This is a genomic window from Aquidulcibacter paucihalophilus (assembly GCF_002105465.1).
GTDB lineage: Bacteria > Pseudomonadota > Alphaproteobacteria > Caulobacterales > Aquidulcibacteraceae > Aquidulcibacter > Aquidulcibacter paucihalophilus.
Map to the genome: position 1 here is coordinate 56,334 of NZ_NCSQ01000072.1, position 56,652 is coordinate 112,985.

Annotated in this window: 55 protein-coding genes and 1 tRNA gene (1 of these 56 cut by a window edge); 25 read left to right on the forward strand and 31 right to left on the reverse strand. The window is 56.4% G+C overall.

Translation table 11 applies throughout. The features are described from left to right. A protein-coding gene (gene cobS, locus B7364_RS06350; RefSeq protein ID WP_157893539.1) for an adenosylcobinamide-GDP ribazoletransferase crosses the window boundary here: on the forward strand, positions 1 to 746 show its 3' portion. The gene continues 43 nt to the left of window position 1, outside the view; 746 of the gene's 789 nt are visible here — the last part of the coding sequence; its start codon lies off the left edge, out of view; its stop codon occupies positions 744 to 746. A 1-nt stretch (position 747) separates the two neighbouring features. Continuing rightward, positions 748 to 939 carry a DUF1289 domain-containing protein gene (locus B7364_RS06355; protein WP_332835076.1) on the forward strand — a complete coding sequence of 64 codons (192 nt, stop codon included), beginning with the start codon at positions 748 to 750 and terminating at the stop codon, positions 937 to 939. A 41-nt stretch (positions 940 to 980) separates the two neighbouring features. On the opposite strand, the gene argS is transcribed toward B7364_RS06355, so the two are convergent. Together argS and B7364_RS06365 are read right to left on the reverse strand one after the other, a co-directional pair. Next, positions 981 to 2,765, reverse strand: coding sequence for an arginine--tRNA ligase (argS, locus tag B7364_RS06360; protein ID WP_085339107.1), 1,785 nt, complete (start codon positions 2,763 to 2,765; stop codon positions 981 to 983). A gap of 11 nt (positions 2,766 to 2,776) precedes the next feature. Then, complete coding sequence (locus B7364_RS06365) at positions 2,777 to 3,523, reverse strand: hypothetical protein (RefSeq protein WP_157893540.1); 747 nt, start codon at positions 3,521 to 3,523, stop codon at positions 2,777 to 2,779. A 130-nt stretch (positions 3,524 to 3,653) separates the two neighbouring features. Between B7364_RS06365 and ispH the strand changes: the two genes are divergently transcribed. Beyond that, positions 3,654 to 4,622: a 4-hydroxy-3-methylbut-2-enyl diphosphate reductase gene (gene ispH / locus B7364_RS06370; RefSeq protein ID WP_085339208.1), complete on the forward strand. Its 969-nt coding sequence runs from the start codon at positions 3,654 to 3,656 to the stop codon at positions 4,620 to 4,622. A gap of 79 nt (positions 4,623 to 4,701) precedes the next feature. After that, a tRNA-Arg gene (locus B7364_RS06375) sits at positions 4,702 to 4,778 on the forward strand. A gap of 34 nt (positions 4,779 to 4,812) precedes the next feature. On the opposite strand, the gene B7364_RS06380 is transcribed toward B7364_RS06375, so the two are convergent. Further along, on the reverse strand, positions 4,813 to 5,505 hold the full coding sequence (locus B7364_RS06380) for an RES family NAD+ phosphorylase (protein ID WP_085339111.1): 693 nt from the start codon (positions 5,503 to 5,505) through the stop codon (positions 4,813 to 4,815). Next, the gene (locus B7364_RS06385; protein WP_085339113.1) at positions 5,502 to 5,891 is read right to left on the reverse strand and encodes an MbcA/ParS/Xre antitoxin family protein; all 390 of its coding nucleotides are present in this window, start codon (positions 5,889 to 5,891) and stop codon (positions 5,502 to 5,504) included. The genes B7364_RS06380 and B7364_RS06385 overlap by 4 nt, the downstream gene beginning before the upstream one ends. 93 nt (positions 5,892 to 5,984) lie before the next feature. On the opposite strand from B7364_RS06385, the gene B7364_RS06390 reads away from it, so the two are divergent. Next, positions 5,985 to 6,365, forward strand: a complete 381-nt coding sequence (locus tag B7364_RS06390) for an iron chaperone (RefSeq protein ID WP_085339115.1) — start codon at positions 5,985 to 5,987, stop codon at positions 6,363 to 6,365. A gap of 55 nt (positions 6,366 to 6,420) precedes the next feature. On the opposite strand, the gene B7364_RS06395 is transcribed toward B7364_RS06390, so the two are convergent. Both B7364_RS06395 and B7364_RS06400 read right to left on the reverse strand, forming a co-directional pair. After that, positions 6,421 to 6,720 (reverse strand): PRC-barrel domain-containing protein, encoded by a 300-nt coding sequence (locus B7364_RS06395; RefSeq protein WP_085339117.1) that lies wholly within the window; start codon positions 6,718 to 6,720, stop codon positions 6,421 to 6,423. Between the two features lie 127 nt (positions 6,721 to 6,847). After that, positions 6,848 to 7,243 carry a hypothetical protein gene (locus tag B7364_RS06400; RefSeq protein ID WP_085339118.1) on the reverse strand — a complete coding sequence of 132 codons (396 nt, stop codon included), beginning with the start codon at positions 7,241 to 7,243 and terminating at the stop codon, positions 6,848 to 6,850. Between the two features lie 196 nt (positions 7,244 to 7,439). Here B7364_RS06400 and B7364_RS06405 point away from each other — a divergent pair, with 196 nt between their 5' ends. Then, positions 7,440 to 7,880 carry a hypothetical protein gene (locus tag B7364_RS06405; RefSeq protein WP_085339120.1) on the forward strand — a complete coding sequence of 147 codons (441 nt, stop codon included), beginning with the start codon at positions 7,440 to 7,442 and terminating at the stop codon, positions 7,878 to 7,880. Here the strand turns inward: B7364_RS06405 and B7364_RS06410 are convergent. Then, positions 7,870 to 8,751 (reverse strand): alpha/beta hydrolase family protein, encoded by an 882-nt coding sequence (locus B7364_RS06410; RefSeq protein WP_157893541.1) that lies wholly within the window; start codon positions 8,749 to 8,751, stop codon positions 7,870 to 7,872. The two genes, B7364_RS06405 and B7364_RS06410, sit on opposite strands and share 11 nt — an antisense overlap. A gap of 301 nt (positions 8,752 to 9,052) precedes the next feature. Here B7364_RS06410 and B7364_RS06415 point away from each other — a divergent pair, with 301 nt between their 5' ends. Both B7364_RS06415 and B7364_RS06420 read left to right on the forward strand, forming a co-directional pair. Beyond that, on the forward strand, positions 9,053 to 9,874 hold the full coding sequence (locus B7364_RS06415; RefSeq protein ID WP_157893542.1) for a DUF3313 family protein: 822 nt from the start codon (positions 9,053 to 9,055) through the stop codon (positions 9,872 to 9,874). Between the two features lie 122 nt (positions 9,875 to 9,996). Then, positions 9,997 to 11,787, forward strand: a complete 1,791-nt coding sequence (locus B7364_RS06420) for an ATP-binding protein (protein WP_085339126.1) — start codon at positions 9,997 to 9,999, stop codon at positions 11,785 to 11,787. A gap of 7 nt (positions 11,788 to 11,794) precedes the next feature. Here B7364_RS06420 and B7364_RS06425 read toward each other — a convergent pair whose 3' ends face one another. After that, positions 11,795 to 14,215, reverse strand: a complete 2,421-nt coding sequence (locus B7364_RS06425) for an amylo-alpha-1,6-glucosidase (RefSeq protein WP_085339128.1) — start codon at positions 14,213 to 14,215, stop codon at positions 11,795 to 11,797. Positions 14,216 to 14,395: 180 nt separating this feature from the next. Between B7364_RS06425 and carB the strand changes: the two genes are divergently transcribed. Together carB and greA are read left to right on the forward strand one after the other, a co-directional pair. After that, positions 14,396 to 17,608 carry a carbamoyl-phosphate synthase large subunit gene (gene carB, locus B7364_RS06430; protein ID WP_085339129.1) on the forward strand — a complete coding sequence of 1,071 codons (3,213 nt, stop codon included), beginning with the start codon at positions 14,396 to 14,398 and terminating at the stop codon, positions 17,606 to 17,608. 53 nt (positions 17,609 to 17,661) lie between these two features. After that, positions 17,662 to 18,135, forward strand: a complete 474-nt coding sequence (greA, locus tag B7364_RS06435; RefSeq protein WP_085339131.1) for a transcription elongation factor GreA — start codon at positions 17,662 to 17,664, stop codon at positions 18,133 to 18,135. A gap of 63 nt (positions 18,136 to 18,198) precedes the next feature. Here the strand turns inward: greA and B7364_RS06440 are convergent, their stop codons facing one another. The 4 genes from B7364_RS06440 to B7364_RS06455 form a co-directional block, all read right to left on the reverse strand. Beyond that, complete coding sequence (locus B7364_RS06440; RefSeq protein WP_085339133.1) at positions 18,199 to 18,840, reverse strand: 3-oxoacid CoA-transferase subunit B; 642 nt, start codon at positions 18,838 to 18,840, stop codon at positions 18,199 to 18,201. Continuing rightward, positions 18,840 to 19,445, reverse strand: a complete 606-nt coding sequence (locus tag B7364_RS06445; RefSeq protein WP_157893543.1) for a hypothetical protein — start codon at positions 19,443 to 19,445, stop codon at positions 18,840 to 18,842. The genes B7364_RS06440 and B7364_RS06445 overlap by 1 nt, the downstream gene beginning before the upstream one ends. 74 nt (positions 19,446 to 19,519) lie before the next feature. Then, on the reverse strand, positions 19,520 to 20,224 hold the full coding sequence (locus tag B7364_RS06450) for a CoA transferase subunit A (protein ID WP_106407575.1): 705 nt from the start codon (positions 20,222 to 20,224) through the stop codon (positions 19,520 to 19,522). Between the two features lie 120 nt (positions 20,225 to 20,344). Further along, a complete protein-coding gene (locus B7364_RS06455; protein ID WP_085339136.1) occupies positions 20,345 to 21,031 on the reverse strand; it encodes a class I SAM-dependent methyltransferase in 687 nt (228 codons plus the stop codon). Between the two features lie 318 nt (positions 21,032 to 21,349). Here B7364_RS06455 and B7364_RS06460 point away from each other — a divergent pair, with 318 nt between their 5' ends. After that, positions 21,350 to 22,426 carry a glycoside hydrolase family 5 protein gene (locus B7364_RS06460; protein ID WP_085339138.1) on the forward strand — a complete coding sequence of 359 codons (1,077 nt, stop codon included), beginning with the start codon at positions 21,350 to 21,352 and terminating at the stop codon, positions 22,424 to 22,426. Then, entirely contained in the window at positions 22,423 to 23,580 is a 1,158-nt protein-coding gene (locus tag B7364_RS06465; RefSeq protein WP_085339140.1) for an acyltransferase family protein, read from the forward strand. The genes B7364_RS06460 and B7364_RS06465 overlap by 4 nt, the downstream gene beginning before the upstream one ends. Positions 23,581 to 23,602: 22 nt before the next feature. Here the strand turns inward: B7364_RS06465 and B7364_RS06470 are convergent, their stop codons facing one another. After that, positions 23,603 to 24,499 carry a hypothetical protein gene (locus tag B7364_RS06470; protein ID WP_157893544.1) on the reverse strand — a complete coding sequence of 299 codons (897 nt, stop codon included), beginning with the start codon at positions 24,497 to 24,499 and terminating at the stop codon, positions 23,603 to 23,605. A 281-nt stretch (positions 24,500 to 24,780) separates the two neighbouring features. Then, positions 24,781 to 26,334, reverse strand: coding sequence for an acetyl-CoA acetyltransferase (locus tag B7364_RS06475; RefSeq protein ID WP_232780828.1), 1,554 nt, complete (start codon positions 26,332 to 26,334; stop codon positions 24,781 to 24,783). Positions 26,335 to 26,589: 255 nt separating this feature from the next. Here B7364_RS06475 and B7364_RS06480 point away from each other — a divergent pair, with 255 nt between their 5' ends. The 3 genes from B7364_RS06480 to B7364_RS06490 all read left to right on the forward strand — a co-directional run bounded on the left by B7364_RS06480 (position 26,590) and on the right by B7364_RS06490 (position 29,255). Then, positions 26,590 to 26,928, forward strand: a complete 339-nt coding sequence (locus B7364_RS06480) for a P-II family nitrogen regulator (protein ID WP_085339145.1) — start codon at positions 26,590 to 26,592, stop codon at positions 26,926 to 26,928. A gap of 65 nt (positions 26,929 to 26,993) precedes the next feature. Further along, positions 26,994 to 28,403, forward strand: a complete 1,410-nt coding sequence (glnA, locus tag B7364_RS06485; RefSeq protein WP_085339147.1) for a type I glutamate--ammonia ligase — start codon at positions 26,994 to 26,996, stop codon at positions 28,401 to 28,403. Between the two features lie 273 nt (positions 28,404 to 28,676). Beyond that, positions 28,677 to 29,255 carry a transglycosylase SLT domain-containing protein gene (locus tag B7364_RS06490; RefSeq protein WP_085339148.1) on the forward strand — a complete coding sequence of 193 codons (579 nt, stop codon included), beginning with the start codon at positions 28,677 to 28,679 and terminating at the stop codon, positions 29,253 to 29,255. Between the two features lie 13 nt (positions 29,256 to 29,268). Here the strand turns inward: B7364_RS06490 and B7364_RS06495 are convergent, their stop codons facing one another. Together B7364_RS06495 and B7364_RS06500 are read right to left on the reverse strand one after the other, a co-directional pair. Continuing rightward, the gene (locus B7364_RS06495) at positions 29,269 to 30,417 is read right to left on the reverse strand and encodes an L-dopachrome tautomerase-related protein (protein ID WP_085339150.1); all 1,149 of its coding nucleotides are present in this window, start codon (positions 30,415 to 30,417) and stop codon (positions 29,269 to 29,271) included. A gap of 37 nt (positions 30,418 to 30,454) precedes the next feature. Beyond that, on the reverse strand, positions 30,455 to 31,489 hold the full coding sequence (locus tag B7364_RS06500; protein WP_085339152.1) for an SDR family oxidoreductase: 1,035 nt from the start codon (positions 31,487 to 31,489) through the stop codon (positions 30,455 to 30,457). A gap of 46 nt (positions 31,490 to 31,535) precedes the next feature. On the opposite strand from B7364_RS06500, the gene B7364_RS06505 reads away from it, so the two are divergent. The 3 genes from B7364_RS06505 (at position 31,536) to B7364_RS06515 (ending at position 34,038) form a co-directional block, all read left to right on the forward strand. After that, complete coding sequence (locus tag B7364_RS06505) at positions 31,536 to 32,150, forward strand: TetR/AcrR family transcriptional regulator (RefSeq protein ID WP_157893545.1); 615 nt, start codon at positions 31,536 to 31,538, stop codon at positions 32,148 to 32,150. Between the two features lie 120 nt (positions 32,151 to 32,270). Then, positions 32,271 to 33,071, forward strand: coding sequence for an enoyl-CoA hydratase/isomerase (locus B7364_RS06510; RefSeq protein WP_085339211.1), 801 nt, complete (start codon positions 32,271 to 32,273; stop codon positions 33,069 to 33,071). A gap of 40 nt (positions 33,072 to 33,111) precedes the next feature. Beyond that, a complete protein-coding gene (locus tag B7364_RS06515; RefSeq protein ID WP_085339155.1) occupies positions 33,112 to 34,038 on the forward strand; it encodes an AEC family transporter in 927 nt (308 codons plus the stop codon). Here B7364_RS06515 and ygfZ read toward each other — a convergent pair. From ygfZ to B7364_RS06540, 5 genes are all read right to left on the reverse strand, one after another. Next, positions 34,035 to 34,874, reverse strand: a complete 840-nt coding sequence (gene ygfZ, locus B7364_RS06520) for a CAF17-like 4Fe-4S cluster assembly/insertion protein YgfZ (RefSeq protein ID WP_085339157.1) — start codon at positions 34,872 to 34,874, stop codon at positions 34,035 to 34,037. The genes B7364_RS06515 and ygfZ overlap by 4 nt on opposite strands. A 9-nt stretch (positions 34,875 to 34,883) precedes the next feature. Then, on the reverse strand, positions 34,884 to 35,876 hold the full coding sequence (gene pip / locus B7364_RS06525; RefSeq protein ID WP_085339159.1) for a prolyl aminopeptidase: 993 nt from the start codon (positions 35,874 to 35,876) through the stop codon (positions 34,884 to 34,886). A gap of 72 nt (positions 35,877 to 35,948) precedes the next feature. Beyond that, positions 35,949 to 36,953 (reverse strand): alpha/beta fold hydrolase, encoded by a 1,005-nt coding sequence (locus tag B7364_RS06530; RefSeq protein WP_085339161.1) that lies wholly within the window; start codon positions 36,951 to 36,953, stop codon positions 35,949 to 35,951. Beyond that, positions 36,940 to 37,323: a DUF423 domain-containing protein gene (locus B7364_RS06535; protein ID WP_085339163.1), complete on the reverse strand. Its 384-nt coding sequence runs from the start codon at positions 37,321 to 37,323 to the stop codon at positions 36,940 to 36,942. Before B7364_RS06535 ends, B7364_RS06530 begins: the two co-directional genes overlap by 14 nt. Continuing rightward, complete coding sequence (locus tag B7364_RS06540) at positions 37,320 to 37,733, reverse strand: PaaI family thioesterase (protein WP_085339165.1); 414 nt, start codon at positions 37,731 to 37,733, stop codon at positions 37,320 to 37,322. Before B7364_RS06540 ends, B7364_RS06535 begins: the two co-directional genes overlap by 4 nt. A 585-nt stretch (positions 37,734 to 38,318) precedes the next feature. Between B7364_RS06540 and B7364_RS06550 the strand changes: the two genes are divergently transcribed. Both B7364_RS06550 and mprF read left to right on the forward strand, forming a co-directional pair. After that, entirely contained in the window at positions 38,319 to 38,798 is a 480-nt protein-coding gene (locus B7364_RS06550; RefSeq protein WP_085339169.1) for a hypothetical protein, read from the forward strand. Between the two features lie 75 nt (positions 38,799 to 38,873). After that, positions 38,874 to 41,594, forward strand: coding sequence for a bifunctional lysylphosphatidylglycerol flippase/synthetase MprF (gene mprF / locus B7364_RS06555; RefSeq protein ID WP_085339171.1), 2,721 nt, complete (start codon positions 38,874 to 38,876; stop codon positions 41,592 to 41,594). Here the strand turns inward: mprF and B7364_RS06560 are convergent. Further along, positions 41,591 to 42,778: a BaiN/RdsA family NAD(P)/FAD-dependent oxidoreductase gene (locus tag B7364_RS06560; RefSeq protein ID WP_085339173.1), complete on the reverse strand. Its 1,188-nt coding sequence runs from the start codon at positions 42,776 to 42,778 to the stop codon at positions 41,591 to 41,593. The genes mprF and B7364_RS06560 overlap by 4 nt on opposite strands. 100 nt (positions 42,779 to 42,878) lie before the next feature. Here B7364_RS06560 and B7364_RS06565 point away from each other — a divergent pair, with 100 nt between their 5' ends. Next, positions 42,879 to 43,967, forward strand: coding sequence for an aldo/keto reductase (locus B7364_RS06565; protein WP_085339175.1), 1,089 nt, complete (start codon positions 42,879 to 42,881; stop codon positions 43,965 to 43,967). A gap of 2 nt (positions 43,968 to 43,969) precedes the next feature. Here B7364_RS06565 and B7364_RS06570 read toward each other — a convergent pair whose 3' ends face one another. Beyond that, a complete protein-coding gene (locus tag B7364_RS06570) occupies positions 43,970 to 45,205 on the reverse strand; it encodes an Lcl C-terminal domain-containing protein (protein WP_085339177.1) in 1,236 nt (411 codons plus the stop codon). Further along, entirely contained in the window at positions 45,193 to 45,645 is a 453-nt protein-coding gene (locus B7364_RS06575; RefSeq protein WP_085339179.1) for a MarR family winged helix-turn-helix transcriptional regulator, read from the reverse strand. The genes B7364_RS06570 and B7364_RS06575 overlap by 13 nt, the downstream gene beginning before the upstream one ends. A 146-nt stretch (positions 45,646 to 45,791) precedes the next feature. On the opposite strand from B7364_RS06575, the gene B7364_RS06580 reads away from it, so the two are divergent. Beyond that, complete coding sequence (locus tag B7364_RS06580; RefSeq protein ID WP_085339180.1) at positions 45,792 to 47,081, forward strand: Hsp70 family protein; 1,290 nt, start codon at positions 45,792 to 45,794, stop codon at positions 47,079 to 47,081. A gap of 11 nt (positions 47,082 to 47,092) precedes the next feature. On the opposite strand, the gene B7364_RS06585 is transcribed toward B7364_RS06580, so the two are convergent. Continuing rightward, positions 47,093 to 49,111 carry an acetyl-CoA carboxylase biotin carboxylase subunit gene (locus tag B7364_RS06585; protein ID WP_198534068.1) on the reverse strand — a complete coding sequence of 673 codons (2,019 nt, stop codon included), beginning with the start codon at positions 49,109 to 49,111 and terminating at the stop codon, positions 47,093 to 47,095. A 186-nt stretch (positions 49,112 to 49,297) separates the two neighbouring features. On the opposite strand from B7364_RS06585, the gene B7364_RS06590 reads away from it, so the two are divergent. Both B7364_RS06590 and B7364_RS06595 read left to right on the forward strand, forming a co-directional pair. Continuing rightward, the gene (locus B7364_RS06590) at positions 49,298 to 49,687 is read left to right on the forward strand and encodes a hypothetical protein (protein WP_085339213.1); all 390 of its coding nucleotides are present in this window, start codon (positions 49,298 to 49,300) and stop codon (positions 49,685 to 49,687) included. Then, positions 49,684 to 49,887: a helix-turn-helix transcriptional regulator gene (locus B7364_RS06595; protein WP_085339184.1), complete on the forward strand. Its 204-nt coding sequence runs from the start codon at positions 49,684 to 49,686 to the stop codon at positions 49,885 to 49,887. The genes B7364_RS06590 and B7364_RS06595 overlap by 4 nt, the downstream gene beginning before the upstream one ends. On the opposite strand, the gene B7364_RS06600 is transcribed toward B7364_RS06595, so the two are convergent. From B7364_RS06600 to B7364_RS06625, 6 genes are all read right to left on the reverse strand, one after another. Continuing rightward, complete coding sequence (locus tag B7364_RS06600) at positions 49,884 to 50,369, reverse strand: ion channel (RefSeq protein WP_232780831.1); 486 nt, start codon at positions 50,367 to 50,369, stop codon at positions 49,884 to 49,886. The two genes, B7364_RS06595 and B7364_RS06600, sit on opposite strands and share 4 nt — an antisense overlap. Before the next feature lie 197 nt (positions 50,370 to 50,566). Further along, on the reverse strand, positions 50,567 to 51,610 hold the full coding sequence (locus tag B7364_RS06605) for a class I SAM-dependent methyltransferase (protein ID WP_085339188.1): 1,044 nt from the start codon (positions 51,608 to 51,610) through the stop codon (positions 50,567 to 50,569). Between the two features lie 46 nt (positions 51,611 to 51,656). Next, positions 51,657 to 52,577, reverse strand: a complete 921-nt coding sequence (locus B7364_RS06610; protein WP_085339190.1) for a lysophospholipid acyltransferase family protein — start codon at positions 52,575 to 52,577, stop codon at positions 51,657 to 51,659. 9 nt (positions 52,578 to 52,586) lie between these two features. Then, entirely contained in the window at positions 52,587 to 53,588 is a 1,002-nt protein-coding gene (gene lpxK, locus B7364_RS06615; protein WP_085339193.1) for a tetraacyldisaccharide 4'-kinase, read from the reverse strand. Continuing rightward, positions 53,585 to 54,883, reverse strand: a complete 1,299-nt coding sequence (locus tag B7364_RS06620; protein ID WP_085339195.1) for a 3-deoxy-D-manno-octulosonic acid transferase — start codon at positions 54,881 to 54,883, stop codon at positions 53,585 to 53,587. The genes lpxK and B7364_RS06620 overlap by 4 nt, the downstream gene beginning before the upstream one ends. Then, positions 54,880 to 55,644 carry a lysophospholipid acyltransferase family protein gene (locus B7364_RS06625; protein ID WP_085339197.1) on the reverse strand — a complete coding sequence of 255 codons (765 nt, stop codon included), beginning with the start codon at positions 55,642 to 55,644 and terminating at the stop codon, positions 54,880 to 54,882. The genes B7364_RS06620 and B7364_RS06625 overlap by 4 nt, the downstream gene beginning before the upstream one ends. Positions 55,645 to 55,762: 118 nt before the next feature. Here B7364_RS06625 and B7364_RS06630 point away from each other — a divergent pair, with 118 nt between their 5' ends. Then, positions 55,763 to 56,425, forward strand: coding sequence for a fused DSP-PTPase phosphatase/NAD kinase-like protein (locus B7364_RS06630; protein WP_085339199.1), 663 nt, complete (start codon positions 55,763 to 55,765; stop codon positions 56,423 to 56,425). Positions 56,426 to 56,652: the final 227 nt, after the last annotated feature.

Here is a 56,652-nt window from a genome sequence, read left to right on the forward strand (position 1 = left end):
CACGTTTGCCCGTAACTTGGCCGGAGGATCTGCCGAGAGAGCGCATCACGCGCGCGTTCCAAGCAGCCCCCGTCGCTGGCCTCGTAACCGGGATCATCGGGGCATTGACCTATGGCCTGGCGATGTGGCTGTTCAACGGCAGTGTGCATATTGCAGCAACTTTGGCCGTTGCGTCGCAAGTCCTCACCACAGGTGCCTTTCATGAAGATGGCTTTGCCGATTTCTTTGATGGTGTTGGCGGTGGCAAGACGGTCAGCGAGCGGCTCGCCATTATGCGCGACTCGCGGATTGGCACGTTTGGCGGGGTGGCGCTTTTACTTGCCATTATTCTGAAAATCTTTTTGGTGGCTGAGATTGCCCAAGCGTGGCAGGCAGGCCTGTGCCTGATCATCAGTGGCGCATTAGCGCGCACGGCTTTGGTGCATGTCATGACCCTGTTGAAGCCTGCAACCGATGACGGCATTTCTGCCTCCGCTGGCCAGCCCACCGCGACCGAGGCAACCACAGCCACCGTGATTGGGGCGGTGATCGCGGGGGTTAGCGTCATCCTCGCCTTTCAATTGAGCTTTATTGGCCCTGCCATTGGCGCTGTGATCGGCACGATCTTGGGCGCGGGTGCCATTGCCATGACCGCCCGCAAGCATTTGGGCGGGCAAACGGGGGATGCTTTGGGAGCGACCGCGATTGCAGCCGAATTGGGTGCCTTGGCCGGGATTGTTGCCTTAATCCCTGCATTTGGCATGTAACGTGGCCGAACCCATCGCCACGCCCTGTATCAAGGTCTGCTGTGTAGAGCCCCAGTCCGGCCTATGCTTGGGCTGTTACCGCACCCTGCCGGAGATCGCGCAATGGATGCGCTTTTCGCCTGACCAGCGCGCTAGCATTACAGCTGACCTGCCTAGCCGTCGTGACAGGCTAGACCCTATGTATCGGACTTAACGCACGCCAAAGATGCGAGGCGCTTGTTTCGGTGCGCTCGGTTACATGCGTTCTGGGGCTTCGATCCCAAGCAAATCTAAGGCAATCAGCAATTGCGTCAGGGTTGCTTTGGCCAAGGTCAGCCGAGACGCCCGCACATCGGTTTCAGCCGCTGTCATGATGGGACAGGCCGCATAAAAGGCCGAGAATGCCCCGGCTAAGCTATAGGCATGGTCGGCCAGAATATGCGGGGCGCGCTTGTCATAGGCCCCACGAAGCGCATGCTCAAACCCATCCAATACCAAGATCAAATCGCGTTCTGCGCCCTCAAGCTTGACGACGGGGCCCGCCGCAAAGCCTGCTTCATCGGCTTTGCGCAGGATGGATTTAATCCGCACGGCGGCATAAAGAAGGTAAGGCCCTGTCTTGCCCTCAAAGCTTAAAAACCGATCCAAGTCAAAGATATAGGACGTACCGCGGAAATTCTGCAGATCGGCAAACTTCAAGGCTGCAATGCCCACCTTATGGGCAATATCGGCGCGCTCTTCATCTGGCCAGTCGGTGCCGACGCCAGCCTCATCAATCTTGGCTTGGGCTTTTTCCTGCACTTGGGTGATGAGGTCATGCAGCTTTAGAACGCCACCTTCGCGGGTCTTAAAGGGTTTGCCATCTTGGCCATTCATGGTGCCAAAGCCGATATGGTCCAGACCTTCACGTGGCATATAACCAGCCTTGTCTGCCGCACGAAACACGGTTTCGAAATGATCAGCCTGACGTTGGTCGACGCAATAGATAATCAAATCGGTCTGAAAGCGCTTGACCCGATCCACAATGGTCGCAAGGTCGGTCGTGCCATACATGGCAGAGCCCTCAGACGAGACAACCAGCAACGGCGCAACATTGGGGCCTTCGCCACCATCCTTCTTAGGCACCAGTTTGTCATGCACAAACACAACCCGCGCGCCCTGATCATCCTGCAACAACCCCTTGGCTTCGAGGTCCTTGATCATGTCCGGGATTAAGGGATCTGCATCGCTTTCGCCCAGCCACAAATCAAAGGTGACACCAAGGGCGGCAAACTCACGCTCGAGTGCGCCACGCGACACCGCCACAAAATGCTGCCACAGCGCCCGATAGCCGGGCCGGCCGGCCTGCAGCTCTGCCGTCGCTTTACGGGCACGGTCGCGCGCTTCCACATCCGTTTTCGCCAGCGCCGCAGCCGCGGGATAAATCCGCTCTAAATCAGCCAATTGAACGGGGCTCACGTCTGGATAAGGCCCGGCAAAATCGGCGTCAAAATAAGGCAGGTCGGGCATTTCTTGCGCTAAAGTCGCAATCAACAGGCCCATTTGAAAGCCCCAGTCGCCAAAATGCGCATCGCCCCAAACCTGATCGCCGCGGAAGCGATAGAGACGCTTAATGCTGTCGCCAATAATGGTCGCACGCAAATGGCCGACATGCATGGATTTAGCGACGTTTGGCCCGGCATAATCGACGATGACGCGGCGCGGCACTTCAACGACGCCTGCGCCAGCGCGTGGGTCTTGCGCGATCGCTGCTGCCTGGCTGACCAGAGCGGCATCCGACAGGGTGATGTTCAAAAAGCCAGGGCCTGCGACTTCTACCCGCGCAATATCGCGATCATGCGCCAGTCTTGCCGCAACGGACATGGCAACCTCACGCGGGTTCTTGCCGGCCTGTTTAGCCCCGGCCATCGCGCCATTACACTGAAAATCACCGAATTCAGCCTTTTGAGCCCGAACAACCGCGCCCAAATCCGGGCTTAAGCCCAGATCAGCAAAGGCATTACCCAGCTTAAGGGCTAAATGATACGCAAAATGGGTCATGCATCAGGCCTTTAGCGCGGAACGCCAGCATCCACGCGGAAGCGCTTACCATTGCGGTTGAACTCCAATTGCTCGGGCGTCAATTCAAAGCCTACCAGCACTTCAAAATTGGCCCCGGCAATATCCTTATTGGCACGGGGGATTTCGATGGTGATGGGCAAAGACTTCAAGGCAACCCGGTCAGAGCCTGCCGGAATCACAACGCGCTGGGTATAGACTTGACGGCTGATGACGGCGATGTCCTTGCGCGTCACGGTGACCCAATAATTGGCGTCCTTAAAAGCCCCTTTGGCCTTGGGGCCTTTGCCAAAGGCCATATCTAATTGCAGATTGATGGTGATGGGATCTGCGCCAACATAGCGGCAATCGGAATTCACATTCAAAATCTCGCCCGTATAGCCGACATTCTCAAACCGCTCTGCCCCGTCAAGTTCGACAAAGCGTTGGGCGTCATACAAGACACGCACCGCTGGGCAGGGTCCGACATTGGCCACGCCGGAATCACTGCCGAGGGCCTTGGCCACGCCAGAGAAGAAACCGCGCTTGCGGGGTGGCCCGACGGGGGCCTCCAAGGTTTCTGCATCCCCTGCTTTCGCTTCAACCGTAGGCTTAGGCGCGTCTGCAGCAGGCGCGTCGGCTTCGGTCATGGGCGGGGGAGCCTTATTACGGCCGTCGCGATTGCCCATGAAAGGCAAGGACGAACAAGCGGCAAAAAGGATGGACGAAGTGATCACAAAGGCAATAGCTTGGGGGCGCATGTTGCATTCCACAGAAGAAGCGAAGCAGACCATCTTGGCACTGCCGCAATTATAGACCATGTCTTTAGAGGTCAGTCTTGTTTCAAGCAACGCAATGCGGCGCCAACAAGGCAATGCCACCGGAGAAATCATGTCGGAAGTTACAGCCCTTGCCCGTCCATTGACGATTTTGCTTGCAGCCCCGCGCGGCTTTTGCGCTGGTGTGGACCGTGCCATTCAGATTGTTGAGCGCGCGATTGAGAAATGGGGCGCGCCGGTCTATGTCCGCCACGAGATCGTCCATAATGTGCATGTGGTGGAACGATTAAAGCGACTAGGTGCTGTTTTTGTTGAAGAATTGGCCGAATGCCCCACCGATCGCCCGGTCGTCTTCTCTGCCCATGGCGTGCCCAAATCGGTGCCGGAAGAGGCCTCGCGCCGCAACATGATTTATGTCGATGCGACCTGCCCCTTGGTATCCAAAGTCCATGTGGAGGCCCAACGGCATTTTGATGCAGAGCGTGAAATTGTTCTCATCGGCCATGCAGGTCACCCAGAAGTTATCGGCACGATGGGCCAATTGCCGCAAGGCGCGGTCACCTTGATTCAAGATGTGGCCGAAGTGGCAGATTTTCAGCCAAAAGACGCTAGAAAGCTCGCTTTTGTGACCCAAACGACGCTGTCGGTCGATGATACAGCCGAGATTGTCGGCGCATTACAGGCCAAATTTCCCGAAATCTCGCCGCCGCATAAGGAAGACATTTGCTACGCGACGACGAATCGCCAAGAGGCGGTCAAAGCGCTAGGGGCCAAAGCTGACCTCCTCTTGGTCATTGGCTCAAAAACTTCGTCCAACTCTATTCGGCTGGTGGAAGTGGGCCTTCGCGCCGGGGCGAAAGCCGCCCATTTGATCGATGATGCCCATGGCATCGACTGGTCATGGTTTGACGGAATCTCCACCCTGGGCCTCACCGCCGGGGCCAGTGCGCCAGAAGATTTGGTCGAAGCGGTGATTGCGGCCTGTCAGGCACGCTTTGGCGTGACGCTGCAAGATGTGGAAGTCACGCGCGAAGACGTCATCTTCAAACTACCGCGCGTGGTCGCGACGGCGCAGGACTAAACGCCGACTAATTCTCGGGCCAAATTCTGTAACACCCCCCTCCCCAAACCGCCGCGCGCCCGCTAAGCATAGGCCGTGCGGTCCCGTAGCTCAGCAGGATAGAGCAATCGTTTCCTAAACGATGGGTCGGGGGTTCAAGTCCCTTCGGGACCGCCATTTTTTGTGCAACCCCTTTTTGAGTGGCGCGCCTTCAGAGACCGATCAAGCTGAACTCTGGGCTACCGTTCCAAGCGAGCATCCAGGATGCGCCTGGTCTCACATTCTGCACGGCACCCGGATCAAAGGCGACGAAGCATTGCCCATTCTTACGCCGGACAGATGGATAAATAAGGCCACGATGGCCAGCGCGCCTAAGATCGGCTGCCAAAGCTTGGCCCGCTGGATAGCCCCGGTCTGGATCGGCATCCAGCGCAGGGTTGGTCGGATCGGCGCAAAGATCGGGGAAGTCGCCGATGAAGTCCGCCAGCAATTCGATATATTGCACCTTAAGCTCGAACCGGTTGATATAGCCAAGCTCGCGCGTGCGATGAAATCCGACTTCCGCGACCGAGGTCAGGGCATCCCAAGCGCAATACCAAGCGCCGCGCTCGCCGCCGTTAAATCGATTGCCGCCTGCACGCGTATAGGTGAAAGCCGCGTTCACATGGCTTTGACCATAGAGCTTCAAATCCTGCGAGCGCCGCTCAAAAGCCAATTCGCGGCGATCTAGCGCTGGACTACCCTCCCGCTCTGCAATCAATCTTGCGTTCGTCTCTCCCTCAAGTTCGGCGAGAATTGCAGCCTCGTCATCCGTGTCGACCAAGCCTCGCAGGATCGGCGGCTTGTGATGCGCCGCAGGAATGAGACGGACGAGAGCCCGATCCTTGACAGAAGTTATCTTCAAAGGCCGCCCCTCAGGGCGTCAACATAGGCACGGACCCGAAGTATCTTTGGCAGTCCACCGCTAATCATGGAATCCATTGGACGGACACCGTCAAATTCTGGCCCTCGATTGGGGAGTTTCACCCACTCGCGTGAGAGCGCTTCGTCGAAGTAAATTTCAAGGGACTTATAAAGTCCGACAATGGCGCTGAGCCTTAGCATCTGATCGCGTGACAATTCACCAGCATAGGTGGGAGATTTGGCACGCTTCCACGTCGACTCTGACATGTCCGCCAACGCGGCCGCCTCGCTCTGCGTAAGAGACCAAGCTTGCGCTATGCGTGCATAAGCCTTCAACGCGACTGCTTGAACATCAACCGATTGCCGTGTTTTAACCAGAGTGGACATCTTAAGGGCTCCAAAGCAACTTCAGGATAAGGCCATATGACCTAAAATGCAAGTTCAAAAGAACCAAACCATGAGTGCTGTGGTCTTGTTATCATGAAGGACCAAAACCAAATGCCCAGCAGCTTTGCCCCCAAGGATCACGAAAGCTTCTTCCAAGCCGCTTCGCCGGAAGTGAGACTTCGATTGGAAGCCATTCAGGCCTTGGTCGAGCGCAAGGTGCACGGTGCAGAGCGCTGCGTGAGCTATGGCATGCCAGCATTTCGGTTGGGCAAGGTTTTCTTCTATTTTGCCGCCTTCAAGAAACACATCGGCATCTATCCGCCCCTCAGGGAGCCTGACGCTTTGGTCGACGAACTTGCCGCATTTCGAGGACCCAAGGGCAATTTGAGTTTTCCCTATGGCGAGCCCCTACCTTTAGAGCTTATTGGCCGGGTCGCAGAAGCGCTCGCAAACCAATATGGTCGGACGGTCTGAGAGATCTTACGCTGCGCCGTTTGTTTGTTACGGCGCAGCGCTTTAGTTGGTTAGCTTAGCTGTGCATGTGCTGAGGCAGCGCCTCAACTTGCGCCTTGGTCCATGTGGTCGTGGCGTGGACATGGCCATGCTCGTCACGCATGAAGTCCAATTGATTGATCTTCAAGGAAACAGGCTTTGTGCCCAGCCCCAAGAAGCCGCCGACATCGACGATGACGTCACCAGACATGCCCATGCCGTGCACATGTGAGACTTTGCCGATCTTGGCGTCGTCCGCCCCATAAACGGTCGCATCATCAAGTGTTGCGGCGTTGAGTTCGGATTCGGTGAGGCGGATGTGCTTGCTGTGGTCCATAGGTGAGTATCCTTGCATTGATTGAGGAGCAGCTTTGCTCACGTGCACAACGCTTGGATAGGTTGGCTGTTCCGCAAGGGATTGAGTTGGGCACATGCCCGGCGAGCAGGAGCCCAATCTCTGGCATTTACTCTACTTGGGGCTCTTCCTTTGGAAAGATTGACGCCTTCAAATAGATCCATGGCTGGAACAATACCTCGGTATAAGGCATGTTCACGGTGTTGAGCGGCTCTAGGTCACCCCAGCGCGATAGGCCATGGGCGCAACCAACCCACATAATTGTCCAATATAGCCAATATACCGTCAAACCCTTCGCCAAATCACGCGCCAGCTCGCGCTGGACAGCAACTAGGACCAGAATAACGATCGGCAAAAAGTTGGCTGCAACTGCAATCCACATATAGAAGAATAAGGGAATTACGGCTGCCGCACCAAAGAAACTCACAATATTAATTGAGAGAAGACCTGCTACGAAAATTGCACCAATTAAATTCATGGGAGTCAATTCAACAGACTTAAACATTGCAATCCCCAGTAATCATATATGAATACAATACCGAAATTACATTAAAGATTGGTATTTGCCATTATTCGCCCTTGGTTCCGCGTCCGGCTTTTAAACCAAAGAAAAAGTTCCCCAAGTCCTCGATGTCCGACGAAAACCCGCGTTGACACCTTGAGAGCGTTCACTAAGCTGTGATGGCTCAAGGAGGCCAAAAATGGCACTATTTCCACCCAGTACGAACGACGATTATCGCGGCGCGAAGATCTCTGCTTGGTTTTTAATGTTCGTGGCGGTGACGGAATTTATTCCGGGCCTCATCCATTATTTCCTGCCCGATGGCGGGGCTGGGGTTATTGCCGGCATGGACCTTTCGGTTCGAGGAGCCACGATCATCGCGGTTTTTGCTTGGTTTGGGGCGATCCAAATCCCTTTTGCGCTGTTGTTGTTCGTCATTGGGCTGCGCTACCGAACCTTGGTCCCGTTGGCGCTGATGGCCGTGATCCTTGCACGGGCTTTGGCGGCGATTGATGGCTGGTTCCTCAAAGGTGCTGTCACAGGTCATCACCCACCAGAGCATTACGCCAGCCCCCTGACGGTGGTGCTGGGCCTGATCTTCTTGTTTCTGGCGCTGCGAGAGCGGCCAACTAATCTTTGACTAAAGTCAAAGTCTCGAGCCAGTTTATAACATAGGCTTGCAACAAAATGCGCCGATCGGACCATGCATGGTCTGTCTGTGCATGATGTCTCTCAACCTGCGCACCAGCCGCCGTCGCTCCAGTCGATAGCGCATCAGAATAGTGGCCAAAGCCGTCGTCAGAGCTAAGCACAAGCAGCCTCTGGCCCTTCAACCCCGGCAACATCTTCTCGTAAGTCCATTCGGGGCCGCGTGCGATAAGTTCGTCTGTCGCGCGATCCGGCGTGCTGCCCGCTAAGGCGCGGGTGTTTGCAATTGCGATGGGCATCGCGGCATTGCGATCTTTGGCCGCAGCAATACCTTGGCCGCCCATGTCGGGAGCAGATATGGCCGCAGCCCCGAGTAATCCGCCATCAACGGCTGCGAGCCGGATACTGAGCCATCCACCGAGGCTATGCCCCACGACGGCAATCTTCTTTGGGTCGATCCCAAAGCGTTCAGTAACCTCTTTTCGGCGGATATAAGCGAGCGCCGCCTCTGTATCTTCTGTCGTGTGCGCGAACGTCCAATTTCCCGGACTGCCCCAAGACCCCCGATAATTGAATGTAATGGCATTCCAGCCTGCCCGCTGGGCAGATCGGGCAATATCGAAATTCTTTTCATTGCCCGGCCAGCCATGCAGGACGAACACGGTAGGATGAGGCCCGGCACCTGCCGCGCGGTAGAGCAAGGCATTCACTTCAACCCCGCCGGTCGGGATACTAAAGGCAATCGTCGCTGCTGGATTCGCCTTGTCCGGCTCAGGATCGCTGTTGACAGCGGTCGGAATTTGGACCTGTGCCGTGGCCGGAAAACCAGTCAACACAATCAACATGATAATCCAGAGCTTCATTTCGGCATCCCCCCAAAATTGGATCATTCTTTTCGTGCAGAGGCAGCACAGTCACCCGCTAGGATGGCGCAGTCTCCGCTCAAAACTAAGCAGCGGCTCTGCTAAAATCTTAGCCTCCAAGAGCTTACCACTGGTAAAATTTGACGTCAATGCAGATGATCCAAGCAATTGAGGGGTGATTCAATACCAGCCAAAGGTCCCCTTTTAGCCGCTCCATCAACAAGGCGTGAGACCGCAAAAAACAAGCGGTGATCGAGAGGCCAAGCGAACCAATCGTGCTATGTCCCCGTGACGGGCATCTTTGCTTGCCCTTCCTCCGACCGATATGGCTTTTGATATGATCTCCGCCCCGCGCATTGGCGCAGTAAGCACCGTCTTCCTTACCCTCCTCGCCCTGCCCGCTTGCGCGACGAAACCGCCGACACAAACGGGCTTTCTGACCAATCAGGCCGGCATGGAGAAGGTGTCTGGCACCGTGCGGGCGCAGATTGAGCGCCAGCGCGACCTTAGCGCTTTGCGGGCCGTCCAGAAACTGACGCTCCTACCCGCAAAACTTCAGGAGGGTGGTGACATTCCAGATACAATCACGCCCGAGTCGCGCCTTTTGGTGTTGGGCGAACTGGATCGTCAGCTTTGCTTTCAATTGTCACGGCGTTTCGAACTTGTCGGCCCAGAAGATCCATCCGCTGCGCGGGTCCAAGCCGTTATCACGCGCTTACAAGAGACCAGCGCGACCGCATCGGCTGCTTCAGCGGCGGTCAGTTGGTTCCTGCCGGGCGGTTCTGTTCGCTTGCCTGTCGGCCGGGGCGGCCTCAGTATTGAAGCGCGCTTAGACCTTGCCGATGGGCAACAAGCGGCGGCTATGGCTTGGTCGCGCGGCGCAGGCGTGGTGATGGATGAAGGCTCGCTGTCAGAAGTGGGCGATGCCCACCGCTTCACCGCCAACTTTGCTGATGATTTTGCAGACTTTCTGGTTGAACCGGGAAAGCCAAAACGCGCCCTCACCGCGCAAGACCCCTGCCAGAAGCATGGCGCGCGGCTAGACCTCGGCCGACTGGCTGCAGGCCAAGTCATTGGCCTGCATGTACCGAGGCCAAATAGTCCAACACCCCAAAACAACTAAAGGCTAAGAAAACGTCGAATTTTCTGGGGTTTTTCTTCAAAACTAGTGCAAATGCAGCGTCCAAGCTAACCGAAAATAAAGCTCCAACCTTTAAGCTTTCTCCAGACGGGGAGAGTAACGGCGTGCACCAGTCCTATTTAGAGCTAATCAAGCGGCTGCGCGACGACCTCCCAAGCCGCACCTTGGCGGCCATCGGGTTCACGGGTCTGTTGCTGTGGGGCATTGATGGCTTGGCCGCCATTCTCTGGTTTGCAGCCTTTGCCCTCAATGAAGGGCTTGAGCTTCTCATTGGCCTGAAATCGAACAAGGACCCTGTAAAGGGCGCGCTTAACCGCAGGCTCTTTTGCGCCAATATGGTATTTGGCTCCAGCGTTTGGGTCGCAGGCGCGCTTGCCCTCGTCAAGACGGGCGAGATTGGCCCCCTGATCATTGCTCTGGCAATTCTGGTCGGGGCTTTGACCCATGTCATTTCCACCAGCCTGACCTATGTCAGCGCCTTTTTGGCCGCAGCCCTTCCCCTCGTGATGGGGATTATCGCTGTGCCGGCCGTGATGATTGTCAGCCACGCCTATCCCGACGCTGCGGTATTCCAAGCCAGCATCGCGATGGTGTTCCTGCTGACCTATAATCTGAGTGCGGCGCTTCAAAGTTGGCAGCGCGAAACCAAGCTTGCCAAGACACTGGCACAAGTAAGCCTCGCCAGTGACGCGAAGTCGCAATTCTTGGCGACCATGAGCCACGAAATCCGCACGCCGTTGAATGGCATCGTCGGACTGGCAGAGGTCCTGAACAATACGAAGTTGACCGCTTCCCAACATGAGATGGTCAATCTGGTCCGCACGTCTGGGGAAACCTTAGAGCGCCTAGTGTCTGATGTGCTGGATAGCGCGAAGATCGAAGCCGACAAGCTGGAACTCTCCATCGCGCCATTTGACTTGCGCGAAACCATCGAGACCGCTGCCCATACGTTCCGGACACGCGCGGAAGAAAAAGGCGTGGTGTTCAGTCTCATCATCCCGCCAGAGGCCGAAGGCCGCTATCTGGGCGACGCAGTTCGTATTCGGCAGATCATTTCGAACCTCACGTCCAACGCCATCAAATTCACTGATAAGGGCCGGGTCGACGTCGAGGTTGATGCGCTGGAGATTGACGGCGATAGCGTTGAGCTTCGCATCCAGGTGTCCGATACCGGCATCGGCTTTGATCCCAAGGCCAGCCAGCATTTGTTTAGCCGCTTTGAGCAAGCCGATAACAGCATCAGCCGCCGCTTTGGAGGCACGGGCCTCGGCCTCTCCATTTGCAAAAGCTTGTGCGAATTGATGGATGGCAGCATTTCAGCGACCTCGCAATTGGGCGCGGGCAGTCGGTTTGAAGTGCGCATTCAAGTCAAAAATGCCGAGGCACTTAAGGCCAATCCGCGTCTGCCAGCCCCTGTGACTTTGGATGACGCCTTATCCTTAAATGACAGTTCTGTTGGGCCGACTGGCTTGCGGGTACTGGTAGCTGAAGACAATCCGATCAACCAAAAAGTCATCACCTTTATGCTGGAGCCTATGGGCATGACGCCGGTGATGGCCGCCAATGGGCGCGAGGCCTTGGCCTTCTTCAAGATCGACAGCTTTGACCTGATCCTGATGGATATGATGATGCCCGAAATGGATGGCCTCGCCGCCACCCAAGCGATCCGGGCATGGGAAAAGCAAAACAATCTTCCCCGCACCCCCATCGCCATGTTGAGCGCCAACGCCATGAGTGAGCATGTGACGGCTGCCCTTGCCGCTGGCTGCGATGTCCACATCGCCAAACCCGTCACGCCTGCCTCCCTTGTCACCGGCATGACCGAGGCCTTGTTCATGGAACATGACGAAAATGGCGAACCTGATGCAGATATTCAAAGCCGCTTGATCGGCTAAACACGCTCTAATAGGTCAGAGGCGGGTCGTGATAGACCGATAGGCTTTTCAGATTGGGTTGCAGGCGGGGTTCGCAGAAGCCGAGGTCGGCGAAAATTTCGTCGCGGAGGCTCTCGAAAGCTTTTTGTTGCTGACGCTGTGCCTCAAACAAGGAACGATCGCCATCAACTAACTTATCCAACCCACTGATGGTTTCGCCAATTACTCGATTTTGGTGATCATAGGCGGTTAGTTTGAGGCGACCCTGATCCTCAATGATCTCAACCCGCTGACCTGCCTTGATGGGCCAGCGTACCCAATCCTGCCCAGTTGCATCGGTTGAGAAGAGCAAAACCGCATCAGCACCTTGAAGTTCAAATGCCCAAGTATGAGCATTGCTACGATGCCAATGACCTTTAAGAACGCCCTTTTTCAAAGGCGTGTTCATGGAGACATTTAAGACACTTTTGGGCAATTGCGGCTCGATCAAAACTTCCGTCCCGCCCCCTCGAATTCGGACACCCAGAATCTCTTCATGCCAAACGCGTAATTGCTCTGCGTTTGACCAAGCTTGCAGGAAAGTGCCCGTTCGGCGCGCCCACGTGGCACCGGGCACGGGTAGAGCGTCGGCGCATTCGGCCAGGCTGCCCACAGCGCCTTCGCGTAAGGCTTGGCGGTTCATGTTTTCAAACAGCTGCCACGGCTCTTTTTGGACGCCATAGCGCAGCAAGGTGGTCATGGCGACGCCATTCAGCCACGGCCAGACCGTGCCGTTATGATAGGCGGCGTCCTTATGATAATAATGCCAATGCTCGTGATAAGGATGAAACTCAGGATCCTCCTGGCTCAAGGTCGCCACACCCCATGGATAAACGAGGCCCTTCCAGAGGTCGCGCGACCAGAGCAATTTCTGCTTCATATGGGAAACCAGATCAATCTCGTCCCGATAGGACACTTTAGAAATTGTCTCTAGCGCAACGAAAGCATTCGGCCTAAGCGCCAGATCGGGGCCGCCGTCTGGCTTTAGATGGTCGACAAGTTTTCCGGTCGCCTTGTCGACAAACTTTTCTGCAAGGCCTTTGCTGATAGACCCCATGGCATCCAATGCTCGGGTCATCAAAACCGGATCTGTTGTTGCAAGACCGGTGGAATTTATTGCCACTTCAATCGCTTCAAGCCACAAGACTTGGATATCGATCGCCCGATTGCCACGCGGTGAAAAAGCCCGCACACCTTTTTCCTTGGCGTCCATCCAAGTGTCGGCATCGCCATGGGTGATAAGGCCGCTTTCGTCTAAGTCATGGTCCAACATGCCTTCAATGGCCCGCATGACAGTTGGCAAAAGTTCTTTAGCCAAGGCGTCATTTCCCGACCGGAAAACTAGATCAGCCAAGGTAATGATAAACCTCGGCGTGCCGTCGGCGGTATTATATTGCACGCCATCGGGTCGAGCGCGATTGGGAATGCGGCCATAGGTTTTGGACTTGGGGTCCCTATCTTGTAAGGCGGCAAAACTGCGGAACACATCGGCAGCGACATCATATTGGCCGGTGACAAACAAAGTGCCGGTGATGGAGATAAAAGTGTCTCGGCCCCAATAATCATTGAACCACGGCAGGCCCGCATATATGCCCGTTCCCATCTGCTTCATCACCAATTGGTCTGCCGTCAGGCGCATCCACAAAAGCGCTTTGGTGCGATCTGGGTCGCCTGCATCTAGGGCTCTAGAGCCTGAGACCAAAGCCTCCATCCGCGCCATGCGGGCAGTCGTCAGGCTTTGATAGGTCCGGCGCAGTTGGCTTAGAGAACGACGCACCTCGGCCTTAGATGGGCCAAGCAGGATGAAAAAGCCCGCCGAAGGCGTTTGAATGGCCAAAATCTCATTCACGGCAAAAGCGTGACTAGATGGCTCAACAGGTGCGACGAGCATCCAAGACGTAGGTGCCTCTTTGGGCTGAAACCAAACCCCGTCCTTATCGCCGCTACCAGAGCCTTGGATATCGCCCTCAAAGTCAAACACCAAGGTGCCGGGCAGATCCGTCTCTACGTCTAAATGGAGCGCTGTCAGACCGTCAAACAGCCGAAGCGTTTCTTTGACCCGCCCATAATCACGCGTGATCGCATGCGGGCTGACCACCACATTCGCCTCGGCGCGCTGGAGGGGCCTGCCATTATGAATGAGGCGATAGTCCTGAAAAATCCGCTTGGTGGCAACATTCCAGCCATAGAACCAATCATCGGTCTTTTCCTGATGGGTACGCCCATAAAAATAGGCCGAGGCCTTGTCGGTAAAGCTATATTGCCGGTTCTCCGCCGCGCGCACCGGCATGGCGAGACTTTCGAGGACGGGGAAGGATTGGGCGGCCTCAGAGGTCGCTTGCGCGCCTTTCGGTAGAACGCTCAGCGCGCCAGTAGTTGCAGCGGCGACCAGCAAAGAACGTCTGCGCATGAAGAATCCCCCATCCAAAATGGATAGCGCAGCCTAATCAAGGTGTAAAACACTTGCTAGACTCTCCCATAGGCGTTAACAGCTACCGCCTTCCAAGGCCCTCCCAGCGTGCTATCCGCTCGGGAGGGCTTTTTGCGACTGGCACCCTGAAACAAATTAGAGCCTCGAACGGACGCCCCCATGCCTAAACGCACAGACCTGAAATCCATTCTGATCATCGGGGCGGGCCCCATCGTGATTGGTCAGGCGTGTGAATTTGACTATTCGGGTGTGCAGGCTTGTAAGGCGCTGAAGGAAGAAGGCTACCGGGTCATTCTGGTCAATTCCAATCCCGCCACCATCATGACCGACCCCGATTTGGCCGACGCCACCTATGTGGAGCCGATCACGCCAGAAGTGGTGGAGTTGATCATCGCTAAGGAACGCCCAGACGCGGTCCTGCCGACCATGGGCGGGCAAACGGCGCTGAATTGCGCTTTGACGCTCGAAAAGACCGGGGTTTTGGCGAAGTACAATGTTGAGATGATTGGCGCGAAAGCTGACGTCATCGAAAAGGCGGAAGACCGCCTGAAATTCCGCGACGCCATGGACAAGATCGGGCTGGAAAGCCCCAAGTCCAAAATCGCCCATACGGTTGAAGAAGCCATGGTGGCCCTGCCCTTCGTGGGCCTGCCTGCCATCATCCGCCCCAGCTTTACCCTTGGCGGCACCGGCGGTGGCATCGCCTATAATGTCGACGAGTTTAAGCGCATCTGCGCCAGCGGCATTGCCGCCAGCCCCGTGGGCGAAGTGCTGGTGGAAGAAAGCGTATTGGGCTGGAAAGAATATGAGATGGAAGTGGTTCGCGACAAAGCGGACAATTGCATCATCATTTGCTCCATCGAAAATATCGACCCGATGGGCGTCCATACAGGCGATTCCATCACGGTCGCCCCAGCGCTCACCCTGACCGACAAAGAATATCAGCGCATGCGTGACGCTTCGATCGCCGTCTTGCGCGAAATCGGGGTGGAGACTGGTGGCTCCAATGTGCAATTTGCCGTCAATCCCGCCGATGGCCGGATGACGGTGATTGAAATGAACCCGCGTGTGTCGCGTTCCTCCGCCTTAGCGTCCAAGGCTACTGGCTTCCCCATCGCGAAAGTCGCGGCCAAGCTCGCGATTGGCTATACGCTTGATGAAATCGCCAATGACATTACGGGCGGCGCAACCCCTGCCTCGTTTGAACCCTCGATTGACTATGTCGTCACAAAAATTCCCCGCTTTGCCTTTGAGAAATACAAGGGTGCCGACACGACTTTGACCACCTCCATGAAGTCGGTGGGCGAAGCCATGGCGATTGGCCGGACGTTCCAAGAAAGCTTCCAAAAGGCTTTGCGCTCGCTGGAAACAGGCCTCGACGGCTTTGATCCTTTCCTCGAAATCGGCAATGACAAAGAAGCGCTGCATCAGGCTTTGACCATCCCAACCCCCACCCGCATTTTGGTGGTCGGCCAAGCCTTGCGCATGGGTATGAGCGTGGAAGAAGTTCATGCAGCCAGCAAGATCGACCCTTGGTTCTTGGATCAGTTCGCCGAATTGATCGCGACCGAGAAAAAGCTGGAGACCCAAGGTCTGCCACAAGCCCCCGCCGACTGGCGCTTTGTGAAGGCGCAAGGCTTCTCCGATAAGCGCTTGGCCAAGATCGCCGGCAAGAGTGAGATCGACGTGCGGGCTGCCCGTCGCGCCGCTGGTGTCCGCCCAGCTTATAAGCGCATCGACACCTGTGCAGCCGAATTCGCCTCGCCCACGCCCTATATGTATTCCACCTATGAGACCGAATGCGAGGCAGCACCCAGTGCGGCCAAGAAAATCATCATCCTGGGTGGTGGTCCAAACCGCATCGGCCAAGGCATTGAGTTCGACTATTGCTGCTGCCATGCCGCCTTTGCCTGCGAAGAGCTGGGCATTGAAAGCATCATGGTCAATTGCAATCCAGAGACGGTCTCGACTGATTATGACACTTCAGACCGGCTCTATTTTGAGCCCCTGACTGCCGAAGACGTGCTGGAAATCATCGAGACCGAAAAGCAAAGCGGCACACTTTTGGGTGTCATCGTGCAGTTTGGCGGTCAAACCCCTCTGAAACTCGCCCACCCGCTCGAGCAAGCTGGCGTGCCCATCCTCGGCACCAGCGTGGACGCGATTGATATCGCCGAAGACCGCGAGCGCTTTAAAGCGCTTCTAAACGAGCTCAACATGCTCCAACCCCGCAATGCGATTGCCCGCACCGAAGCAGAAGCGATTCTGGGTGCACAGGCGGTTGGCTATCCTGTCGTGCTGCGTCCTTCCTATGTGCTGGGCGGCCGGGGCATGGAAATTGTCTATGATCAAACAAGCCTTGAACGCTATGTGCGCGAGGCGGTGATCGTCTCGGGCGACAACCCCGTCTTGATCGACCAATATCTCCGCGATGCCATCGAAGTCGATGTCGACGCTTTGTCGGACGGCAAAGACGTATTCGTTGCGGGCATTATGGAACATATCGAGGAAGCCGGTATTCACTCAGGCGACAGCGCTTGCGCCCTACCGCCCTATACTTTGTCGGCCGAGATCATCGCCAAGATCGAAGCCCAGACGATTGCGATGGCCAAGGGCCTGAATGTGGTCGGCCTGATCAATATCCAATATGCCATCAAAGACGACACGATTTATGTGTTGGAGGCCAATCCACGCGCCTCGCGCACGGCACCCTTTGTGGCCAAAGCAGTCGGCATTCCAGTCGCCCGTATTGCCGCCAAGCTGCAAGCCGGCGAAAGCTTGGCGAGCTTTGGATTGAAGCAGAAGAAACTCAACCATGTCGCTGTCAAAGAAGCGGTTTTCCCGTTTGCCCGCTTTGCCGGCGTTGACCCGATTCTGGGACCTGAGATGCGCTCTACCGGCGAATGTATGGGCATTGATACCGACTTTGGCCATGCGTTCTTAAAGTCGCAATTGGGGGCTGGCATGCGCTTGCCTGCAGGCGGCACCGCCTTCTTGTCGGTGAAAGATAGCCATAAGCCAGCCCTTGCTGAACTCGGTCGCAATTTTGTGCGCTTAGGTTTCAAACTCGTGGCGACAGAGGGCTGCGCGAAAGTTCTGCGTGACGCGGGCGTGCCGGTTGAACGCGTCAATAAGGTGATGGAAGGCCGTCCCCACATCGTGGACGCCATGATCAATGGCGACATCCAATTGGTTGTCAACACAACCGAGGGAGCGCAATCGCTCGCCGATAGTTACTCCATCCGACGTACAGCTCTGGTGTCCAATATCTCTTACTACACCACCATTGCTGGTGCTCGCGCCGCTGCTACAGCCATTGAAGCGGCCGAGGGAGAAACCCTACAAGTTAAGCCACTGCAAGCATACGCTTGACGAAAGACGATCCAAACACCACTCTATAAGCCCCTTTTTGTGGAATCCCCCTAATGGAAAAGATCCCTATGACTGCAGAGGGCCATGCGGCGCTCGATGCAGAACTCAAACGTTTGAAGACTGACGAGCGCCCATCGGTGATTGGCGCCATTTCAGAAGCGCGCTCGCATGGCGACCTGTCTGAAAATGCGGAATATCACGCAGCCAAAGAGCGGCAATCCTATATTGAGGGTCGCATCGCTGAGCTGGAAGACAAATTAGCACGCGCCCAAGTGATCGACGTGTCGAAATTGTCAGGCTCGAACGTCAAGTTTGGGGCCACGGTGACCGTCATTGACGAAGACACCGACCATAAGGCTGTCTATAAAATCGTGGGTGAAGATGAAGCCGATGTGAAACTCGGCAAAATCTCCATCACCTCCCCCATCGCCCGTGCCATGATTGGCAAGGAAGAAGGCGATGTTGTGGAAGTGGCAGCGCCCGGCGGCTCCAAGAGCTATGAGATCGTGGCAGTCACCTGGGCCTAAGCCCTTTCGGCTCCACGCTTACAAAAAAGGAACGGGCCCCTGCATAGGGGCCCGCTTTATTTGTTAGAGGCGCACTTCGAACGTCGCTTCGGTTTTGGCCTTGACCTCATCCAAGGTCACGCCAGTGGCCAGTTCGATCAGCGACATGCCCCCTGCTTTGCGGTCGATGGAAAAGACAGCCAGATCGGTGATCACCAGATCAACGACCTTCAAACCCGTCAGCGGCAGATGACAGCTGTGCAAAAGCTTTGGTGCGCCGTCTTTAGAGGTATGTTCCATCACGACGACACAGCGGCGCACACCTGCGACCAAATCCATCGCCCCGCCCATGCCTTTGACCATTTTGCCGGGCACCATCCAATTGGCCAAGTCACCGGTCTCTGACACTTCCATCGCACCCAGAATAGACAAATCGATATGGCCGCCGCGGATCATGGCAAAGCTGTCGGACGATGAGAAAAATGACGTCTGCGGCAATTCGGTAATCGTCTGCTTGCCAGCATTGATCAGGTCGGCATCTTCCTCGCCCTCAAACGGGAATGGCCCCATGCCCAACATGCCATTCTCGCTCTGCAGCGTAACCGTCATGCCTTCGGGGATATGATTGGCAACCAAAGTCGGGATGCCAATGCCAAGATTGACATAAAAGCCATCACGCAATTCTTTGGCGGCGCGGGCGGCGAGATCATCGCGGGTCCAGGGCATTATTTTTGGTCTCCAGCTTTTGACTTTTCAGTCTCTTTGGGTGGGTCCGGCTTAATCAAGGCTAATGGGACGGGGAATAGCTCATCAAACAACGAGATCAGCGGTGCCATAGCAGTCAAGCCGTCCATATAATTGGACTGGCAATTGCGGTAGGCCAGCAATGAACGCCCAGAATCTTTGGCTTCGATAAAATAATGGGGCGCGTGCAGGCATAGTGCATCTTTCGAATCTTCAGGCAAGCCAACGCGCGCGCCATCCTTGCCGCGCACCTGTGGATCCAAGGTCCACAGACCACCCGCATCTATAGCAGCCATAACTTCCAAAGCCTTGGTCCGCTCGACTCGCAATGTGTAGAGGCCTGTAAGGGTACCTTGCCGATAAGTTCCAAATCCGTCCGTGTGGCGTAATTCGGCAGAACAGGATTTGGGATCGCACCACAAAGTGAGAATACCGGGCTTCTTGTGCCATGCGTGCCAGATCAAGCGATAGGCTCGCCGATTTTCCGCAAGCGGTTCAGCTTGCATAGATCGGAGATCAAACGAATGAGGTGGCGACACTTCAGCCTCAGCGGCAGCACGTGCGTGCAAATTCAAAGGCGCTAACATCAGGCAAAAAGCCAAGCTGCGCATGGCATGCCTTAGCCTTGGGATAAAAGTTGACTGACTTGATGCCTTGGGCATCAGACAGCATTCCTCTTGGTCACGGTGCGCTGTTCGATGCGTTTTTCAAAGCTGCCTTGTACCAAGCGCTTCACATAAATGCCGGGCGTATGGATGTGGTCGGGGTCTAGGCTGCCGACAGGCACAATCTCTTCCACTTCCGCCACGCAGATTTTGCCAGCCGTGGCCATCATCGGGTTAAAGTTGCGGGCGGTTTTGCGGTAGATCAGATTGCCCGCCGTATCGGCCTTCCAAGCTTTCACCAGCGACACATCGGCTTTGAGACCGGTCTCGAGAATATAGGTCTCGCCATCGAAATCCTTATGCTCTTTGCCTTCAGCGATTTTCGTGCCGACGCCGGTCTTGGTGTAAAAGCCCGGGATCCCGGCCCCACCGGCGCGAATACGCTCTGCCAGCGTGCCTTGGGGGTTGAACTCGAGCTGCAGCTCACCTGAGAGATATTGGCGCTCAAACTCTTTATTCTCGCCGACATAGGACGAGATCATTTTGGCGATCTGCTTGGTTTCCAGCAACAGACCCAAGCCAAAGCCGTCAACCCCGGCATTGTTGGAGATCACGCTAATGCCCTTCACGCCGCTGTCGCGCAGCGCGAGGATCAGGTTTTCAGGAATGCCGCACAAGCCAAAGCCGCCGGACATTACGGTCATGCCGTCGAAGGTGAGGCCTTCGAGTGCGGCTGCCGCATTGGGATAAATGGTGGTCACTGTCACGCCCTTCGGGTTTCGTCGCCCGTGTTTAGCAAGGCTAGACGCTTTGTCGAGCGCTAAGCGACAGAAGGGGTGGCAATTCTTGTGTAGGGCCTATGGATCGGCCCAAAGCGGCCCTTATTGGCCAGAGCGCTTGCGCACAGCCGTGATCGACTTGGTAAAGCCCGCAACCTTTTCCAACACCAGTTCGGCGTCCGGGAAGAAGCCTTTCATGTCGGCCTCATTCAGCAAGCGCCAATCTGGCTGGACATTGGATACCCAGAATTTGCCGACAGTCTTCATCAAACGGCGCTGTAAGGGGCGCGGCAGAAAGATAATGGGCTGGGGCAACATCGAATGCTGTTCGAGTGGGAAATCGACATTTGGCGTCTGAACGAAATAGCCGTCGGTGATGCGGCGTAATTCATCGGCAAAGCGCTGTTGGTGCACGATGGCCGTGGCGTCAAAGGCCTTATTGTCATCCATGTCCAACATGGCCTGCTTTGGCCCGGTCACATGTTCGATGACCGACGAGCAGAAGACGATATCAAACGCGCGATCGTCAAATGGCAAAGCCTCTTTCGAGCCGTCCAGCAGCATGGTCTCATAGCCATAATTGGCCTTGGCCTGCTCAAGGTCCGGTGCCCAATGATCGGCGATCAGGACGTTTTTGTGATGGGGCGCAATGGCGTGAAAATGGCTGCCATTGCCGCCGCCCAAATCCAGAATCCGATGGTGCGGTTCAACGCCCATCATCGTCAAAAATTGCTCCCCACGGCGGGCACGGGCTTTGGCGGAGATGGAATGCAAGAACGACTTGATCAAGATCTGTATCCAAAAAGGAGCGCGCCTGCCCTCAAATCAGCCCCACCGAATGGGGCCCAAAATCGAAGCAATTGCCGCGCAGGATTGAGCCCCGCTTGTAGCGACCCTTTGTAAAAGAACACATAACATGCATGTTTTTGGCCATGGCGAATATTGATCGATTAAAGCTTCGCCTTTGCAGGTTTAGTCTGGTATTTTCCAGCGAAACAAGGACACACTTGCAAATCTATTTTGAGAAACATCTCTAAATGCATTTGTATTTAAGTGCGGCGGCACACGCTTTGCACCAACGCCCGCGACGTATCAGGAAGGCCTAACATGGAACGCTTGCGATCATTCTGCCGCAAATCAGGTCTGGTTTGCGCTTTGGGGACGGTTTTGATCGGCTCTGGCGTTGGGGTCGCTGTCGCGCAAGGTGTGTGGCAGGCCACCAAAGTCCCGACGCGGACACAGGTGTCGACGCAACTGCCCCGCGCGCCCTTCCCGGTTGAGCGCTGCATCAATGTGGCCGGCGCGCTGGAAGCCCCGAACGAAGGCGATTGGGGCTATAAGATCCGCGAGCGTGACTTCAAAACCATCCGCGCGGCAGGCTTTGATACCATTCGCGTGCCCATCAAATTTTCCGCCCACGCGATGGAACAAGCCCCCTATACATTGGACCCGACCTTTATCGCCCGGATTGATGAAGTGGTGCGCTGGGCCCTTCGCAATGATCTGACCATTATCTTGAACCTCTGCCACTATACTGAGTTATTTGAAAATCCCGATGTGCATGAGCGCCGCCTTGTCGCGCTGTGGGCGCAAATTGCGGCGCGTTATCAAAACACGCCGGCCAAAGTGATGTTTGAGATCATTAATGAGCCCCAAGAGGCGTTTTCCGGCCCGCGCGTCAATCAGGTCCAAGCCGAAGTTCTAACTGTCATCCGCAAAACCAACCCCACCCGAACCGTGATCTTTGCGGGCGATAACTGGGGCAATATCGGCGGGATAGACAATTTAGAATTGCCTGACGACCCCTATGTCGTTGGCACGGTGCATTATTATCAGCCGTTTGAATTTACCCATTCAGGCGCAAGCTGGATGGACGATCCCCCTCCAGCGGGGCGTATGTGGCCCAGACCGGGTGAGACGCGCGAGCTTCAAAGGGATTTGGCCCAAATTGCAGCCTTCCGCGAGCGGATTAAGGCTCCAGTGCTTTTGGGCGAATATGGGGTGGGCGTGGAAGTTCCCATGCGTCTGCGGGCGGATTGGACGCGCGCCATGACCAGCGCCTTTAAGGAAATCAAAATGCCTGCCTGCTATTTCAACTTCACCGGCGGGTTTGACACCTATGACCGCTCGGTCGAGCAGTGGCACGCCCCCTTGCTTGAAGCACTGCAGTTGAGGCCCAAGTGAGCGAGACTTCCCCTATCCGGCAAGAACGCAGTTTTACTGGTGCCATCCCGTTTAAAGCCGACGGTGGCTATATGCCGGGTTTGGATGGCTTGCGGGCAATCTCAATTCTGATTGTGGTGATTGCCCATGTGGGGTTCGAAAATCTGATACCGGGTGGCCTTGGCGTTACGGTTTTCTTCTTCGTCTCGGGCTTTCTGATTACCCGTATTCTGGTGGCCGAACAGAACCAGCAGGCTGGCGCGATTGACTTGCCCGGCTTTTATCTGCGTCGTTTCCTGCGCTTGGCCCCTGCCCTCTTGGTGTTTTTACTCGGCTCTTGGCTGATGCTGGTCCCATTTGGGGTGAAGGTGGACGCGGGCCATGTTTTGGCGGCGGTCTTTTATTTCATTAATTATTACGATGTGGTCCGCGAATGGTTTGGCTGGTCCGAGCGGACCATTCCGTGGGGCCATTTGTGGTCTTTGGCGGTGGAAGAGCATTTCTACCTCCTCTTCCCGGCCGCACTCGCCTTATTTGGCAAGACCCATCAGGCGCGCGTGCGCCTGATTGTGATCAGCATTGTGGTTTGCGCTATCTGGCGGGCTTATGCGGTTTTAGGTCTCGGCCTACCCCATGAGCACACCTATTACACCACCGACAGCCGCCTTGAGAATATTGCTTGGGGCTGTTTGCTCGCCATCCTGCTCGACGGCGCACCCCGTACCAAGGCCCGTCTGGCTTGGCTGGTTGGCTGGCACTGGGTCATTCTGGCTTTGGCTGCGATACTTGGGACTTTGGTGTATCGCGACGAGGTTTTCCGTGAGACCTTGCGCTATTCAATCCAAGGGGCCGCCCTGTTCCTTCTGGTCTTAAACCTCTATGCGCTGCGCTCCCTGCGCTTTTCAATCGACCTCTTGGAGGTGAAGCCAATGCGCTGGATCGGGCGGCTCTCTTACTCGCTCTATCTCTGGCACGTACCGATTATCTGGATTGTGCGCCAAGTCATGCTAGGCGATGCCAATAGCCTTGAGCGCTTGTCGCCCTTGGGCATGGTGATCGCTGTTGCTTTGAGCTTTGCCTGTGCCTGCGCCAGCTATTACGCTGTCGAACGCCCCCTCTTTGGCCTGCGCAAGCGCTTTGGTGGCAAGCCGGTTGAGACGTTGGCAACGGCCTAGGCGACGCCACTCTTTAGGCGGATCAGAACAATTGGAAGATGGTAAAGGATGGACGGCCACTTGCGCATGCTGCTTGGTCCAACCTACGCCCCGTCACAATCCAATTCGTCGCGACACGCTCAGTCATGATTGCGAAGTCCTCCGACGGGCTAAAGGCGGTGGTCTCAGCTTTGGTTACGCGACCTTGACGATCGACAGACAGCCTAAAAAGCACCCCACCTGTTTGGTTGGCGAAATGCGGCACGATTGGATAATTAGGCCTATTGCTCTCCCAATTGACCACTCTCAAAGGCTCATGCTGAAAGTCGCACTGGCCGTTGGTTTGGCTTATCTGAGCTATTTCAGCCCCACGAGTGGCCAAAAGCACATCCGCCTTTGCCCGGTCGCCCCCACGCAGCTCTGTGTGTGCAATTTGCTGCCATAAATAGAGGTCGTCCCAAACCTTGTCCCACGCACCATCTGGCCCCAACTTGGGCGCGCCATAGGCCAAGCGGGCATCAAGAATGAGGGTGAAAGCTTCAAGTCGGTTCTGCTTGGCCAAAAGCGCCTGCGTTTTCACCCGAGCCCCAAATGCTCGTACATCTGGGGCAAAAGTCGGCTCAAGCCCCTCGAGAAGTTTCAAGCCTTGATTGGCGTGCTTCAAGGCCAAGTCCTTTTTCCCATCACGCAGCGCGAAGTCACCCAGCAAGAAATTGGCTTCAGCCTTGATTGCAGCCGGGGCGTCTGAATGGCGAGCTAAGGCGCGCCGCAAGGTTTGGGCAGACATGGCACGGTTTTCCGTCGAAGCCATGCGATAGGCTTGACCAGCTGAAGCAAGTTCGGCCCCACTCGTCTGTGCATAGGCAACCTTGAATGGAAGTTGGCATGCCAAAGCGATTAAGACCAATCCAAGCGCCTTCTTGGACATCAAATGTGCCACGGCAAACCCACCCTGTGCAAAATTCAAATCAATACAGGCAGGTTATCACCGAAGATAATATCGTCAATTGGATCAACTTAGCGTGAACAGGCCTTGTTGAGCCTGCCCCAAAAAGGAAAAGGCCCCAATAGATTGCTCTATTGGGGCCGCAGGGAATGCTCCGTGTGAAGCAATGGTTCACGTCAAACGCGAGGGACGGGATGGTCTAACGTGGGCCACACATCGGTTCTAACGGGGCCTGATTGAACGCAAGCTGAACAGAATCGCGACCGACCCTCGCTTCACAAAAATTCTTGCGGCGTGAAGATATTGCGCGCGCCATCCTGGACGACCCACCCCTTGCGCCCGACGCCCTCGCGGCTTTCCAGATCCGCCATTATCGCCGTATCGCCTTTAGGTGTATTGGCAACAAAGCGCCGCCCAGCTTCGTCGCGCCCAATCACAATGCCCATGCGCAGGCCTTCGCGGGCATGGATCACCGTATAGGTTTCAATCGTGGCAGCCCCGACAGGGGTCTCGGTCACCTCAGGTGAAGCCATGGCGTCGATTTCACCCTGATAGGCCGTCTTGGAAGGCCGCGACCACGCGCCTGTTGTTGGCTGACACGAATAAATCCCAAAAGCGTGCTTGGTGAGGAACCAGCCATTGGCATTTAAGAAACCAAAAGCCCTCGGTTCTTTGCGGCAGCGATGGATCATCTCAACAATGCCATGCATGGAATAATTGTTTCCAGGCCCACCAAAATAGGGCAAGCCGCCGGTCAAAGTCAGCCCGCGTGGATCATCTGTCGCAAGGCCCATTTCTTGGGCCGCAAGTTCGACCGCCACTGGAAAGCAGGAATAGAGGTCAAAGAAGGCCATGTCGGCCAAGGTTTTACCTGCCATCGCGAACGCTTCGCGCACACCGACCCGCATGGCAGGGCTGGAATGGTAATCAACCCGGTCAAGCACATTCCATTTTTCAATCGTATCGGCACAGCCGTGCAGGAAGACCATCTGTGCATCGGCCACACCAAGGCTCTTGGCATGGGCATAGCTTGCCAGCAGGACCGCTGCTGATTGGTCGACTTGGATAATGGCATTGAGGCGCTTGGGATATGGAAAGCCCACCATGCGGTTGCTGGCACCGGGCGTCACCAAAGCTTCTGCCGTTTGGGCTTGGGGAAACCAGGCATAGGGGTTTTGCGCCGCCACTTCGGTGAAAGGCGCAAACAAGGCCCCCATGGCGCTTGCATGAGCCTCTAGGCTGCGGCCCAATTTTGCCCGATAGGCATTCTCAAACATCGGATAGACATTGGTGGGAAACTCTAGCCCGTGCCGCGCTTCATAGGGCGAACACCCGTCTCGGCCATCGCCAAACATGGCCGGGGCTTCCTCATCCTCGACTTGATAGGCTGCAAGCGGGCCAAAATTGCCAGCTTGGACTAGCTTCATCATGGAGCCTAAAAACTCAGCGCCCGCCAAGAGAACCAACTTGTTGTCACCTTTAGCAATCCGTTCGGCGGCTTCATTGACTAAGGCTTGCGGGGTATTGCCGCCGACATGTGTATAGGTTTGCCACGCAGGGGCCGCCCCTAACGCCTTGGCGAGCGCCTTAGGCGGGTTCTTCGCTTTGGGAATCGGCATCCGGCTTAGATTACCACCGGCATCAATCGTAAAGCCAACCACAGCCAATCCATCAATTTGGCTTAAAACCTCGCGGTTTAGGCCTGAATCAGCCACGGCTGCTTCGGCGGCGCGCGCGCACAAGCCAATCGGGGGCGGACAAGCTTCCGGGGCACCGCGATAGGTGAATTGGCCCCCGCCAATCAGGACAGGCGTGTTTGGATTGATCAACTTAAGCTCCCTGCATCTCTTGTTGTTTGTTCGTCTGGGACACGCAGATAGGACCATTTTGTCGCTAAGTCGAGGCGCCTAAAAAAGCATCAAAGTGTGCCTATCGTCTAGGCAATGTGTGGCAAGCAGCCTACAGCGGCAGGTGCCGAGGTCGCGCCCTTTCGCTGAAGGGACTATGCCCAACGCAGAACTCACGTACGGGTCTCATTTGCCTCACCCAAGGCGCTCGCGGCATCACACTAGCAGGCGGATTTTATGAAAAAGATCGAAGCGATTATCAAGCCGTTCAAGCTCGACGAAGTCAAAGAAGCGCTTCAGGACTTGGGTCTTCAAGGCATGACTGTGGTTGAAGCCAAGGGCTTTGGCCGGCAAAAGGGGCATACTGAACTCTATCGCGGGGCAGAATATGTCGTCGACTTCTTGCCGAAGCTGAAGCTTGAAGTCGTCGTGGGCGATGATCAAGTTGACGCGGCCGTTGAGGCCATTACCAATGCCGCGCGCACCGGTCGTATCGGTGACGGGAAAATCTTTGTGTCCGACATCAGTCATGTCGTGCGCATTCGAACGGGGGAATCTGGGATCAACGCGGTTTAACCGCCTGCCTTCAGAAACTCTATTGACTGAACATACAACCCAACTGGCTTTTCAGGAGAGAACCGATGTCGAAGTTTGACAAGGTCATGCAGCAGATCAAGGACGATGAAGTCCAATATGTAGATTTTCGGTTCACCGATCCGCGCGGCAAGATGCAGCACGTGACCTTTGATGTCGACATGGTTGATATCGACCTGTTGGAAGAAGGCGTGGCTTTTGACGGTTCGTCGATTGCGGGCTGGAAAGCCATCAATGATTCCGACATGATCATGCTGCCAGATCCCGACAGCGTGACCTTGGACCCCTTCTACCAGCAAACCACCCTTGCGATCGTCTGCGACGTGGTCGTGCCCGGCACGTTGAAGTCCTATAACCGCTGCCCACGCGGCATCGGCAAGCGCGCTGAATCCTATCTGAAGTCAAGCGGCGTGGGTGACACCGCCTATTTCGGGCCAGAAGCTGAATTCTTTGTCTTTGACGATGTGCGTTGGAACACCGACCCCAACAACACCGGCTATAGCTTTGACTCGACCGAACTGCCTTACAACACCGGCAAGGTCTATGAAGGCGGCAATATGGGTCATCGCCCCGGTCCAAAGGGCGGCTATTTCCCGGTAGGCCCAATCGATTCCGCACAAGACCTGCGCGGTGAAATGCTGCAAGTGATGAAAGAATTGGGTCTTGAGCCTGAGAAGCATCACCACGAAGTGGCCCCCGCTCAACATGAGCTTGGTTTGAAGTTCCAAACTTTGACCAAAATGGCCGACTATATGAACCTCTACAAATATGTGATCCAGAATGTCGCGGCCGCTTATGGCAAGTCAGCGACCTTCATGCCCAAGCCATACTTCAAGGACAATGGCAGCGGGATGCACGTACACCAGTCGATCTGGAAAGGCGGCAAGCCTCTGTTTGCGGGCGACCAATATGCCGATCTGTCTGAGAATTGCTTGTATTACATCGGCGGCATCATCAAGCACGCCCGTGCGATCAATGCCTTCTCGAACTCCTCGACCAATTCCTACAAGCGTTTGGTACCCGGCTATGAAGCCCCCGTCATGCTGGCCTATTCGGCCCGCAACCGCTCGGCTTCGATCCGCATTCCTTACACCACCTCGCCAAAAGCCAAGCGCTTGGAAGCCCGCTTCCCAGATCCAATTGGCAATATGTATCTGACCTTCGCAGCCCTGCTGATGGCGGGCTTGGATGGGATTGAAAACAAGATCCACCCAGGCGACCCATTCGACAAGGACCTCTATTCCTTGCCACCAGAAGAATTGGAAGGCGTGCCAACCGTCGCTAAGTCCTTGGACGAAGCCCTCGACTCCTTGAGCGCCGACCGCGACTTCTTGAAAAAGGGCGGCGTGTTCGATGACGACATGATCGACGCTTATATCGAACTCAAGCGCGAAGAGTGTGAGCGTTTGAACATGCACCCACACCCTGTCGAATTCGACATGTATTACAAGATGTAAGCTGATCTTCAGCTTAAGCGGAAAGCCCGGCTCTGCCGGGCTTTTTTGCTTTCAGCAGTCCTAAGTCAATTCATACAATTTTAAATAATCTGGGATTGACTTGCTGCAATGGTGCCCAGTCTCCTTTTGTGGCGCCAACCGATCCGCCCTTTGAAGTGAAGATTAGCTCTGTGCGTTATGCTAATCTTCGCTTCTTTTTTCTCGTTTTTGGTTTTGTAACCAGTTTCTGCCAATCTACCCATGGTAGCCTTGGGGCCTGAGGGAGGGATTGGAATGAAGAAACACATTCTTTTTGCCTGTACCGCCGTGATTTTGGCGGGCTGTGCCTCCTCTGCGCCTCCTTCCAACATTGCAGATGCCTGCGCCATCCTTGATGAGAAGAGCCGTTGGGAAGACCATGTGTTTGATGCTGCCCGCGACTGGCAAGTCTCGCCTGGTATAATCCTTGCCTTTATTCGCCAAGAAAGCAGCTTCCGCCGCGATGCGCGGCCGAAGGATCGCAATGGGCGCTTGTTGTCGAGCGCTTATGGCTATTCGCAAGCCCTAGACGGGACTTGGGCCGATTATGAGCGGGCGCGCGGTGGGGCTAAGCGCAAGAATTTCGGCGATTCTGCGGACTTCATTGGCTGGTATATTGACCAGATCTCACGCCGGACAGGGCTTTCAAAATCCGATACCCGCAATCTCTATCTGGCCTATCATGAAGGCCCAACCGGCTTTCAGCGTCGCACGTTTGCGTCCAAGCCGTGGCTGGGAGAAGTGGCAAGCCGGGTCAGTAGCCAAGCCGCCATTTATGATGGCCAATTGCGTCGCTGCGAGGCCCGTCAAATGCAGAAGTTGGCGAGTAACTAGGCCTTGGGTGCCCTTATTGCCCCGCAGGAGCGGTTCCATCGGCTTTAAAGCGGAACAGGTAAAAGGGGCCAGACTTGGCGATATGGTCCTTTGACTTCATCATCACGTCGGGAATATTGCTATCGGCCACATAGATATAATTGTCTGGCCCAAAACTGAGACCATCAGGCCAGCGCATTTTCGGGTGCCCGGCCAAAGCGGTCAGCCTTTTATTGGCGTCGAGCTTCCAGATGATCCCATCCTCAATGCCGGTCAGATAAATCGTGTTTTCCCGATCTATCGTCAGCCCATCGGCTTGTGGGCGATTGGCATAGAATTCGACCCGCTTGGCCAATTCAGCTTCCGACAAGTCACCGTTCAGTAGGTCTGAAACCTTAACCCGCGACAAGGTTTTGCCCGACATCGGCCCGAGATAGAGCCACTCCCCTGCCCGGTCGAGCGCGATGGGGTCAAAGGCTGGGTGAAACCAAAAGAGGCTATTGCCCAAGGGCTGCATATGCCGGCCCTGCGCATAGACTGCATAGGGCTCTGCCATCATGGCGGGATGACGGTCCAAGACGCGCCGCGCTTTGCCGGTTTCTGTGTCCACGATGATCAGTCCTGGACGACCATTAAACACGCCAATATCAGCGATGAAAATCAGTGTGGCACTTGGATCAATCTGCATATCCTGCACATAAGACCCCACCCCTGCGACCGACTTGGGCAGTTTGATGTGTTGGATCGGCTGATTGGTCGCCAGATCGACCGCAACAAGCCGCGCCCCGAATAGACCATGTTGGCCATGATCAATACTCCACAGGCGGTTCTTGGAATCAATCCGCAGGTTAAACACCGCACCATAGGACGGCTTGTCTGGGTTTGGTGTTTGCATCTGCAGACTTGGATAGGGCACAGCTTTCCCATTCACCCATTCAAGCACTTTGATGTCGGGATGGCTTTCGGCGTGATAGGTGAAGAAAATCCGCCCCTCTTTCGATACAGCAATATTGCCGGGAGGCTCTGATAAGGTGGCGATCAACTCAGCTTGTTGCACGGGTTTGGCATCAGCCAGCTTTGGGAAGCGCTGGCCAACCCCGCCATAAGTGAGATAAAACCAAGCCAAAAACCCACCAAGTAGAGCAAAGAAACTGGCCGCACCCCACAGAAGCTTTCTCACCATTTCCGCCTCCTAACACATTGCCAATTCGCCTTCGCCCTTAAGCAGCGGGCATATGCCCCAGCCGGATCAAGTCTTGGACCGTGTCGATGATGGTTTGATCGACATCGCGGAACGTGAGACCTAAGTCTGCTTGGATCTTGGCATGGCTAAAGCGGGGCACGCGGCCCAGATGGGTGCGCAAATAAGACCCAACCCCTGCAGGTTGGGCGTAGGAGGCCAAAGTCATCAAGCCGGTGCCCAGCCCGTGGGCTAAGTTAAGGCTGGGCAGCTTGCCGCTGGCAGCACCGGCTTTGCGGATCAATGCCACCACTTGGGCCATGTTCCGATTGCCCGCTGCGCAAATATAGCGGCCTTTGGCACCCGGGGCCGAAAGGGCACGAACATGGGCGTCAGCCACATCGCGGACATCCACAAAGCCCCATTCCAATGCCAAAATGGCTGGATAGACGCCCTTGGCGACATCCACCAAAATCTGGTTTGAAGTATTGACCTCGGATGACAGCGCCGGACCAATCACCATGAAGGGATTGATAACGATCAAGTCAAAGCTTGGCTTTTCTCGTTCCATAAAGTCCCAAGCCGCGCGCTCGGCCATGGTTTTGGAGTAATAATAAGCATTGCGGGTTAGGCTCGATTTTTCGTTCCAATCCGCCTCCGTCAGACTGCGCCCATCTGGTTCATCGGTAATGGCAGCCATGGAGGAGGTCAGCACAACCCTTTTGACCCGTGGCGACTTTGCCGCCGCCTGCAACATCGACACCGTGCCTTGCACAGCGGGGTCAACCAAGTCCTTTTGCGCGTCTTGGACTGTCAAAACATAGGGGCTCGCCATATGCAGCACCGCGTCAACATCCATAAAGGCCGAGAAGGGATCGGCGGCGGTTAGATCGGCGGCCACCAGGGTCAGCCTTTCTGCGGCACCTTTTAGCGCACGTACATGCGCCGTCCGAGCCGCATCCTTGGGATTGCGCACCGTGCCGACGACCTGCTTGCCCTGTTCTAACAGTTGGGCAATGCTGTGGCTGGCAATGAAGCCATTCGCACCGCTTACCAAAACCCGTTCCACCATCATGTGCCTCCTCTTGGCAGGCCAATAAACTTACGATATGAACATAAATATGATAAATCGTTCAGTTTTGCAAGCGCTCGAGACGAAAGAGCTGTCAGCAGAGTCAATCAGCCCGGTTCGGGTAGCTCGGCGCCTAAAAGTGGTTCAAGCGGCTGAAGCCGTTTTTGCTAGCCACGGCTTTCGCGGCACCTCGATGGAGGCCATTGCTGAGGCTGCGGGCATGTCAAAAGTAACCCTGTATGGCTATTTCCGCGATAAGGAAGCGGTCTTTACCGCGGTTGCGGCACATCTGGCGGACCGCTTGAAACACGCAGCTGAAGCAGCCCTTGCCCAAGACGGGGCGGTCTCGGACCGTGTGGCTGACGCGCTGATTGCCAAACAAAGCATTGTCTATCATTTGGTGCGCTGTTCGGCCCATGCGGCAGATTTGTTCCACGCCAAGGATGCCCATGCAGCCGCCTTCTTCGCGGCAATCGACCGCGACATTCAGGATCGGCTTGCTGACGTTTTGACCCAAGTGGGCCACGCGCCCGATGCCGCCTCGCAAGCCGCTCGGATCTTGTTTGCAGCGGCCAATGGCATTGCAGCAGAAGCCATGAGTGCCGAGCATTTGGCAGAAGATATTCGCGCGCTGGTCTCGGCAATGGTTGCCCAAAGACGATAAATCGGCCCGCGCAACTTTTACATTGGTTGCCCTAAGGCGACCTCCTTCCCTCCGTCTCCAATCCAGACTAGGGTTTGGATGAAAGCTGCCAGAGAACAGCTTAAGCTTTGGGAGATGACCATGTCTGAGGGTACAAAAGTCTTGTATGAACGCGATGGCGATGTTGCCATCCTGACGCTCAATGACCCTGCAACCATGAATGCTTGCGGCCTTGATATGGCCCAAGACATGACGCGTGCGTTTGAACGCGCCGCTGGCGAGGCGCGCGCGATTATCCTGACCGGTACGGGTCGAGGATTTTGTTCTGGGGCCAATTTAGGGTCTACCGCCTCTAACATGAATGGCGCACAAGACCCTGAACAACTGGACGCCGGGGCTGCACTTGAAAGTATTTATAATCCGCTGGTGACGACGATCCGGGACTTACCCGTGCCTGTGGTGACCGCCATTAATGGCGCGGCAGCAGGCATTGGTTGTTCGTTTGCGCTCTTGGGCGACATCATTCTGGCCTCGGAGAACGCGTATTTCCTGCAAGCCTTCCGCCGCATTGGTCTCGTTCCCGATGGCGGCTCCACCTATATGCTGGCGCGTGCGGTGGGCCGCGCCCGTGCGATGGAAATGATGCTGCTGGGTGAGAAAATCCCCGCCGCCCAAGCCCTTGAATGGGGCCTGATCAACCGCGTGACCCCAGCCGATAGGTTGATGGATGAGGCAAAAGCCCTCGCCCATAGTCTTGCCAGCGGGCCGACCAAGACACTCTCCATGATCCGCAAAGCCGCGTGGGCAAGTTTGGACAATGACTGGAATTCGCAATTGGCCTTAGAGCGCAACTTGCAGCGCGAGGCTGGACGCACGAAGGATTTCCGCATTGGTGTGATGGCCTTCTTGTCCAAACAAGTGGCGCAATTCACCGGACGATAGGCGAGCGACCGCAACAAGCCAGACGATCAGAGGACCGTGCGTGGACGTCTTATGGATCACTTTGCCGATCTTTGGCCTTGTTGCGCTTGGCTGGGCTGGGGCAAAGGCTGGTTTGTTTGACGGGGCGACCGCATCGGGTCTGTCGCGCTTTGTATTTTGGCTCGCCTTCCCGTCCCTGCTTTTGACTTCCATGGCCAAAGCGCCGGTGCCCAACCTCTCACATGGCTCTGTCCTCTTGGTTTGGGTAGGGGTTTTGCTGGCAGGCCATTTGTTGGCCCGCATTGCAGGCCTCGGTTTTGGGTTATCAAAAGTCAGTCAGGCCGGTGTGGGCTTTGCGGCCTCCAGTGGCAATACAGCCTTTTTGGGTACGGCAATCCTCGCCAGCCTATTCGGGCCAGAGGTTCTAGCCATGGCGGCGGCCTTCGTTGCCTTGGAAAATGTCCTGATTGTCGGCTTCGGCGTTGCGGGACTCTATTTGGCCAAGCCCGCGCCAGACCCGAAATCGGCGCGCCGCGCCATGCTGGGTGGGCTTACCAATCCAGTCAGCATGGGGGCCCTCATTGGTCTTCTGATCGCGCTCACGGGTTTGCAGATTCCCCCAGCTTTGATTCGGCCGCTAGACATGCTGGGGGCCGCAGCAAGCCCCGCAGGACTTGTCGCACTAGGGATTGTGATGGCAACCAGCCTACCCCCCGCCCAGACCCAGTCGCGCCGCGATTTGGACTTAGTCGTGGCGGTTAAATGCATCGCGCTGCCTCTCATGATGGCAGGTGGCATGGCCCTGATTGGCGCACCGCGTGACCTTGCTATAGCTGCGACGATCCTGGCCGCCTGCCCCAGCGCGGTGAATGTGTTTATCCAAGCCCAGCAGGCCGAAGTCTGGGGCGATACAGCCGCGCGCGCGGTGTTTCTGACTACCTGCGTGTCGGTTGTGACCTTGAGCTTAGCGGCCAGTTTGGCTGTTTAGGCAGGCACATGCATCCAGCTGGGTGGATCAAGCCTAATGACCTGATCCCCTGCCTGCAGCGCGTGGCCTTCTGCCAACGCTTTGTGCGCGCGATCAAAGCGGATAAGCGCGAGGCCAACCCCTTCACCGGCGCTGCGCATCCGGCCCACTTCCCACCCATCAGCTAAAATTGGGGTTTCAAAAGCTGGCGTGGGCCCGTCAAAACCGATGCGGCAGAGCTTGGTTTTAACCGTGGTGCGTCGCTTCATCCGGCTGGTCATTTCTTGGCCGACATAGCAGCCCTTATGAAAATCGACCCCGCCCATTTCATCCATCAGACCTTCAAGGATAAAGTCCTTTTCAACCAAAAGGTCTGCCGCAAGGTCTGGCACGCCGAGACCGAAGCGCTCGTGCTCGTAGGTCGCAAAGGCAGCGGCTTCATCGCCTAAGTTCAGTTCAGCCCGTGGGGCAATAAAGCGCCGGGCTAGGTTCGCATGACGAGGGTCAGGATAGGACAAGGCCGACTTTGGCAAAGATTCCCCATTCCACACAGCGCCGACGACATAGCCGGCACTTTTGTCCTCAATGGTCACCTTTGAACGCAAACGATAGAGACTCAAGCGCTTCGCAAAAGCGGCCGGGTCAGACACATCAATCCAGTAAGTGCCCGCCTCAGGTGCTAGAATAAATAGCTCAAACAAGAACTTGCCTTGCGGGGTCAGCATAGCCGCATAGACGCAAGCCTCCGGCCCTGCGGCTTCCACATTTTGGGTCAAAAGCCCGTTCAACAGGGTTACAGCATCTGGGCCTGCTACGCACACAAGACCGCGCTTGGAAAAGGAAACAAAATCAGCCATCGCCTACACTTAAGACCGCTTGGGCCTGTGTTTAAACCCGGTCGCCAAATCATCGGTAAAGCGTACCAACGCGTCGACAATGCCGGGCTCTAAGCTTGCATGGCCCGCATCGGCAATGATCTCCAACTGGGCATGGGGCACGACTTTTTTCAGCGCCCATGCCGAGGATAAGGGCGTCAACACGTCATAGCGGCCATGAACGATCTGGATCGGGATGGATTTCAGCACAGAGGCATGGTCCAGCAGCCAGCTATCGGTTTCAAAAAAGCCCTTATGGACAAAGTAATGATTCTCGATCCGGGCGAAGGCCTCGACAAAGCGGTCTTCCTCAAAGCGCCCAGGGCGCGCATCCGGCCCCTTCATGGACAAGCAATCGCCCTCCCAGCGCGCCCAAGCCCGGGCGGCCAAAATGCGCGTATCGCGATTCTCGCTAAACAAGCGCCTGTGGAAGGCCCCGACGATATCGTGCCGCTCTTCTTCTGGAATCACGCTGACATAACGGTCAAAAGCGTCTGGAAAGATGTTGCTGGCACCGGATTGATAGAACCACGCAATTTCGGCTTGGCTGATCAGGAAAATCCCCCGTAACGTCAGGCTCAATACCCGGTCTGGATGCTTGATCGCATAGGCCAAGGCCAGAGTTGACCCCCATGAGCCGCCAAAAACCGCCCAAGCCTCAATGCCCAAATGCACGCGCAGCTTTTCGATATCTTCAACCAAGTCCCACGTCGTGTTGTGGCGGGTTTCGGCGTGCGGGGTAGAGTTACCACAGCCGCGCTGGTCAAAGCCGATGATGTGCCACTTCTTAGGGTGAAAGAAGCGCCGCATATCTGGGCTCATGCCCCCACCAGGGCCGCCATGCAGACAGATCACAGGCGTGCCCTCAGGCGTACCAGCTTGTTCAAAATAGAGGGTGTGTAAGTCACTGACGGCTAACCGCCCCGTCTGAAACGGCTCAATCTGGGGATAGAGTGCACGGCGAATAGAGGCAGAATCGGGCATTAGAGTCCTTCTTGTCCCAACAGGGCTTAGAGCGGGTCGCAAGGGCGTTCAAGATGGGTCAGGCTGGGCCGTTCACGACGCGCGCAAGCCGCCAAAACGCTTATGCATCCAATCGGCAATAGCTTTGGTGGTCTCTTCAGGCTTTTCTTGCTGGGTCCAATGGCCACAGCCCTGAATCAGCACACGGTCGAGGTCTGGCACGTATTTTTCCATCCCATCGGCAGCAGACGGCGGCAAAACCACATCATTTTCAGCCATAATCATCAAGCTGGGCTGAACGACCAGGTCTGGAATATCGGCACTGTCGAGCCAATTGCGGGTAAAGTTCCGATACCAATTGATCCCACCGCGAAAGCCTGTGCGGGTGAAGGTCTCCACATAGACCTGGTGCTCCGCCTCACTCAACAAAGGATAGGTCGCCTTGCTTTTGTCAAAGCTTTGTAAAGCCAATTGAAAAGCATGGTTGCGCTTGCCTTCCGGGCGGGCATCAAACTCGAGTGGCGTGACATTGGAGCGGCGCATGTAAAAGCGGAAGGTCTTGTCAACATCTTCTTGCAAAATCGCTTCCATCGCGCCGGGCTTTTGGAAGAAGATGATATAATGATCAGGGCCAAAGCGCTGCTCATAAAGGGCAATTGGATCAATCGGCGGGCGCTTGGTATAAGGCGTATTGACCCCGATGACGCCCGCTACCCGGTCGGGCCTACGGGTCGCCATCGCCCAGACGATCAGCCCGCCCCAATCGTGACCACAAAAGACGGCCTTTTCGATTCCTTTGGCGTCTAGCAAAGCTGCCAGATCGCCCGTTAGCGTATCAAGATCATAAGCCTCAATCGCCTCGGGTGCCGAAGTTAGGCCATAGCCGCGCAAATCCGGGGCTAGTGCGCGAATGCCTGCTTTGGGTAGCCCCACCACTTGATGCCGCCAAGAAAACGCAAGCTCTGGATAGCCATGACACAAAATCACAGGTGGCAGATGTGATGGCGTCGCCGTATCCCAAACCGCCATCTCAATGCCATTGACGGGCAGGATTTCTGGAGCAAACAAGCCAAACTGGGCCCAATCAATGGCGTTCATGCAAGGTTTCCTTTCGGCTGAAACAGGCCCAAGCAAGGCAAATCCATCCTGCCAGCAAGCTAAGGCCACCCAAGGGTGCGGCCATGGCCACAGCGCGCGGTGCGCCCAAAGCTAAGGCATAGAGCGATCCGGCAAAGAGGATCATGCCAAGGCCAAACAGCGGGACCGCAAAGCGGGCCTTGTGATAGCCTTGGGTTTGGAGCCAGACACAGACAAACAGCACCAAAGTGTGGGCCATATGCTGTCCGCTACCCGTCACCACCCAAGCCTTGGTTTGGGGGCTTGTCAGGCCATGGGCCCCAAACGCCCCGATCCCCACTGCCAAAAAACCCGAAAGGCAAATCAGGCCCAAAACTGTCTTCTGCTTCATGCGGGCACCTTTTTGGGTGGAATAGCATAGGTAATCACGGCATGGGCAACCAAATCGGTTTCGCCATCAGACCGAATGCCTGCTTCCATCACGGCCAGGGTCTTGCCCAGTTTCATCATGCGCACTTCGGCAATCAAATCCTTGGGCTTGGGTTTGCGCATGAATTGGATGGAGAGATTGGTTGTCACGGCCAAGGGCTCAAACCCAATGGCTGATAAAACCAAAGCATAGGCTGCTGTATCGGCCAAAGCCATCATAGTCGGCCCTGACAACGTGCCCCCGGGCCGGATTTGGTTTGGATTAAAGGCGATGCGACAGCGTGCCGTTTCACCGTCTGCAGCTTTGACCAAGGGGGGCGTGCCACCGCTAAAGGCTTGGGCTAAAAACTGATTGATCTCGTCTGGGCTCATCACCCCACGCTAAAGGCTCACCCCAATCAGGTCCAGCCACTTCGCCCAGTGTGCTTGCCTTCCCCCTCGATGTGGGAGGCGGCCGAAATCATTATGGTGATTGAAAGTATGGTTTCGTGTAGATGCGCTTTGGTGATCCCTTTGGTCCTCCAAACCGCATCCTCTGGCGTGATGGGGCGGTCTGTCGCGTTAAGTCTAGATTGTCTTCAGAAATCTGCAGCGCTAAGGCCACTTCCCTTTCTTGAATGGCAGTGGACCTCAAGTCTTGATTTAAACGCGCCCAGCAAACTTGACTCGTCAAATCGCCCACAAACAATCGACCTTGGCCGTTGGTAGAAGCAGCGCCTGCACCAAAGCCTTCCAGATAAAACGAAGCTTAAGCTTTCACTCTCCCAAATTGAGGCAGATGGGCTCGCCCCCGTGTGCAACGCACGCTCCGCCGCGGATGGCAAGCTGGGACGGCCCTCAGAAACAAAAACTCAATCGCTCCACAAAGAAAAAGCACCGGATGCTGTAATTTTTTTCCGTCCTAACGTCTCGTTTACCAACGCGATTCACACTGAGGCTAGAAATTAGGAGACGCTTGTGGCGCGTGCGGAAGAAAAACAATTAATTGAATCTGAAAGCCAAATGGCGCAACGGCGTGCACAGCGCGCCTCTTGGGCCTTGTTGCAGCGTGTCCATACGACGTTAGACTTGTCTTGCGCCCATGTGATCGAAGTGATGGCAACCGATGCGGGTGCCCATGTCGCGCTTCTTGCTCGCCAATTTCCCGGCGTGCATTTTGAATTGAGCCATGAGGCCACACGTTGCGAAGAATCCATTCGCATTCTTTGGGCACCTGATGGTGTGACCACGTCTTTGTCCAAGGACCAATTGGCCAGCTATGATGCGGCCATTGTAACCCATGCACCTGAAGCCCTGCACGAGACTTTTGTGACCTTTGAAGGTTTTGCCCGCGTAGCTGGTGTGCGGGATTTTGCTGGAGGCCAAGCTTTGGCCATCTTTGGCAAAGGCCTTGCTCGAGACCTGTTTCGGGCCAAAGTGCGCGACATCGCGGCCTAAGCACACCCAACTGATACGTTACCGCCACAGTCACCTGATTGTTTTGCCCGCTTAATACGGGCAACATGCGTTTCTGTGACTGAAGCCAAACACGACCCCACTGAACAGTTTGAGGAAGAAGAAGCCCGCACGGCAGCGTGGCGTACCATGCTGGGTGCTGCTTGGGGTCGCGCACGCGGCAGCCTTACCCATCCTCTGCTTACGGCCGCCATCAGCCTTGGCGTCTTTATCGTGGCGCTGGTTTTCATCAATGAGGAGATGACGCGCCATAGTCTGCAGGATTTGAAGGTCGCTTTCGAAGCGGTCAATCCGTGGAGCTTGTTGGGGGCCGTCGCCTGTGTCGGCCTCGCCTATGCAGCCCTTACCTTCAATGATCGATTTGCTTTGACCATGCTGGGAAAAAGCCTACCGCGCGCCCGCACCGCGCGCGCCAGCATCGCCGCCTATGCTTTGGCCAATAGCCTTGGCTATTCCTGGGTAACGGCAGGTACTGCGCGCCTGCGGCTTTACCGTAAATGGGGCTTACAGCCTGCCGAAATTGGCACCCTGTCATTTCTGACAGGGTCTGCGGTTCAAGTAGGTGGCCTGACGGCGGCGGCCCTTGGCCTTTTATATGCCGCCCCCGAGATAGCGCTCCACGGCCCGTTTCACGCCTTGGTTTGGTATAGTCTGGGCCTATTCCTGTTGGTTCCGGGCGCTTTATGGCTCATCTATGCGCGCTTTGGCCCGGCTCAATCCCGCATTGGTGAGGCCGTGATCCACCGGCCAGAGGTTGGCAAGGCCTTCACCCAACTTGCAATCACCGTGTTAGAATGGATGTGCGCGGCCGGTGTGCTCTATTTCTTGCTGCCCGACCATGGCGGCTGGTCCTATCCTGCCTTTTTGGCCGTCTATGTGTTGGCAGGATTATTGGGGGCCCTATCAGGTACCCCCGGTGGCTTCGGGATTTTCGAAGCGGCGATTTTGACTTTGGCCCCTGTGACGCAAAACACACCGGGCGCTGCGGTGGCATTGGTTGTGTACCGCTTGATCTACACTTTCATTCCTTTGGTGATCGGCACGATCATTTTGGGTCTCGACCATGCAGCCCCAGCAGCCCGGCCTGCCGCCAAAGCCGCACGGACCATGGGCCATAGTCTAGGCGCGCGCATCGGTGCCCGCCTCGGCATGACCTTGGGTGAAGCCACCTTAGAGCTTTCGCCGCGTATCTTATCGACCTTGGTGTTTATGGCTGGGCTTGTCCTCTTAAGCTCGGTTGCCACGCCGGCGCTTTCAGCGCGCATGCAGGCCATTGATGCGTGGGATTTGCGGGCAGTCTCAGACCTCTCCCATTTTGCCGCCTCGATCGTCGGCGTGCTTCTGTTGCTCATCGCGGCAGGCCTATGGCGCAAAGTAGCGGCTGCTTGGGGTGGGGCCCTTGTATTACTAAGCGGCGGGATCATTTTTTCCCTCGCCAAAGGCTTAGATTGGGAAGAGGCCACCCTCTTAGCCATCGTACTGGCCTTGACCCTGCCCTGCCGGGCAGCCTTTACCCGCAAATCCGCCCTTGGCCCCAAACTCTTATCGCCTGCTTGGATCGCAGCCCTAGCGGGTGCGGTCGCCGCAGCTGGATGGCTCAGCCTGTTTGCCTATCAAAATGTGGAATTTCGGGCTGAGCTGTGGTGGGACTTTGTGCGCGACAATGACGCGGCGCGCAGCCTCCGGGCCTTGACTGCAGCCTGTGTCATGACCCTGTTTGTCGCCGTTTGGGCGCTGTTTACGCCGTGGCACGCAAGCCGAAAGCGCGCGTCAGACCCGGCAGATATGGCGCGTGCGCAAGCAATTTTGGAACAGGCCGAGAACCCACGCGCTGACGTCAACCTCGCCTTTTTGGGCGATAAGCTGTTTTTGTTTTCCGAAAGTGGCAAGAGCTTTGTGATGTATCGCGCGCGTGGCAATCGCTGGATCATTTATGGCGATCCGGTTGGCCTTGCCAGCGAACGGCAAGCCCTATTGCGTCAGGTGCGCGAAGCAGCCGATCAAGCTGGAGCGCGCCCCATTTATTACGCCGTCTCGCGCGAGTTGGTACCTGATTTTGCCGAGAGCGGCTATGTCGTCCGCAAAATTGGCGAAACCGCCATTGTTGATCTGGAAACTTTCACCCTGATCGGCAAGGACGCACAAAACCTGCGCACCTCGCGCAATAAGATGGCACGCGAAGACGTGCGCTTTTTCTACAGCCCGGCTTCAGAGACTGCAGGCCTCTTGGATGAGATGGAGCCCATCTCGCGGGCATGGCTGCGTGCCCATCATGGCGGGGAAAAAACCTTTTCGCTCGGTACCTTTGACCGCACCTATCTGAGCCGCTTTCCAACCGCTTATGTGCGCGACAAAACAGGCGCGATGATTGCCTTTGCCAGCTTGTGGACCACACCCGATGGCGAAGAAATTGCGATTGACCTGATGCGCCACAGCCCCAGCGCGCCGCATGGGGTGATGGATTATTTGTTTGTGGAAATCGCCCTTTGGGCCAAAGAGCAACATTATCGCCGCTTTGACTTGGCCATGGCGCCTCTATCTGGTCTCTCTGACCTGAAGGGTGCGCCTTTCCTGGTCCGGCTGGGGGCCATTGTGTTTGAAGAGGGCGAGGAGGTTTATGGCTTCCGCGGGCTTCGCCGCTTTAAGGACAAATTCAATCCGACTTGGAAACCGCTCTATCTCTGTGCCCCGCCCGATGTGATGCTGCCAGCGGCCCTTCTCGATGTGGCAGCCCTAACAAGTGGTGGCTTAAGGGCGATGGTGAAGGGCAGCGGTTAGACTGCCTCGCCTGCTGCCACCCCACTCGACCACGCCCATTGGAAATTATAGCCGCCAAGCCAACCCGTGACGTCGACGGCTTCGCCGATAAAATAGAGGCCCGGGACCGCCTTCACTTCCATCGTCTTTTGATTGAGGGCGGCGGTATCAATCCCGCCCTTGGTCACTTCGGCCTTGGCATAGCCCTCATCGCCCACAGGCGTCAGGTCCCAATGGTGCAGGGTCTGAGACAAGCTTCGCAGCTGTGCGTCCTTCAGGTCTGCCATGGGGCGGTCCAGCCCCGCCTTGTCGGCCAAGGCATGGGCTAAGCGCTGGGGTAAACGCTCGGCCAAGATGGTTGCGGCCTGCGCGCGCGGGCGGGCGGTCTTTGCCTCAATCAGCCACTGATCGGCTTTGATATCAGGCAGGAGGTTGAGATGGATGCTCTCGCCTTTATTCCAATAAGAACTGATCTGAAGGATGGCAGGCCCAGATAGGCCTCGATGGGTAAAGACCATGCCTTCGCGGAAAGCTGTCTTGCCTTTGGCCGCTACCCCCTCAAGCGACACCCCTGCCAGAGGCCGCATCAATTCAATATCCTTGATACCAAACACCAAGGGCACAAGCGCAGGCTTGGGCTCTATCACGGCTAGGTCAAACTGGCGGGCAATCTCATAGGCAAATCCCGTAGCGCCCAATTTCGGGATAGACGGGCCGCCTGTGGCGATGATGAGGCTTGGTGCTATGGCCCGACCCACGTGCGTGGTGACGACATAATTCTCGCCCGACCGCGCCACTTCCTGGACCTGCACATCGGTTGCGATCGTCACCCCTCCCTTGGTGCATTCAGCCAGCAACATATCGACGATGAGGCGCGCCGCCCCTGCCCCTTCGCAGAATAATTGCCCCAAGGTCTTTTCATAAAACGGAATATGATAGGATTTAACCAACTCGATGAAATCATATTGGGTGTAACGGGCAAGCGCCGAGCGCGCAAAATGGGGATTGGCCGAGATAAAGCGGTCGGGCTTAATCTCCATATTGGTGAAATTACATCGCCCACCGCCCGAAATCAGGATTTTCGCCCCGACTGTGCTGGTATGCTCAAGCAAAAGCACTTTTCGGCCACGTTGCCCGGCGCGCGCAGCCGCCATTAAGCCTGCCGCTCCTGCCCCCACCACAATCACATCAAATGTCTCTGCCATGCTCGGGCCTTATCGCCATCACGCATTTAGGGATAGCCAAGGATGCAGCAGAGCGTGTAGCCTGCCTTGAAACGAGACAATAATTGGAGGAGGCGCACCGATGAAATACAAAACTCTGGGCCGGACTGGTCTTGTCGTGTCGGAGATGTGTCTGGGCACCATGACCTTTGGCGGTAGCGGTGGCATCTGGTCAGCCATAGGCGGGCAGGATCAGGATACCGCGAGCAATCTTGTTCGCCAGGCCTTTGATGCAGGTATCAATTTTTTTGATACAGCCGATGTTTACGCCAATGGAGTCTCAGAACACATGTTGGGCCAGGCGGTGATCGACAAAGGCCTGCGCCGTGATGAGATTGTCATTGCCACCAAGGCCCATGGACGGGTTCAGGATCTGTTGCCGCCTGATGCCAGCCCACATGCTGAGGCCGAGGCCAAGCGTCGGCAAACCACGCGCAATATCTCGGGTCTGTCGCGCAAACATTTGTTCGACGCCATTGACGCCAGTCTTCGGCGGCTGAAAATGGATCATGTCGACCTCTATCAGATCCACGGCTATGACCCGCTGACCCCGCTTGAGGAAGTGATGGATAGCCTCAATGACATCGTCCGCTCGGGCCGTGTCCGCTATATCGGCCTGTGCAACCGGGCTGCGTGGGAAACTGCCAAAGCCAATGGCATCGCTGAACGCCACAATTATGCCCGATTTGAATCCATGCAAATGTATTACACCTTGGCCTCGCGCGATCTCGAACGCGAGGTCGTACCACTGGCCATGAGTGAGAAACTCGCCATCCTGCCGTGGAGTCCGCTGGCTGGGGGGCTATTATCAGGTAAATTCAAGCGCAATCAGGCAGGCCCCAATAATGCCCGCCGGGCCAGCTTTGATTTCCCGCCTGTCAATAAGGAACGGCTTTTCGATTGCGTTGAAGCGATGGAACCCATTGCGGCGGCCCATCAGGTTTCTGTCGCACAAGTCGCGCTGGCGTGGCTGCTGCATCGGCCTTGGGTGACCAGCGTTATCATTGGGGCCAAGACCGAGGAGCAATTGAGCGATAATCTTGGTGCGGTTTCGGTGCACTTAAGCGGGGACGAGCTTGCAACCCTCGACAAAGTCTCTGCCCTGCCGCCCGAATATCCCGGCTGGATGTTTGAGGTTCAAGGCCGTGATCGGGCAAGTTCCGTGGGCTAAATTCACCGGGCATCGCGCACACATATGGCAAGGTGGTGCCCGCGAATATCATCCCCTTGTGGTCCAAAACCCTGAGGGAATTGCCCGGGCAAAGCGGTTTTGGGATCGCTGCGCATGGCTCCTGCCCCATGGACATCCAGCCAACGCCTATGCCCGGAACCCGGTGGGGCTTCCATAAAGCCTTGGGCTTGGCCAATTGCCGCATAGACAGCCAGCTCCCCCGCTTGTTGGAAAGCCCGCCCTGCCTCGCTGGCTGGAGGCGGGCCTTCTAAATGGGTGGTTGATGACCAAAGATAGGTTTTTGGATCGCTCAGCTTGAAAACAGGGTCGATGGCAGGAATGCGGTCATAATCCACGATGGAATGCAATTCCTTGGCATTGGGTAATCGCCAATCCTGATGTCCAGCCAGCGTCAGCCCGTCGCAATAGGCCAAGGCATCAGCCCAGGATCGTGGTGTGGCATCATCTTGGCGCTGCCACATGAGCTGTGTTGCTTGATCATGGACTGTGTCGGCCGCAGCGGCAAAATCATTCCCGCCATAAGGCTTGCCGCGCACCAGCCGAACGCCAAGCCGGTGCGGCGTTCTCATTTGGTTGGCTGGATCCATGACAGGATAGCCCTTGATCCGGCCATCGGCGAAATTGACGCCGAAGACCGTGTCATCCCGACCCATGGTTTTCCCAACATAGCGCGTTGAGCTCCACTCCTGCACATCGATCGGGCGCTGTCCTTCCGCAGCATCACCCAAGCCCAATCCCTTGCCATAGGCAAACTGGAACACGGAGGTGTCGATATAGGGCCGGGAGTTTGCAGGATCGCCGCGATAGCTGCCCCGGTAATCAATCAAAGAATAGAGCTCACGAATGGTTGGAACCCGCCAGTCATCATGGCCACCCAGACGGCTGGCCCGCGCATAGCCAGCACTCTGGGCATATGTCAGCGGGATGCTGGGGGCTTTTGCCCACTCAAGGCCTGTGACCATGTCGCGCACAGTGCCATCCCCGAGATCTTTGTAGGAAGCCCGATTGCCGGGGTGCTGGGCATTTTGCCCAGACAAAGCCCGCCCTTGGAGTGGGCAAGGGATAACCTCCCCCGTCACGCCGTAACATTGGTCCTGACCCGTGCCGACAATCGGATAATGTGCTTTAGAAGCTGGGGCTTGGGCTAAGGCCTGGCTTGTCCAGCTGATTAGGACAAGACAAGCCACATAAGCGCGTTGTTTGGTCAATACCCGCATTCGTCATCTCCCAATTTGGCGTGGGGTGGTTTGCCACCAAGGGCGTCACGTAGCTTGCGGGCCGCCTGGCTTAGGCCCTCAGCTTGTGGGGTTCCAATGCTGTGGCACAGCATCCGATCCACCTGCATCCAAGCCCGCTCAATCTCAGGGATCAAAGCCCTCCCCGCTTCGGTCAAGGCAATAGCGGTCTGTTTTTGGTCGGCCACACTGTGTCGGTTGATCAGGCCATCACGCGCCAATCGGGTGAGCATGATCGTCACGGTTGGGGGAGCCAAATCAAAGGCGAGCGCCAATTGGGCCTGCTTAAGCGGCCCATTTTCGGCAATTGCCATCAGCATACGTGCCTGCCTTGGGTGCAGGCCGATGGGTGCCAAAGCATCGCGTAGCTGCGCTTCGATCAAATGCGCGGCGTGCAGAATGGGATGAAAGAGAGGGCGCATTGGAAAAAAATATTAGATATCTAACTTTTGTCAACAAGTCGGCTCAAGAAAGCCTGCAGCGATGAGATGGAGGTGCCTGTCACCTTCAGCTCTGACTCGTTTGACCCTAGACAACCCTCCGCCAGACCGTTAAGCCCACCGCCCCCATGACACACCGCCCCACCCTTGGTCTCGACTTCGGGACAACCAACAGCGTTGCAACCTTGCCCGATGGGCAGGGCAAAAGTCGTGCGATCCAGTTTGCGCATGAGCATGACTTGGTCCAAGCTTGTCGGTCGGTCTTGTGTTTTTGGCATGAGGAAGATGACCACCGCGCCAAGGCGATGATGGAGGTGGGTCCATGGGCGATTGACCGCTTCTTAGAGCTGGGCGGGGACTGTCGTTTCATCCAATCATTCAAAACCTTTGCCGCCAGCCCCCTCTTCACCAGCACCGTCATCCAGAATAAGGCGTGGCGGTTTGAGGATTTGTTGGCGGCTTTCTTGCGCCGCTTACGTGAGCGCGCAAGCGAACCCTTCCCCAAGCGCGTGCTGGTGGGCCGGCCCGTGCGATTTGCTGGCAGCCGGTCGGATGAAGATTTAGCCCGCACCCGCTATCACGCAGCCCTAACCAAAGCAGGCTTTGAGGATATCGCCCATGTCTATGAACCCGTGGCGGCGGCTTTCTTTTTTGCCCAGCGCCTAACCCAAGACGCCACGATTTTGGTGGCGGATTTTGGCGGCGGGACGAGTGATTTTTCCATCATCCGCTTTAAGCGCGGGAAAAAGACCCAATCGGCCGTAGCACTCGCCCATCGCGGTGTCGGCATTGCGGGCGATAGTTTCGACCAACGCATCATTGACCATCTGGTTTCGCCGCTCTTTGGCAAAGGCTCTCACTATGCCAGTGACGGTAAGGTCCTGCCGGTGCCTTTGGCCTATTATGGCCGGTTTTCGCAATGGAACCAATTGTCGATCATGCGCCATACGCGCGACTATCAGGACTTACAAAAGCTCGTCAAGCAGGCCCTGAACCCTGAAAAAATCCAAGCCTTTTTGAACTTCTTAGATGCCGAAGCCAGCTATCACCTCTATCGCGCCATTGCAGCGGTCAAGACGACTTTAAGCCACGCCGAAGAAGCAAGCTTCAGGCTTTCCTTTGCCGGGACCGATCTGGTCAAATCGCTCACCCGCGCTGACTTTGAAGCCTGGATTGCCGAGGACCTTCATCAGATCGACACCTGTGTCAGCGATGCGCTTACGGCAGCTGGCCTTGATGAAGGCGGGATTGACCGGGTGTTTTTGACCGGCGGGTCAAGCTTTGTGCCCGCCGTCAAAGCCCAGTTTGAGACCCGATTTGGGGCCCAGAAAGTCGAGACCGGCGACCAATTTGTCTCTATCGCCCATGGGCTTTCACTGATTGCCCAAGAAGACGACCCCAGCCCCTGGTTGGCCTAAAGCGGCTGAGCTCAGCCCAATTCCACCATGATTTCGTCGGCGGCCACGGCGGCCCCAGCCCCAACATGGACTTTGGCAACTTTGCCATCGCGTTCGGCTCGAATGATGTTTTGCATCTTCATGGCTTCGACAATGGCAATCGCCTCGCCCGACTTAATCTCTTGGCCTTCCACAACTTCGATGGAGACAACAAGGCCCGGCATGGGCGAGATAATCATGCGGGAGGTGTCGGCTGCGACCTTTTCTGGCAGCTTGGCGTGCAGTTCTGCATCACGTGGCGTAGCCACAATGACCACAGCCTTTGCGCCGCGATACTGGAACTCATAGCCTTGCGCGCGGTCCTTAAACTTGACGGCAAAGCCCTCATTCTCAAACACGCCCGCCGCACGAGCTACCCCGGTAATCAAACGGTCACCGGGTTTAAAGTCGCTGGTCATGTCGATCGTATCACCACTTTCAAAGCGGATATGTGCACCGCCCTCTGTGATCTCCACATGGAGGGGGTGATAGGTGCCCTCAATGCGCACCACCCAATCGCTCCGGATCGGCTTATGCGGGGTCATGCGGCCGCTGATCTGGGCATCGCGGGCGAGCTTGCGCATATGCACCAAGGCCCCAACACCCGCCATCAGGCGCAGAATCTTATCGGTTAAGGGCGCACCCTTAAAGCCGTCTGGGAACTCATCCTTGATATAGGCGGTGGTGATATCGCCCGAACGGAAGCGGGCTTCTTCCATCACAGCGGCGAGGAAAGGAATATTGTCCTGAATGCCTTCGATGGCAAAAGTATCAAGGGCTGCCGCTTGGGCGTCAATCGCGGCCAAACGGGTTGGGGCCCAAGTCACAAGCTTGGAGATCATCGGATCATAGAACATCGAGATCTCATCGCCCTCTCGCACACCGGCATCATTGCGCACTTTATGGGTGCCAAAATCGCCTTCAATGGGCGGCAAGTAGCGCTTCAAGCGACCAATGGAGGGCAAGAAGTTACGATAAGGATCTTCGGCATAGATGCGGCTTTCAATGGCCCAGCCATTGATTTTGAGGTCTTGCTGCTGGAAAGACAAAGCCTCACCTGCGGCCACCCGCAGCATTTGCTCAACCAGATCAAGACCCGTGATGGCCTCAGAAACCGGGTGTTCCACCTGCAGGCGGGTGTTCATTTCCAGAAAATAGAAGCTCTTGTCCTTGCCCGAGGCGACAAATTCCACCGTCCCGGCGCTGTCATACCCGACAGCCTTGGCAAGTGCGACGGCTTGGGCCCCCATGGCCGCACGGGTTGCCTCGTCGAGAAGCGGGCTTGGGGCCTCTTCAATGACTTTTTGGTTGCGCCGTTGGATCGAGCACTCGCGTTCGAACAAATGGACGACATTGCCATGCTTGTCGCCCAAGACCTGAATTTCGATATGGCGTGGGGCCAGAATGAATTTCTCGATAAAGATGCGGTCATCGCCAAAGGCATTCTTGGCTTCTGCGCGCACGGCCGGGAAGCCTTCTTCGACGTCCTTGCGGTCATAGGCCACGCGGATGCCCTTGCCGCCACCGCCAGCCGAGGCCTTAATCATGACCGGATAGCCAATCTCTTCAGAAATTGCGACCGCATGGGCGGTGTCCGCAATTTCGCCAATATGGCCCGGCACGCAGGAGACGCCAGCGGCCGCCGCGGTCTTCTTGCTTTCGATCTTGTCGCCCATAGCATGGATGGCATGGGGATTAGGACCAATGAAGACGATGCCTTCATCGGCACAACGCTGGGCAAATTCCACTTTTTCCGACAAGAAGCCAAAACCTGGATGGACGGCTTGAGCCCCGGTTTGTTTGACGGCGGCTATAATCTTATCGATTACCAAATAGGATTCTGAGGCGGGAGCCGGGCCGATAAAGACCTTTTCGTCAGCCATCTCAACGGCCATGGAATCGCGGTCAGCCTCGGAAAACACGATAACGGTTTTCACGCCCATACGCCGACAGGTCTTGATGATGCGGACTGCGACTTCGCCGCGATTGGCAATCAGAATCTTATCAAACATCTTGGTCCGTGTGCCCCTAGAACTGTCAGCCGTATTACCGACTTTATTATGTCGGGAACTGGTTAGAGGGCAATCGCGCGCGATGCAACTTTGCAGGGTCTGGGAAGGTGCAAGAAATCGCAAATGTCAGCTTGACCTGACATTTCGAAAATGTTAGGTATACCTGACATTCGGGAGGCAATTGCCATGGAACAAACACCCCAAGCCAAAACCTATATCATCCGCACCATGGTGTTCATGGGCCTCTATGTCCTGATCAATGCTGGGGCGATTGCGGGCTTGATGGATGGCCTGCCCGCCCCTGCTCGCTGGGGTTTGACCGCATTGGTCAGTCTGCCGATTGCTGGACAGATTTGGGCCACTTTGGTGATGATCCGCGACAGTGACGAATTCATCGGGGCTTTTTTAGCGCGGCAATTCATTCTGGCCTCAGGTATTGCGATGGCGCTTTTCTCGGCTTGGGGCTTTGCCGAAAGCTATGCGGGGGCCGCCCATGTCCCAGGCTGGATGATTTACCCGCTGTTTTGGGCCTGTTTTGCCCTAGTGGCCCCCTTCGCTCGTAGGGCGACAAAATGATCAACCATGTGCGCGCCCTACGTGCCGCCAAAGGCCTGACCCAAGCCGATCTTGGGCAGGCTTTAGGGGTTTCGCGACAGGCCATTATTGCGATTGAAGCTGACCAGCACGACCCGTCGTTGGATCTTGCGTTCAAAATGGCGGCTTTGTTTGAAACCGAGGTCGAGGCGATCTTTGTGAACCCGCATCGAAAGGGCTAAACGCCCCCTGTCTTGTCTTGACGTGGGTCTAGCCATTCATGCTCAAGCGCGCGAAGACGGCCGATTACGGTTATCAAAAAGGCCGTCGACCAGCCAAGCAAGATCACGCCATTTGCCGCCTCAATCGCGCCCACCAAGCGCCAATCACGCGGCAAGATCACATCGCCATAGCCGAGCGACACAAAGGTGACGGTTGAAAAATAAAGCGCAGTTTCAAAGTCATGAAACGCATGCAGGCCAAAATAATAGACCATCGCATAAAGCCAAATTTCAACTGTATGCACCGCAAACAGGCCGAAAACCACAAATAAAATGGCCAAAACCCGCAGCGAAATGTGTCGTGTGTCTGGATCTGCCAGGGGTTGTCTTTGCCGGATCATCAGCATCAAGGTCGCCAGACCGACGAAGTGAATGGTCACGGTAGCGGCCACCATTACGGACGAAATCGCCAAAGTGTCCCATATATCGGTGAGAAAGTTCACAACGCCCAAGATCGGCTCTCCGCTTGGCCGGCTGCCAAGTTAAGGGCCACTATAGGGGCATGCGCTTGGCCCGTCACCCAAATGGTCGCGCGACGTTCGGTCACACGTGGGGGTGGTTGTGAAGGGTGTTGGAGAAAAGCACCTCTATCCCCTTGGGAGCGGGGCTGAGGGAGATCGAAGGGCGCGAGGCAACAGCCTTACCTGCCGCGCTTTTGAAACATCCACCCCTTGGTCAAAAAGGCTTGTGCACCTTCGACAAAGTCCAAGCCTGCGGCCGCAAATAGGGCTTTCATATCGGTTGTCAGATATGAGGTGAAATAGGGCTCGTGGAAACCCACGGGAAAAGCGTCCAACAGGCGGTCGAGATTAGGATCATCCCCGGTCTGAATCGCATCGGCCAGCACACAAATCCCGCCGGGCTTCAAAATGCGGGCCGCCTCCGCCACCACGGCTTTGCGGACTTTGGGTGGCAATTCGTGGAAGAGGTAGACGCATACGACCCGGTCCACGGTTTCGTTCTCAAATGGTGTTGCCTCTGCTGCGCCACTGATGGCGGTCGCACGGCGATAGGGGGTCAGCGCTTTGGCGGCTGCGGCGGCATAGGGCGGGCTCATATCAAGGGCAGTTAAGCGCAGGCGCGGGAAATTGCGCATGACTTCGCGGGCCAATTGGCCTGTACCACACGCAAGCTCGACACACGTAATGGTGCGTTGATCGACGCCCTTCAGGCTTTTAGCCAACAGGGCTAAAGCGGTTGCCCGCCGCATTGCCCCGGCAGAACCCGTAAAAATCGTCTCGACTTGAAAATCGTACAAATCTGCACTTTCAGGCGTCAGCCAGCCGCCGCTCTGCCAGTGGAAATTCTGTCGGAAATAGGCGGGAAACCCCTCCCCCAAGCCTTCTTCGCGCACTTCAACCCCATTTTTGGCCAAGCGACGCTGATCAATGGCCTTCACATCGCGCAAATAGGCGAGGCTCTTGCGCGTCTGGGCCAGTTCGGTTTTGGCCAGTGGGGCAAGGTAAAGCCCCGCATCAATATGGGCCATATCTTGGCTAAAGGCTGCCAGATAGGCTTGCCGCATCCGGGCTAGATCAGGCTTGGGCTTATCCGAGCTAAAGGGAGCTTCCCCCGGCCGATCAAATGGGGCCGATGTTGCCCGCGACAGGCCGTAATGGGCGGCATAAAAGGCCAGCTTGGCCGTAGCCCCCGCGCGATATTTCAAAGCTTCAATGCGGTCCATGGCCTTAAGTTAGACCTGTCTGTCCGATTGGCCAATCAAAATGTGATCAATCCATCACGCCCGCATCGATCCAAGCCTTTTTCGGCCAGCGCGCATGCACCCAAAACCATTGTTCAGGCGCTTTCAGGATGTTTTCTTCCATGAATTGATTGATCCGCAAGACAGAGGCATGGACGGCCTCATCCACCGGCAAGTCAAAGTCCATCATCATGGGTTCTTGGATATCAACCGTGAAGTTCGCGCCCGACAAGCGTTTGACCGTCATGGTCTGCAAGGGCGCCTTAAAGCGATAAGCCAGGCGCGAAGGCCCATCGGCTGTCTTGCAGAGATGACCAAAGAATGGGGCTTCTACGCCTGTCTCATATTTCTGATCATTCATCATCGCGACTGAGCCGCCCTTGGCCAGAATTCGCATCAAGCTGACCCCGCCGGACGGGCCCTTAGGGGCAAACAAGCGCACCCCATAATCGGCCCGCGCCTTCACAATAGTATCATCGACCCAGATGTTATTGGCAGGCCGGTAGGTCACGCGGCAATCCACCCCGCGGCGCACAATGGCTGCGGGCATGACTTCCCAATTGGCAAAATGGCCTGAGACAAACACCCCGGGCAAACCCGTGCCGACATAGCGGTCGAGGATTTCCAGGCCGTGAAACTCTGCCCGGCTTTCCGGGGTGAAAAGGCCCATGGCCGACAGATGCGGAAACTCCCCCACCACACGGCCTAAATTGTCCCACATCGCGTCCAGCATCTCGCGCTCTTCAGCCGGTGTGATGCGGGGAAAGGCCAAACGCATATTATATTTGGCTGTCTTATGCGCGCTGGTGATCGGGCCAAGGGTACGGGCAAAGCCCGCGCCAGCATTGGAAGCCTCATCCAAAGACATCCGGCTGATCCGGTTCCAATAGGTGTGAAACGCCCAAGATTCGATGCGCTTGAAGAAGGACTCGCGACGGCCTGCTGTCATGGAAAAATCCTAATCCTGCCCGAGATAGCTGTCGAGTTTGCCGCGCAGAAAGGCCGAAAAGCCTGCTGCATCGGCCAAAACCGCTTCAATGGGCACAACCCGTACTTTGGCTGCGAAATCAGGGGGCAGACGGACATGGTCTTTTTCTGTCGTCACCAAACTTGCCCCTGCCGCGCGCGCATCTGCCTCCAGTCGGCGCAGTTCATGGGCGCGATAGAGGTGGTGGTCGGCAAATGGGTATAGATCGACGACATTCAAGCCCAAGTCCCGCAGGGTCGCATCAAACTTCTCAGGCCGGCCTATGCCGCAGAAACCCAAAACTGGGCCTTCAATCGCGACTGGCTTGGCTTTCAGGCTTGCGTGAAAGATCGGGCCCTGAAAGCCTGCAATATCTTCGAGCGTCTCCTCACTGGCTGGCCCCATCACCACGATCGCATCCGCACGGGCCAGTCCAATTGTGGGCTTTTCGCGTAACGGCCCCGCCGGAATGAGGTGGCCATTGCCAAAGCCCGTTTGTCCATCGACCACCACAAGCGAGATGGCTTTCGCCAAGGCCGGGTTCTGATGCCCATCATCGAGAATTAGCGCCTGCATACCCGCTTCTACGGCAAGCCTGCCCGCTGCCGCCCGATCACGCCCCACAAAGACGGGCCCGCCCTGGGCCAACATCAAAGGCTCATCGCCAACATCTTCTGCCCGGTGCAGGGACTTATCCACCACCACGGGGCCTTCCAGCCTGCCGCCATAGCCGCGCGAGACAATGCCAACCGGGCCACCTAAAACCTCTGCCAACAAAGTCCGCAAATTCTCAGAAAACGGCGTCTTGCCTGTACCGCCAGCCGTCAAATTGCCGATGGAGATAACAGGGATGGGCAAAGCAACGGGGCTTGCCTGTGCGATCCGGCGGGCCACACTTGCCCCGTAAAGCGCGCCGAGGGGCGATAGCAGCAAGCGCAAGACCGGGGCGGCATCGCGGCCATGACGCATAGTCCAGAAAGCTGGCGCTCTCATACCTTGGCCCGCCCCAACAGGCCTAGAAGGGCTGCAACCGTATCGGCCATAGCGTGGGTGCCTTGGGCAATCACGTCGCGCGCCGCCGCATTCAAGTGCGCGCGCCGCTCTGGGTCACCCAAGAGCCCAGCCAAAGTCAATGCGATCCGGTCGGACGCATGATCATCCAGAATCACCGCCCCATCTTGGTCTTCCAAGGCCTGATAGAGATCAAGAAAATTTCCAACAAAACTTGCGCTCATCACCGTTGAGCCAAGTTGGACCGGCTCAACCGGATTATGACCACCAATGCCGGGCTTTAAGCTGCCCGCAACAAAGGTGACCGGGGCTAAACGCATGGCAAGACCAAGCTCACCCAATGTATCCCACAGCCAAACGGAGGTCTTCGACCCAGGCACATGACCAAGAGAGCGGCGGACCGGCACGAGACCCTGTTTGCGGCATTCAATCTCCACATCTTGCGCGCGTTCTGGATGGCGCGGAGCCAAGATCAACAGGGCATCTGGTGCACCCAGCAGCAAAGCCGCATGAGCGGCTAGGAGGACAGTCTCTTCCCCCTCATGGGTGGAGGCTGCCAGCCAAACCGGCCGATCGCCCAGCTTGCCCGCCAAAAGCTTGGCTTCCTTCGCATTCACCAGCGGTGCGGGTGCTGCCAACTTGAGATTACCCACCGTGCCAATCGGGCCGGTGCGAAACAGGCTAAGGGCTTCAGATGTGCGGGTGTCGGCGGGCATAGCCACGTCAAACAGGGAGAATAAGAGCTCTGCCGTCTTGGCCCTGCCCCGCCACCCCTTGACCGAGCGTGCCGTCATACGCGCATTAACCAGGGCCAAAGGCACCCCTGCCTCTTTGGTTGCGAGCAACAAGTTGGGCCAAATCTCACCCTCAACAAAAACCGCAAGGTCTGGCTGCCACGCCGCGATAAAGGTCTTGGTCGCCATGGGCGTATCGACGGGCACATAGCGGTGCAAATCTGGCGGCGAAAGCTTGCGCGCCATCAGATCCGCGGAAGTCTTGGTGCCGCTGGTAAACAGGAAAGTCAGGCCCGGATGGGCTTTGCGCAACGCTTGCGCCAAGGCATGGCCAACTAGGGACTCCCCGACACTGGCCCCATGAATCCAAACCAATGTGCCCTTAGGTCGCGCAACTGGGGCTGTGCCTAAGCGCTCTGCAATCCGGGCTGGGTCTTCGCGCCCCCTTGCGGCCCGCCTTGCCAAAACACCCGGCATGAAACGCGCCAGAAGCTGGGTCGCGACCTTATAGAGGGTCAAGGAAAAGGGTAACGTCTCGGTCACGCCTCAACCTCGTCGACGGGTGGTTCGGGCGGCGCAGGCTCGATCAGCGGGCCACCAACCAAGCGATCAGCCTCTTGCATGGCCTCGGTCAAGGCAACCTCCAGGGCCAAACGGGCAGCTTCCATATCGGCCTCGGTCGCTTTGGTCGGGATTTCGATGGCGGGGCGATAGACGATAACGCCGCGCGAGAATAAGGGCGGCAAATGAAAGCGGTCCCAACTCTTGGCATACCCCCCACCCTTGACCGCAAAGGCCGAGGGCAACAGCGGTACTTTGGCCATTTTTGCCACCCGAACCGCGCCAAGTTGGGCCCGCATGCGGGGTCCACGTGGCCCATCGGGCGTAATGCCCACACACCCGCCTTTAGAGGCATGGCTCAACATGTGGCGAAAGGCTTGCAGTGCCCCCTTATCTTCGGTCTCGCCATCGGCTTTCTTCTTTGAGGAAGAACCCCGCACCACCGTACGGCCGACTAGCTCTGCGGCGCGCGCCACAAACTGGCCATCGGGGGACAACGAAATCAGCATCAACATCTTTTGCACATGGGTCGGCCAGATCGAATGCGCGCCCATGATACGAGAATGCCAATAGCACCACACCACCCCTTTACCGGACTTCCACACAGGCTCTGCATGTTCAAGGCCTACATAAGTCCACCGTGTTGTAACCCGCACCAAAGCCATCCAAGCGGCCAAGAAGCCCGCAAAAAACCACTGAATGGGTGAGGATCGAAAGAAGGCGCGCGAGAGTTTTTTGCTCATAGTCCCGCTCCATAACGAGCGTTGCGGTCAAAGGCGAGTGCGCGGGTGCCACAGCTAAGGCTTGCATGGCAACGCGGGGCTGCCTAGATGCGATCCCAATAGCCGAAAAGACGCGCCCGTGCCCAAATTTGACCTCTCCACGCCTGAACGCCGCAAAGCCGCTGAACGCGACTATTGGTGGAATGACCATGCCTTCTTGCGCGCGCGCTTTCAGAATAAATACCAAATTAGCCCCCGCATGTGGCGAACCAATCAACCCAGCCCCAAACAATTGGCGGAATGGAAAGACTTTGGCATCAAGACCATCGTCAACCTGCGTGGTGATACGGACGCAAGCTTCACCGTCTTGGAAAAAGAGGCCTGCGAGAAGTTGGGCCTTAACCTTGTATTTCTGCACAGCGAGAGCCGTGGCGCGCCCTATGCCGAGCGCTTAATCGAAGCCAAAAAAGCTTTTGAAACCATGGAATATCCTGCCCTGATGCATTGTAAATCGGGCGCAGATCGCGCGGGGACCATGAGCGTCTTTTATCTCTATCAGATCGAAGGCGTGCCTTTGGAAGAAGCGCGCAAGCAATTGAGCTTCAAATATCTCCACATCAGTGCGGCCAAAACCGGCATCCTCGACTTCTTCTGGGCCGAATGGGCCAAGATCGAGGCCACCGGCCGCATCGACTTCTGGACCTGGCTTACCACCGAATATGACCGCGACGATCTCAAAGCCCGCTATAAGCCCCAAGCAGCTTGGAGCTGGATTGTCGACAATATTTTGAAGCGGGAATAGGTGGGGTACCTGTACCGCAGCAACTGTCCCGACCATGGTGCACTACACGGTTGGCATGCGCCTTAAGGCACCAAGGTTCAACGAACGATCAAGACCACGCAAGCAATTCCTGCCACAGCGCCCACCAAAAACGCTGTGATCTCGACGGCGCTTGGCCGGACTTCCTTCTTCGTGCGGTCTAGCACTATCGTACCCATTCGCCGAGGGCCACATACCGGTGAGGTATG

Bases quoted from the DNA above. Each gene is read 5' to 3' on its own strand.
- argS (WP_085339107.1), bottom strand. From the start codon at position 2,765: ATGACCCATTTTGCGTATCATTTAGCCCTTAAGCTGGGTAATGCCTTT.
- B7364_RS06365 (WP_157893540.1), bottom strand. From the start codon at position 3,523: ATGCGCCCCCAAGCTATTGCCTTTGTGATCACTTCGTCCATCCTTTTT.
- ispH (WP_085339208.1), top strand. From the start codon at position 3,654: ATGTCGGAAGTTACAGCCCTTGCCCGTCCATTGACGATTTTGCTTGCA.
- B7364_RS06385 (WP_085339113.1), bottom strand. From the start codon at position 5,891: ATGTCCACTCTGGTTAAAACACGGCAATCGGTTGATGTTCAAGCAGTC.
- B7364_RS06390 (WP_085339115.1), top strand. From the start codon at position 5,985: ATGAAGGACCAAAACCAAATGCCCAGCAGCTTTGCCCCCAAGGATCAC.
- B7364_RS06395 (WP_085339117.1), bottom strand. From the start codon at position 6,720: ATGGACCACAGCAAGCACATCCGCCTCACCGAATCCGAACTCAACGCC.
- B7364_RS06400 (WP_085339118.1), bottom strand. From the start codon at position 7,243: ATGTTTAAGTCTGTTGAATTGACTCCCATGAATTTAATTGGTGCAATT.
- B7364_RS06405 (WP_085339120.1), top strand. From the start codon at position 7,440: ATGGCACTATTTCCACCCAGTACGAACGACGATTATCGCGGCGCGAAG.
- B7364_RS06410 (WP_157893541.1), bottom strand. From the start codon at position 8,751: ATGAAGCTCTGGATTATCATGTTGATTGTGTTGACTGGTTTTCCGGCC.
- B7364_RS06425 (WP_085339128.1), bottom strand. From the start codon at position 14,215: ATGCGCAGACGTTCTTTGCTGGTCGCCGCTGCAACTACTGGCGCGCTG.
- carB (WP_085339129.1), top strand. From the start codon at position 14,396: ATGCCTAAACGCACAGACCTGAAATCCATTCTGATCATCGGGGCGGGC.
- greA (WP_085339131.1), top strand. From the start codon at position 17,662: ATGGAAAAGATCCCTATGACTGCAGAGGGCCATGCGGCGCTCGATGCA.
- B7364_RS06440 (WP_085339133.1), bottom strand. From the start codon at position 18,840: ATGCCCTGGACCCGCGATGATCTCGCCGCCCGCGCCGCCAAAGAATTG.
- B7364_RS06445 (WP_157893543.1), bottom strand. From the start codon at position 19,445: ATGTTAGCGCCTTTGAATTTGCACGCACGTGCTGCCGCTGAGGCTGAA.
- B7364_RS06460 (WP_085339138.1), top strand. From the start codon at position 21,350: ATGGAACGCTTGCGATCATTCTGCCGCAAATCAGGTCTGGTTTGCGCT.
- B7364_RS06480 (WP_085339145.1), top strand. From the start codon at position 26,590: ATGAAAAAGATCGAAGCGATTATCAAGCCGTTCAAGCTCGACGAAGTC.
- glnA (WP_085339147.1), top strand. From the start codon at position 26,994: ATGTCGAAGTTTGACAAGGTCATGCAGCAGATCAAGGACGATGAAGTC.
- B7364_RS06490 (WP_085339148.1), top strand. From the start codon at position 28,677: ATGAAGAAACACATTCTTTTTGCCTGTACCGCCGTGATTTTGGCGGGC.
- B7364_RS06495 (WP_085339150.1), bottom strand. From the start codon at position 30,417: ATGGTGAGAAAGCTTCTGTGGGGTGCGGCCAGTTTCTTTGCTCTACTT.
- B7364_RS06500 (WP_085339152.1), bottom strand. From the start codon at position 31,489: ATGATGGTGGAACGGGTTTTGGTAAGCGGTGCGAATGGCTTCATTGCC.
- B7364_RS06505 (WP_157893545.1), top strand. From the start codon at position 31,536: ATGATAAATCGTTCAGTTTTGCAAGCGCTCGAGACGAAAGAGCTGTCA.
- B7364_RS06510 (WP_085339211.1), top strand. From the start codon at position 32,271: ATGTCTGAGGGTACAAAAGTCTTGTATGAACGCGATGGCGATGTTGCC.
- ygfZ (WP_085339157.1), bottom strand. From the start codon at position 34,874: ATGGCTGATTTTGTTTCCTTTTCCAAGCGCGGTCTTGTGTGCGTAGCA.
- pip (WP_085339159.1), bottom strand. From the start codon at position 35,876: ATGCCCGATTCTGCCTCTATTCGCCGTGCACTCTATCCCCAGATTGAG.
- B7364_RS06530 (WP_085339161.1), bottom strand. From the start codon at position 36,953: ATGAACGCCATTGATTGGGCCCAGTTTGGCTTGTTTGCTCCAGAAATC.
- B7364_RS06535 (WP_085339163.1), bottom strand. From the start codon at position 37,323: ATGAAGCAGAAGACAGTTTTGGGCCTGATTTGCCTTTCGGGTTTTTTG.
- B7364_RS06540 (WP_085339165.1), bottom strand. From the start codon at position 37,733: ATGAGCCCAGACGAGATCAATCAGTTTTTAGCCCAAGCCTTTAGCGGT.
- B7364_RS06560 (WP_085339173.1), bottom strand. From the start codon at position 42,778: ATGGCAGAGACATTTGATGTGATTGTGGTGGGGGCAGGAGCGGCAGGC.
- B7364_RS06565 (WP_085339175.1), top strand. From the start codon at position 42,879: ATGAAATACAAAACTCTGGGCCGGACTGGTCTTGTCGTGTCGGAGATG.
- B7364_RS06570 (WP_085339177.1), bottom strand. From the start codon at position 45,205: ATGCGGGTATTGACCAAACAACGCGCTTATGTGGCTTGTCTTGTCCTA.
- B7364_RS06575 (WP_085339179.1), bottom strand. From the start codon at position 45,645: ATGCGCCCTCTCTTTCATCCCATTCTGCACGCCGCGCATTTGATCGAA.
- B7364_RS06580 (WP_085339180.1), top strand. From the start codon at position 45,792: ATGACACACCGCCCCACCCTTGGTCTCGACTTCGGGACAACCAACAGC.
- B7364_RS06585 (WP_198534068.1), bottom strand. From the start codon at position 49,111: ATGTTTGATAAGATTCTGATTGCCAATCGCGGCGAAGTCGCAGTCCGC.
- B7364_RS06590 (WP_085339213.1), top strand. From the start codon at position 49,298: ATGGAACAAACACCCCAAGCCAAAACCTATATCATCCGCACCATGGTG.
- B7364_RS06595 (WP_085339184.1), top strand. From the start codon at position 49,684: ATGATCAACCATGTGCGCGCCCTACGTGCCGCCAAAGGCCTGACCCAA.
- B7364_RS06605 (WP_085339188.1), bottom strand. From the start codon at position 51,610: ATGGACCGCATTGAAGCTTTGAAATATCGCGCGGGGGCTACGGCCAAG.
- B7364_RS06610 (WP_085339190.1), bottom strand. From the start codon at position 52,577: ATGACAGCAGGCCGTCGCGAGTCCTTCTTCAAGCGCATCGAATCTTGG.
- lpxK (WP_085339193.1), bottom strand. From the start codon at position 53,588: ATGAGAGCGCCAGCTTTCTGGACTATGCGTCATGGCCGCGATGCCGCC.
- B7364_RS06625 (WP_085339197.1), bottom strand. From the start codon at position 55,644: ATGAGCAAAAAACTCTCGCGCGCCTTCTTTCGATCCTCACCCATTCAG.